Source organism: Clostridium malenominatum (assembly GCF_039521365.1).
GTDB classification, from domain to species: Bacteria; Bacillota; Clostridia; order Clostridiales; family Clostridiaceae; genus Clostridium_AW; species Clostridium_AW malenominatum.
The window spans coordinates 173,014-230,684 of record NZ_BAAACF010000003.1; the positions used below are offsets into that span (position 1 = coordinate 173,014).

The 57,671-nt window shown below is 32.0% G+C and carries 58 protein-coding genes, 1 riboswitch and 1 other annotated feature (2 of these 60 only partly in view); of the genes, 15 read left to right on the top strand and 43 right to left on the bottom strand.

The window, feature by feature from the left end; all coding sequences use genetic code 11:
• The 6 genes from ABDZ69_RS12675 to ABDZ69_RS12700 all read right to left on the bottom strand — a co-directional run.
• Positions 1-427, bottom strand: partial view of an alpha/beta hydrolase gene (locus ABDZ69_RS12675; protein WP_343770167.1) — the 5' end (the start) only. The gene continues 506 nt to the left of window position 1, outside the view; only the first 427 of its 933 coding nucleotides appear in the window; the start codon lies at positions 425-427; the stop codon falls past the left edge of the window.
• 12 nt (positions 428-439) lie between these two features.
• Entirely contained in the window at positions 440-1,552 is a 1,113-nt protein-coding gene (locus tag ABDZ69_RS12680; RefSeq protein WP_343770168.1) for an alanine racemase, read from the bottom strand.
• On the bottom strand, positions 1,545-2,330 hold the full coding sequence (locus ABDZ69_RS12685) for a YhfC family intramembrane metalloprotease (protein WP_343770169.1): 786 nt from the start codon (positions 2,328-2,330) through the stop codon (positions 1,545-1,547). Before ABDZ69_RS12685 ends, ABDZ69_RS12680 begins: the two co-directional genes overlap by 8 nt.
• A gap of 125 nt (positions 2,331-2,455) precedes the next feature.
• A complete protein-coding gene (locus tag ABDZ69_RS12690; protein ID WP_343770170.1) occupies positions 2,456-2,662 on the bottom strand; it encodes a cold-shock protein in 207 nt (68 codons plus the stop codon).
• Positions 2,663-2,816: 154 nt separating this feature from the next.
• Positions 2,817-2,984: a zinc-ribbon domain-containing protein gene (locus ABDZ69_RS12695; RefSeq protein WP_027623829.1), complete on the bottom strand. Its 168-nt coding sequence runs from the start codon at positions 2,982-2,984 to the stop codon at positions 2,817-2,819.
• 238 nt (positions 2,985-3,222) lie between these two features.
• On the bottom strand, positions 3,223-3,783 hold the full coding sequence (locus tag ABDZ69_RS12700; protein WP_343770171.1) for a DUF1836 domain-containing protein: 561 nt from the start codon (positions 3,781-3,783) through the stop codon (positions 3,223-3,225).
• Positions 3,784-3,938: 155 nt separating this feature from the next.
• Here ABDZ69_RS12700 and trhA point away from each other — a divergent pair, with 155 nt between their 5' ends.
• A complete protein-coding gene (gene trhA, locus ABDZ69_RS12705; RefSeq protein WP_343770172.1) occupies positions 3,939-4,592 on the top strand; it encodes a PAQR family membrane homeostasis protein TrhA in 654 nt (217 codons plus the stop codon).
• Between the two features lie 57 nt (positions 4,593-4,649).
• Here trhA and lplA read toward each other — a convergent pair whose 3' ends face one another.
• The 12 genes from lplA to ABDZ69_RS12765 all read right to left on the bottom strand — a co-directional run bounded on the left by lplA (position 4,650) and on the right by ABDZ69_RS12765 (position 15,802).
• A complete protein-coding gene (gene lplA, locus ABDZ69_RS12710; RefSeq protein WP_343770174.1) occupies positions 4,650-5,657 on the bottom strand; it encodes a lipoate--protein ligase in 1,008 nt (335 codons plus the stop codon).
• Positions 5,647-7,350, bottom strand: a complete 1,704-nt coding sequence (lpdA, locus tag ABDZ69_RS12715) for a dihydrolipoyl dehydrogenase (RefSeq protein ID WP_343770175.1) — start codon at positions 7,348-7,350, stop codon at positions 5,647-5,649. The genes lplA and lpdA overlap by 11 nt, the downstream gene beginning before the upstream one ends.
• Positions 7,351-7,416: 66 nt before the next feature.
• Positions 7,417-7,770: a carboxymuconolactone decarboxylase family protein gene (locus tag ABDZ69_RS12720; RefSeq protein WP_343770176.1), complete on the bottom strand. Its 354-nt coding sequence runs from the start codon at positions 7,768-7,770 to the stop codon at positions 7,417-7,419.
• Positions 7,771-7,896: 126 nt separating this feature from the next.
• Positions 7,897-8,340, bottom strand: a complete 444-nt coding sequence (locus ABDZ69_RS12725; protein ID WP_343770178.1) for a MarR family winged helix-turn-helix transcriptional regulator — start codon at positions 8,338-8,340, stop codon at positions 7,897-7,899.
• 20 nt (positions 8,341-8,360) lie between these two features.
• Complete coding sequence (locus ABDZ69_RS12730; protein WP_343770179.1) at positions 8,361-9,743, bottom strand: MATE family efflux transporter; 1,383 nt, start codon at positions 9,741-9,743, stop codon at positions 8,361-8,363.
• A gap of 204 nt (positions 9,744-9,947) precedes the next feature.
• Positions 9,948-10,616 (bottom strand): DUF421 domain-containing protein, encoded by a 669-nt coding sequence (locus ABDZ69_RS12735; protein ID WP_343770180.1) that lies wholly within the window; start codon positions 10,614-10,616, stop codon positions 9,948-9,950.
• A gap of 17 nt (positions 10,617-10,633) precedes the next feature.
• Entirely contained in the window at positions 10,634-10,987 is a 354-nt protein-coding gene (locus tag ABDZ69_RS12740) for a DUF4363 family protein (RefSeq protein ID WP_343770182.1), read from the bottom strand.
• A 133-nt stretch (positions 10,988-11,120) separates the two neighbouring features.
• Positions 11,121-12,572 carry a TrkH family potassium uptake protein gene (locus tag ABDZ69_RS12745; RefSeq protein WP_343770184.1) on the bottom strand — a complete coding sequence of 484 codons (1,452 nt, stop codon included), beginning with the start codon at positions 12,570-12,572 and terminating at the stop codon, positions 11,121-11,123.
• Positions 12,523-13,929: a Trk system potassium transporter TrkA gene (trkA, locus tag ABDZ69_RS12750; protein ID WP_343770186.1), complete on the bottom strand. Its 1,407-nt coding sequence runs from the start codon at positions 13,927-13,929 to the stop codon at positions 12,523-12,525. Before trkA ends, ABDZ69_RS12745 begins: the two co-directional genes overlap by 50 nt.
• A gap of 103 nt (positions 13,930-14,032) precedes the next feature.
• Positions 14,033-14,398, bottom strand: coding sequence for a DUF4363 family protein (locus tag ABDZ69_RS12755; protein ID WP_343770187.1), 366 nt, complete (start codon positions 14,396-14,398; stop codon positions 14,033-14,035).
• Positions 14,391-15,101, bottom strand: coding sequence for a YetF domain-containing protein (locus ABDZ69_RS12760; RefSeq protein ID WP_343770188.1), 711 nt, complete (start codon positions 15,099-15,101; stop codon positions 14,391-14,393). The genes ABDZ69_RS12755 and ABDZ69_RS12760 overlap by 8 nt, the downstream gene beginning before the upstream one ends.
• 56 nt (positions 15,102-15,157) lie before the next feature.
• Positions 15,158-15,802, bottom strand: coding sequence for an aspartate/glutamate racemase family protein (locus ABDZ69_RS12765; RefSeq protein WP_343770189.1), 645 nt, complete (start codon positions 15,800-15,802; stop codon positions 15,158-15,160).
• A gap of 182 nt (positions 15,803-15,984) precedes the next feature.
• On the opposite strand from ABDZ69_RS12765, the gene ABDZ69_RS12770 reads away from it, so the two are divergent.
• Positions 15,985-16,428 carry a cell wall hydrolase gene (locus ABDZ69_RS12770; RefSeq protein WP_343770191.1) on the top strand — a complete coding sequence of 148 codons (444 nt, stop codon included), beginning with the start codon at positions 15,985-15,987 and terminating at the stop codon, positions 16,426-16,428.
• Between the two features lie 44 nt (positions 16,429-16,472).
• Positions 16,473-16,880: a hypothetical protein gene (locus ABDZ69_RS12775; protein WP_343770192.1), complete on the top strand. Its 408-nt coding sequence runs from the start codon at positions 16,473-16,475 to the stop codon at positions 16,878-16,880.
• A 151-nt stretch (positions 16,881-17,031) separates the two neighbouring features.
• Here the strand turns inward: ABDZ69_RS12775 and ABDZ69_RS12780 are convergent, their stop codons facing one another.
• Both ABDZ69_RS12780 and ABDZ69_RS12785 read right to left on the bottom strand, forming a co-directional pair.
• Positions 17,032-18,219, bottom strand: coding sequence for a DUF5667 domain-containing protein (locus ABDZ69_RS12780; protein WP_343770193.1), 1,188 nt, complete (start codon positions 18,217-18,219; stop codon positions 17,032-17,034).
• 125 nt (positions 18,220-18,344) lie between these two features.
• Positions 18,345-18,431, bottom strand: a riboswitch (cyclic di-GMP riboswitch).
• Positions 18,432-18,497: 66 nt separating this feature from the next.
• Complete coding sequence (locus ABDZ69_RS12785; protein WP_343770195.1) at positions 18,498-20,396, bottom strand: ABC-F family ATP-binding cassette domain-containing protein; 1,899 nt, start codon at positions 20,394-20,396, stop codon at positions 18,498-18,500.
• A 362-nt stretch (positions 20,397-20,758) separates the two neighbouring features.
• Here ABDZ69_RS12785 and ABDZ69_RS12790 point away from each other — a divergent pair, with 362 nt between their 5' ends.
• A complete protein-coding gene (locus ABDZ69_RS12790) occupies positions 20,759-22,315 on the top strand; it encodes an ABC-F family ATP-binding cassette domain-containing protein (protein WP_343770197.1) in 1,557 nt (518 codons plus the stop codon).
• A gap of 161 nt (positions 22,316-22,476) precedes the next feature.
• Here ABDZ69_RS12790 and ABDZ69_RS12795 read toward each other — a convergent pair whose 3' ends face one another.
• The 10 genes from ABDZ69_RS12795 to ABDZ69_RS12840 all read right to left on the bottom strand — a co-directional run bounded on the left by ABDZ69_RS12795 (position 22,477) and on the right by ABDZ69_RS12840 (position 31,614).
• Complete coding sequence (locus tag ABDZ69_RS12795; protein ID WP_343770199.1) at positions 22,477-22,995, bottom strand: DUF2812 domain-containing protein; 519 nt, start codon at positions 22,993-22,995, stop codon at positions 22,477-22,479.
• A gap of 14 nt (positions 22,996-23,009) precedes the next feature.
• Complete coding sequence (locus ABDZ69_RS12800; protein WP_343770201.1) at positions 23,010-23,321, bottom strand: PadR family transcriptional regulator; 312 nt, start codon at positions 23,319-23,321, stop codon at positions 23,010-23,012.
• A gap of 358 nt (positions 23,322-23,679) precedes the next feature.
• A complete protein-coding gene (locus tag ABDZ69_RS12805) occupies positions 23,680-24,132 on the bottom strand; it encodes a hypothetical protein (RefSeq protein ID WP_343770203.1) in 453 nt (150 codons plus the stop codon).
• 34 nt (positions 24,133-24,166) lie between these two features.
• Positions 24,167-24,832 carry an AraC family transcriptional regulator gene (locus ABDZ69_RS12810; protein ID WP_343770667.1) on the bottom strand — a complete coding sequence of 222 codons (666 nt, stop codon included), beginning with the start codon at positions 24,830-24,832 and terminating at the stop codon, positions 24,167-24,169.
• 65 nt (positions 24,833-24,897) lie between these two features.
• The gene (gene ilvA, locus ABDZ69_RS12815) at positions 24,898-26,115 is read right to left on the bottom strand and encodes a threonine ammonia-lyase (protein ID WP_343770204.1); all 1,218 of its coding nucleotides are present in this window, start codon (positions 26,113-26,115) and stop codon (positions 24,898-24,900) included.
• 17 nt (positions 26,116-26,132) lie between these two features.
• Complete coding sequence (locus ABDZ69_RS12820) at positions 26,133-27,044, bottom strand: branched-chain amino acid transaminase (RefSeq protein ID WP_343770206.1); 912 nt, start codon at positions 27,042-27,044, stop codon at positions 26,133-26,135.
• A 14-nt stretch (positions 27,045-27,058) separates the two neighbouring features.
• Positions 27,059-28,699: a biosynthetic-type acetolactate synthase large subunit gene (gene ilvB / locus ABDZ69_RS12825; RefSeq protein WP_343770208.1), complete on the bottom strand. Its 1,641-nt coding sequence runs from the start codon at positions 28,697-28,699 to the stop codon at positions 27,059-27,061.
• A gap of 23 nt (positions 28,700-28,722) precedes the next feature.
• Positions 28,723-30,378: a dihydroxy-acid dehydratase gene (gene ilvD, locus ABDZ69_RS12830; RefSeq protein WP_343770211.1), complete on the bottom strand. Its 1,656-nt coding sequence runs from the start codon at positions 30,376-30,378 to the stop codon at positions 28,723-28,725.
• Positions 30,379-30,389: 11 nt separating this feature from the next.
• Entirely contained in the window at positions 30,390-31,382 is a 993-nt protein-coding gene (ilvC, locus tag ABDZ69_RS12835; protein ID WP_343770213.1) for a ketol-acid reductoisomerase, read from the bottom strand.
• 13 nt (positions 31,383-31,395) lie between these two features.
• Positions 31,396-31,614, bottom strand: coding sequence for an ACT domain-containing protein (locus ABDZ69_RS12840; RefSeq protein WP_343770215.1), 219 nt, complete (start codon positions 31,612-31,614; stop codon positions 31,396-31,398).
• Between the two features lie 128 nt (positions 31,615-31,742).
• Positions 31,743-32,016 (bottom strand) — a binding site (T-box leader).
• A 406-nt stretch (positions 32,017-32,422) separates the two neighbouring features.
• Here ABDZ69_RS12840 and abc-f point away from each other — a divergent pair.
• The gene (gene abc-f, locus ABDZ69_RS12845) at positions 32,423-34,312 is read left to right on the top strand and encodes a ribosomal protection-like ABC-F family protein (protein ID WP_343770217.1); all 1,890 of its coding nucleotides are present in this window, start codon (positions 32,423-32,425) and stop codon (positions 34,310-34,312) included.
• 102 nt (positions 34,313-34,414) lie between these two features.
• Here the strand turns inward: abc-f and ABDZ69_RS12850 are convergent, their stop codons facing one another.
• On the bottom strand, positions 34,415-36,385 hold the full coding sequence (locus ABDZ69_RS12850) for a methyl-accepting chemotaxis protein (protein ID WP_343770219.1): 1,971 nt from the start codon (positions 36,383-36,385) through the stop codon (positions 34,415-34,417).
• A gap of 208 nt (positions 36,386-36,593) precedes the next feature.
• On the opposite strand from ABDZ69_RS12850, the gene ABDZ69_RS12855 reads away from it, so the two are divergent.
• Together ABDZ69_RS12855 and ABDZ69_RS12860 are read left to right on the top strand one after the other, a co-directional pair.
• Entirely contained in the window at positions 36,594-36,914 is a 321-nt protein-coding gene (locus ABDZ69_RS12855) for a PadR family transcriptional regulator (protein ID WP_343770221.1), read from the top strand.
• 2 nt (positions 36,915-36,916) lie between these two features.
• A complete protein-coding gene (locus tag ABDZ69_RS12860; protein WP_343770223.1) occupies positions 36,917-37,573 on the top strand; it encodes a hypothetical protein in 657 nt (218 codons plus the stop codon).
• Positions 37,574-37,656: 83 nt separating this feature from the next.
• On the opposite strand, the gene ABDZ69_RS12865 is transcribed toward ABDZ69_RS12860, so the two are convergent.
• Together ABDZ69_RS12865 and ABDZ69_RS12870 are read right to left on the bottom strand one after the other, a co-directional pair.
• Positions 37,657-38,805 (bottom strand): THUMP domain-containing class I SAM-dependent RNA methyltransferase, encoded by a 1,149-nt coding sequence (locus ABDZ69_RS12865; RefSeq protein WP_343770225.1) that lies wholly within the window; start codon positions 38,803-38,805, stop codon positions 37,657-37,659.
• On the bottom strand, positions 38,802-39,074 hold the full coding sequence (locus ABDZ69_RS12870; protein ID WP_343770227.1) for a hypothetical protein: 273 nt from the start codon (positions 39,072-39,074) through the stop codon (positions 38,802-38,804). The genes ABDZ69_RS12865 and ABDZ69_RS12870 overlap by 4 nt, the downstream gene beginning before the upstream one ends.
• A gap of 134 nt (positions 39,075-39,208) precedes the next feature.
• Here ABDZ69_RS12870 and ABDZ69_RS12875 point away from each other — a divergent pair, with 134 nt between their 5' ends.
• On the top strand, positions 39,209-39,352 hold the full coding sequence (locus ABDZ69_RS12875; protein WP_343770229.1) for a hypothetical protein: 144 nt from the start codon (positions 39,209-39,211) through the stop codon (positions 39,350-39,352).
• 43 nt (positions 39,353-39,395) lie between these two features.
• Here ABDZ69_RS12875 and ABDZ69_RS12880 read toward each other — a convergent pair whose 3' ends face one another.
• The 4 genes from ABDZ69_RS12880 to nuoE are packed head-to-tail and all read right to left on the bottom strand — an operon-like array spanning position 39,396 to position 43,878.
• Positions 39,396-41,132 carry an NADH-dependent [FeFe] hydrogenase, group A6 gene (locus ABDZ69_RS12880; protein ID WP_343770231.1) on the bottom strand — a complete coding sequence of 579 codons (1,737 nt, stop codon included), beginning with the start codon at positions 41,130-41,132 and terminating at the stop codon, positions 39,396-39,398.
• A gap of 26 nt (positions 41,133-41,158) precedes the next feature.
• Positions 41,159-42,952, bottom strand: a complete 1,794-nt coding sequence (gene nuoF, locus ABDZ69_RS12885; protein WP_343770233.1) for an NADH-quinone oxidoreductase subunit NuoF — start codon at positions 42,950-42,952, stop codon at positions 41,159-41,161.
• Positions 42,953-42,971: 19 nt separating this feature from the next.
• The gene (locus ABDZ69_RS12890; RefSeq protein ID WP_343770235.1) at positions 42,972-43,373 is read right to left on the bottom strand and encodes a (2Fe-2S) ferredoxin domain-containing protein; all 402 of its coding nucleotides are present in this window, start codon (positions 43,371-43,373) and stop codon (positions 42,972-42,974) included.
• Between the two features lies 1 nt (position 43,374).
• The gene (gene nuoE / locus ABDZ69_RS12895; protein ID WP_343770669.1) at positions 43,375-43,878 is read right to left on the bottom strand and encodes an NADH-quinone oxidoreductase subunit NuoE; all 504 of its coding nucleotides are present in this window, start codon (positions 43,876-43,878) and stop codon (positions 43,375-43,377) included.
• A 396-nt stretch (positions 43,879-44,274) separates the two neighbouring features.
• On the opposite strand from nuoE, the gene ABDZ69_RS12900 reads away from it, so the two are divergent.
• The gene (locus ABDZ69_RS12900; protein ID WP_343770237.1) at positions 44,275-44,736 is read left to right on the top strand and encodes a superoxide dismutase family protein; all 462 of its coding nucleotides are present in this window, start codon (positions 44,275-44,277) and stop codon (positions 44,734-44,736) included.
• 76 nt (positions 44,737-44,812) lie between these two features.
• Here the strand turns inward: ABDZ69_RS12900 and ABDZ69_RS12905 are convergent, their stop codons facing one another.
• Positions 44,813-46,522 (bottom strand): methyl-accepting chemotaxis protein, encoded by a 1,710-nt coding sequence (locus ABDZ69_RS12905; protein WP_343770239.1) that lies wholly within the window; start codon positions 46,520-46,522, stop codon positions 44,813-44,815.
• Positions 46,523-46,740: 218 nt separating this feature from the next.
• Here ABDZ69_RS12905 and ABDZ69_RS12910 point away from each other — a divergent pair, with 218 nt between their 5' ends.
• From ABDZ69_RS12910 to ABDZ69_RS12920, 3 genes are all read left to right on the top strand, one after another.
• Positions 46,741-48,384, top strand: a complete 1,644-nt coding sequence (locus tag ABDZ69_RS12910) for an XRE family transcriptional regulator (RefSeq protein ID WP_343770240.1) — start codon at positions 46,741-46,743, stop codon at positions 48,382-48,384.
• A gap of 130 nt (positions 48,385-48,514) precedes the next feature.
• Complete coding sequence (locus ABDZ69_RS12915; protein ID WP_343770241.1) at positions 48,515-48,718, top strand: cold-shock protein; 204 nt, start codon at positions 48,515-48,517, stop codon at positions 48,716-48,718.
• A gap of 85 nt (positions 48,719-48,803) precedes the next feature.
• On the top strand, positions 48,804-49,328 hold the full coding sequence (locus tag ABDZ69_RS12920) for a hypothetical protein (protein ID WP_343770242.1): 525 nt from the start codon (positions 48,804-48,806) through the stop codon (positions 49,326-49,328).
• A gap of 54 nt (positions 49,329-49,382) precedes the next feature.
• On the opposite strand, the gene hydG is transcribed toward ABDZ69_RS12920, so the two are convergent.
• Genes hydG through hydF form a run of 3 tightly spaced genes read right to left on the bottom strand, consistent with a single transcriptional unit; the run spans position 49,383 to position 53,040 of the window.
• Positions 49,383-50,759, bottom strand: a complete 1,377-nt coding sequence (gene hydG / locus ABDZ69_RS12925; RefSeq protein ID WP_343770244.1) for a [FeFe] hydrogenase H-cluster radical SAM maturase HydG — start codon at positions 50,757-50,759, stop codon at positions 49,383-49,385.
• Positions 50,760-51,809: a [FeFe] hydrogenase H-cluster radical SAM maturase HydE gene (gene hydE / locus ABDZ69_RS12930; protein WP_343770246.1), complete on the bottom strand. Its 1,050-nt coding sequence runs from the start codon at positions 51,807-51,809 to the stop codon at positions 50,760-50,762.
• A gap of 1 nt (position 51,810) precedes the next feature.
• Positions 51,811-53,040 (bottom strand): [FeFe] hydrogenase H-cluster maturation GTPase HydF, encoded by a 1,230-nt coding sequence (gene hydF, locus ABDZ69_RS12935; protein ID WP_343770248.1) that lies wholly within the window; start codon positions 53,038-53,040, stop codon positions 51,811-51,813.
• A 324-nt stretch (positions 53,041-53,364) separates the two neighbouring features.
• On the opposite strand from hydF, the gene wsfD reads away from it, so the two are divergent.
• Genes wsfD through ABDZ69_RS12950 form a run of 3 tightly spaced genes read left to right on the top strand, consistent with a single transcriptional unit; the run spans position 53,365 to position 56,245 of the window.
• Entirely contained in the window at positions 53,365-54,804 is a 1,440-nt protein-coding gene (wsfD, locus tag ABDZ69_RS12940; protein WP_343770250.1) for a glycan biosynthesis hexose transferase WsfD, read from the top strand.
• Positions 54,805-54,848: 44 nt separating this feature from the next.
• A complete protein-coding gene (locus ABDZ69_RS12945) occupies positions 54,849-55,859 on the top strand; it encodes a glycosyltransferase family 2 protein (RefSeq protein WP_343770252.1) in 1,011 nt (336 codons plus the stop codon).
• Positions 55,856-56,245 carry a GtrA family protein gene (locus ABDZ69_RS12950; protein WP_343770254.1) on the top strand — a complete coding sequence of 130 codons (390 nt, stop codon included), beginning with the start codon at positions 55,856-55,858 and terminating at the stop codon, positions 56,243-56,245. The genes ABDZ69_RS12945 and ABDZ69_RS12950 overlap by 4 nt, the downstream gene beginning before the upstream one ends.
• A 76-nt stretch (positions 56,246-56,321) precedes the next feature.
• Here ABDZ69_RS12950 and ABDZ69_RS12955 read toward each other — a convergent pair whose 3' ends face one another.
• Together ABDZ69_RS12955 and ABDZ69_RS12960 are read right to left on the bottom strand one after the other, a co-directional pair.
• Positions 56,322-56,801: a DsrE/DsrF/DrsH-like family protein gene (locus ABDZ69_RS12955; protein ID WP_343770255.1), complete on the bottom strand. Its 480-nt coding sequence runs from the start codon at positions 56,799-56,801 to the stop codon at positions 56,322-56,324.
• 69 nt (positions 56,802-56,870) lie between these two features.
• Positions 56,871-57,671, bottom strand: the 3' portion of a protein-coding gene (locus tag ABDZ69_RS12960) for a molybdopterin-binding protein (protein ID WP_343770257.1). It continues 219 nt past the right edge of the window; 801 of the gene's 1,020 nt are visible here — the last part of the coding sequence; its start codon lies beyond the right edge, outside the window — the gene reads right to left on this strand; it ends in the stop codon at positions 56,871-56,873.

Genomic DNA, 57,671 nt, shown 5'->3' on the forward strand with positions numbered 1-57,671 from the left:
TACCAGTACCACAAAGTATTGCTCCATTTAACTCTTCTTTATACCTTTGTATGTAGCTTCTAGTAATAAAACTCCCCATGCTATGTCCAAATAAGAACAATGGTATTTGTGGATGATTTTCCTTTATTATTAAGCTTAATAAATGCACATCTTCCACAATTAAATCCCAACCATCCTTTTCTGCAAAGAAACCTAAATCTTCTGGCCCTTTTGCCGTATTGCCATGCCCTCTATGATCATTAGCATAAACTATATATCCTGAATCCGTTAATGCCTTAGCAAAATGCTCATATCTTCCAGCATATTCTGCCATTCCATGGGCAATTTGAACAATTCCCTTTACCTCTATCCCTTCTTCTGGCAACCATTTATATGCAAATATATCTGCATTATCTTTACCTTTGTATAAAAATGTAGTAGAATTCATAAACAAGTCCTCCTATTGAGATTTCCCTCTTCCTAATATAGCAACTTCTCTTAAGACATTTCCCCCTGATACCAAATATGCTTTTTCATATAGATTACACACAGGGCAAATGTGGTTAGGTATAATTTCAATCTTATCTCCCACATTAATTTTCTTGCTAAAGTCCCTATTATTTATAAGTCCATGTTCATCATAAACTCTAGAAAGTCTTATATTATCAGAGTTTTTAACTAATCCGTTACCTAGGGTAGCGCATATGCCAAGGGTTCTGGACTGAGCCGTTAAAGCCTTAGCTCCTGTATCTAAAACCACTCTTTCCTCAGTGGGCTTACTTATTATTGTAGCTAAAACTGTAGCAGCGCATTTCTCAAAGTCATCTATAGCACTGCCTTGTCCCACATCCATTAAAATATAGGTTCCTGGTCTAATTTCTGTTATCTCTGGCAATATTTTAGAATGCATCAAGGAGGGAGTTGCCCCTATGCTTATCGTGTCTATATCTACTCCTAAAGCTTTTATTATGTTTGCACATTCTATAGTTCTTTGTTGACTTTTAATAGATTCCTCAATACATTTATCAACATTCTCCACATTGTAAGTGCGCCCTTCATGGGAGAATACTCCTTTAAGTATAACCTTATTTTTAGCTTTTATGTGATTTACCAAATCTATTAAATCTTCTTTTTTTATTATTCCAGACCTATTTTCTCCTACTTCGATTTCAATTAAGACCTCTATCCCTTTATCTTCATTTTTAAATACTTCCTCTAATTGGTCTATTTGAAATTTATTATCTACACCTGTTCTTATATTTATTTTTCTATTTAACTCTCTAATTCTTTCTAATTTATTTATCCCTACTATCTCATTTGCAATAAATATATCTTTAAGACCATTTTCAGCCATAACTTCTGCTTCTCCTACCTTTGCTACAGTTATGCCTCCTGACCCAGCCTCCATTTGAAGCTTTGCAAGTTCAGGCATTCTATGGGTTTTAGTGTGTGGTCTCAATTTCACTCCATATTCATCTGCTTTCTTTTGCATAAATTCAATATTTTTCATCATTATATTGTAATCAATTATTAGCGCTGGAGTATCTATAAATTGATACTTTGATTTAATCATGCAAAATCCCCCTCTTTTTAGATCTTATTGTGTAGACTAAAAATGAAATTCCCGCAACCGCTACAATTCCTTCCATAGCCCAAAGGTTTGTTATTATTCCCTTTTGGAATAACGCTGCTGGAAAATCTACTAAGGCATGAAGTAATATAGCATAAAGCAAATAAATATATTTTTTATTTTTAACCCCATATAAAACTAAGACTGATAGCCCTACTTGAATACATAGTGCAAAAAGTCTTTCAATTCCACCTATTAAAAAATGATAGGAGGGTGCATTTATCAAGGAGCTCCTTATACCTTCAATCATATAGGTTGGCAGCTTTCCAGCAAACTGACCCTCAAAAGTTCCTTTATTTATACTTAAGGCAAAAATTAAATTTTGAAGGGCAGTAGCTCCTCCAATAAGAATAGCTTCAATACCACCGTGCCCAATTCCAAAAGCTACTCCATCTTCCCACCTTCTATAAGGCTTAAGTATTAGAGTATAAGCCAAAAATCTTCCACACTCCTCAAATATACCCGCTGCAAAAGCTCCATATATAGCATATGCCCAAGGGTTTTCTAAAAGCTTTGTTGTATTTACATTGGTAACTAAAAAATACTTATGCATTAAACTTTCCAAAATCAGAACAAATAAAACAAATACAAAAATCCCAGTAAAAATACTCTTAAAAGAGATTTTATATTTCTTATATAAGTATATAGTAATGGATATAGGTAATATAACAGATATTATAATAGTAATAATCATAAATGTAATTGATAAATTGCTAACCATGATATTTTTCTCCTTTTAAAATCTTATTATTTATATTATACCATTTATTAACAGCCACACCATAAGAAAATACTTAAATTAAAAAGACTGCCGATAAATATAATCTATCAACAGCCTTAAGTATACTATTCCATTTTTTGAACATTTATAGCTTGAGGACCCTTATCTCTTTCTACTACATCAAAAGTTACATGTTCACCCTCATGCAAATCTTTGTCATGACCTTTTTCTTTAATACTGGTATGATGAACAAATACATCATTACCGTTATTTCCTGAAATAAAGCCATAACCTTTTTTATTATCATACCATTTTACTATTCCAGTATACATATTTTTTCCTCCAAATAATTAATTTTCAAGCTTATTATTTGTAGAAAGATAACAAAGTATACTTTCCTCCGAGGTACTTCCATACTTCAAATTAAATTCAAAAAACAAAAATCCCTGTAAGGTTATCCTTACAGGGATGTAGTATTCAAGAATATTATCTTCTGAATCCTCTGTTGTTGTTTTGTTGCTTTCTTGCTCTTCTGCAATCAGCACATCTTTGTGGTTCGTTTTCGAATCCTTTTTCTTTGTAGAACGCTTGTTCTCCTTCAGTGAATATGAATTCTTTTCCGCAGTCTTTGCATACTAATGTTTTATCTGCCATTTCAACATTCCTCCCTTTGATTTAAGATTTAAAACATGACTAACCTACTTTCCTCAAAATGGGAATGTTGTTCATCACTTAAATCTTTTTAATTAGTTAGTGTTTTCCTAACTTTTACATTGTAACATATATATTCATTATTGTCAATACACCTGCGCTTAATGTAAGACAATTTTGAATATATAAGTTTATTCTTATTTTAACCATTGAGAGAAACTTTATACAAGTTCTTTATTATTTACAAAAACTTATCAATGATTTTTTCTGCTAACCTTTTCTCAATATTTGCCCTATTTATTAAAGAAAGAACTAAAAGAATTATCTCTATGTAATCATTATTTCTATCTTTGATAAAGTGACCCTTATCTTTAATTATATTTACTAATTCCTTTATTTGATTTTTAGCTACTTCTTCTTGACTCTTCTTTATATCTAAAAAAGCCTGGTATATTTCCTCTACTGGAGTATCCTTTGATATGGGCTGAAATAAACTTCCTATATCATTAATAGATAGATTTTGTTTTAGGTTATATATGAGATTTATTAATATTATTTGTTCCTTATTGTACTTTTTCCCTTTAACTGGTGGTAAAATTTTAGCCTTAGCATAATTATTTATCATAGTCTTTGTCATTATTTTTTCATTTTTATCTCTTTTTAAATCACCAAGTTTCTTTTCAAAAAGAGTTATAACTTGATCCATATATAAATCAATATCGGGAATGTCTGAAAGATTAATATCCTTAAAGGAAGTAACCTCCTGAATTAAATCATTTATTTCATCTTTTTTAAATTCCATGAATTTCACCTCGAATTATAGTGTAAAATAATAATAAATAAATTTATTTTATATATTGAAAATTTAACATATTTATATTACTATTATATCATAGAGCTATGTAGTTTTAAATACTACATTTCATGGTATCATATACATAAAGGGAGGTTAATAAAATGTTCAAAAAATTTAGGGAACCTGTCAGTGGATTAACTCATTTGGCTGGTGCATTAGCTTCAGTAGTAGGTTTAATCATATTAGTTATTTTATCAGTATTTAACAAAACTAGTCCTTGGCATATATCTGCTTTTTCAATTTTTGGGGCTAGCTTAATATTATTATATACTGCAAGTTCAGTTTATCATCTTACTCCCGGCTCGGAAAAACTTATAAAAATATTGCGTAGAATAGATCATTCTATGATTTATGTACTAATTGCAGGAAGTTATACTCCTATTTGCTTAGTTGCTTTAAGAGGTGTATGGGGCTGGAGCATATTTGCTACCATATGGAGTCTTGCTCTTATAGGCATTATAGTTAAAAACTTTTGGTTTAACGCCCCAAGATGGCTTTCTACTTCCTTTTATCTACTTATGGGATGGTTAGCGGTAATTGCAGTATACCCTATGTCAAAGGTTATTCCAACGGGTGGAATGCTTTGGCTCTTTATAGGAGGAATTGCATACACTATCGGTGGAGTTATTTACGGAACAAAATGGCCAAATATTAAATTTAAACATTTTGGTTTTCATGAAATATTTCATCTTTTCACCTTAGCGGGAAGCTTTTGTCACTATTGGCTTATGGTTAGGTATGTGCTTTATATCTAGTTAATTAAAAATTCCTCCAGAATTTCTATAATAGAATTCTGGAGGAATCTTTTATATTTAAATAACTTCTAGAACATTTTCTTCAATTATTGCTTTAACCAAATTCAATATTTCAATTCCTTTAGCGGAAAATAATCCTCTTTTATCCTCTAGTACTCTTACCATTGATGTTCTATCAAAGGCACATCCCTTTAAAAGGTTTTCTATTATTTCAAATTCCTTTGTGAATAAAGAATCGGTATATATTTTACATCCATTAATATTACCGTCCTCCATAGAGATGTTAATTTCCACTTTACCTTCACTGGTAGCCTTATCCATGGAAACTTCAAAATCAGGGCTATCTCCATATATCCAATCACTGCTTGAATATTTCAACATAAGATGATTAATACTTAAATCTCTCTCATGTAAATATTGTATACTGCTTATATCGCCGTATTTAAATTTAAAAGCCTCTATTAAAGATTCCATTAACTCCTCTATAGTTAAATCTTTTTTATATTCTTTTAAATTAGCAACTCTACTTTTTACTGAATCTATACCTTTAGAGGTTAACTTATGAGTAGATGGAGTTAATATTCCCGTAAGCTTTTCAATATTTACTTCATAAAGTAACGTACCATGATGATAGTATTTATCGTTATCCCAGTAGAATGCATTGCCTGATATTTTTTTACCATCTACTAAAATATCATTTCTTCCCGAAAAACTACTTTCTATTCCTATGTTTTTTAGAGATTCTATAATTACCTCTAATTGTTTATTTAAATCTTCGTTTTTTTCTTCAGTTAGAAAAGTAAAATTAAGGTTCCCTAAATCATGATAAACAGCACCACCACCTGAAAGTCTTCTAGCTACTTTGCCATTAATCTCAGAAACCTTTTCTAAATTGCATTCTTTCCACGGGTTTTGGTTTCTGCCTATGACTACTGTATTTTCATTTCTCCATAGATATAATATTATTTCATTTTCATCTATATTATTTAATAAGTATTCTTCCAAAGAAAGATTAAAATAAGGGTTAAAACTTTTCGATATTATTACTCTTCTTTTAGATATCAAAATGTATAGCACCGCCTGTTAACGCTAACGCAGCCTCATGTATAGCTTCCCCTGTAGTTGGGTGAGCAAAAATTGTTTCCTTGATTTCTTCTTCAGTTAAATTATTTTTAATAGCTAAAGTCAATATTCCAATTAAATCTGAAGCATGTGGACCTACAACAGAAGCACCTATTAAACTATTTGAGTCTACATCCTTAATAATCTTTACAAATCCTTTTTCTTCTCCATAGGTTAAAGCTTTTCCATTTGCCACAAATGGGAACTTACCTATGCTTATGTTCATTCCCTTTTCCCTAGCGCATCTTTCTGTCATTCCTACAGTAGCTACTTCAGGAATTGTATAAACTACTCCTGGTACTGCTGAATAGTCCATTTGCTTATCTTCCCCTAGTATATTGTCTACTGCTACCATACCTCCATGAGAAGCTACGTGAGCAAGCATAACCTTGTTATTTACATCTCCTATAGCGTAGATGTTTTCAATGTTTGTTCTCATTCTATCATCTACTTTTATTCCTCTTTTATTGTCATTTAATTCTATGCCCACCGTTTCAATGCCTAGTCCTTCTAAGTTAGGCTCTCTACCAATGGCAACTAAAACCTTGTCACAGGTTACAAACTTTTCATTATCATTCATTTCAAAAGTAACAATTGCTTTTCCATCTTCACTATTTTTTACACTAGTTACTTTTGATGATGTATAAAATTTAATTCCTTTTTCTTTTCCTATGGATGCTATTTCCTCTATAACATCGTCGTCCATAGTACAAAGTACCTTTGGCATGTATTCTATTACAGTTACATCCACACCAAAATTAGCGTATATGAATGCAAACTCCATTCCAATGACCCCACCGCCGATTACTACCATTTTTTCTGGTAGTTCTTTCATATCCAGGGCTGTGCTACTATTTAGCACCTTATCTCCTTCAAAGCCTTCTACGTTTATCTTTGATATCTTTGAACCTGTTGCAATAATTATATTTTTTGTATTTATAGTAACTTCTTCTCTCTTGCCTTTAACAAAAACTTTATTTTTGTCAATTATTTCACCAATGCCCATAACCTTTTCTATGGAATTTTTCTGTAAAAGAAAATCTATTCCTCCTACTAGTTTATCAACTATGGAATTTTTTCTTTCTATAACTTTTCCCATATTAACTTTTGAGTCTGAAACTGAAATTCCAAATTCCTCACTGTGCTTAATATCGTTATAAACTTCTGAGGATCTAACCAAGGCCTTTGTTGGTATACATCCTACATTTAAGCATGTACCACCTAATTTATCCTTTTCAACGATAACAGTTTTTAAACCTTTCTTTGCTGCATAAATAGCTGCTACATATCCTCCAGGGCCCCCACCTATAACAGTTACATCACATTCAATTTCCCTTTTTAATGGTTTTAACATTGATGCAAAATAGTCCATTCCCTTAGGTTTTTCTTTGTTTTCCATAGAAGTTCCTTCTACCATAGCAATTATATCTCCTACGTTTACCATAATACCTTCTTCTACTTTTATTTCCTTTACTATACCACAGCAATTTGATTTTATTGAGGCATTTCCCTTATCTCCCTCAACTTGAAGAATTACGTCTCCTTCTTTTATACTATCTCCTACTTTGACATTTATCTTACCAACTTTTCCTTTTTTACTATGGCCAGATAGCTTCTCTATCTTAATGGTTACCATAACTTTCCCTCCTGCTTATAATATAACTATACCTGTGCAAAAATTTGCACAGGTATTTACTAATTATTATTTAAAATCATTTTCAAATTCATCAAGTGAATCTTTAAGAAGAGTTACTGAGTATGCCATTGATGGTCCGCCCCCAAAAGCAACTGCTACCATGGCAGCTTCCATTATTTCATCTCTAGTAGCTCCAGCTTCCAGCGCTTTAAATACGTGGAATACTATGCAATACTCACAACGATTATAAGCTGCTACAGCAACACTTATAAGTTCTTTAGTTTTAACATCTAAATTTCCTGGAGCATATGTAGTTCCTAATAGATTCATAAATGCTTCAACATGTGCTCCATTAGTAGTTCCTAGGTCTTGTAACCCTCCTAAAAAGGCATTTAACATTTCTCTTGGATCTTTTTTCATAATATCTCCCCATCCTTACTTTATTTACTTGTCATACTAATACTTGCTATAGCAAGTATCTTCATAAATAATAATACCACTTGCTAGCGGTATTATCAATAGGAGATTGTGAAATTTTTTTCATTATTATCTGTTGCAATTATTTCTTTTCTTTACATTTATTATAATTTTCTCTAATACCTCTTTAAATACGGCTAAATGCTCTTCGCTGATTCCATCTATGCCTTCCCTAGAAAACTCTTCTCCAACAGGCAATATCTCTTCTCTCTTTTCTTTTCCCTCTTTAGTTAGATGGAGCTTAGTAACTCTTCTATCTTCACTATTTTTTATTCTTTCTACTATTCCTTCTCTTTCCATCCTATCAATTAGCCTTACAACAGTAGATTCCTTAACATTCATTTTATCCGATAGGTCTTTTTGAGTTATTCCTTCTTCTTCTCCTATATAATATAGGGCTATCCATTGAACTCTTGTTATATTATAAAGTGCTACTCTATCATTAAAAGCATCTACAATTTCTTTAGTGCCTCTACTTGTTATGATTCCAATACAATCATCTAAATTAAACATAGCTGGCTCCTCCCTAAAATTTACATATAATTATAATTAGCTTTATTATCTCTTATAACTTTATATTTTTTACTCAAATATATTATGAACCAAGCAGTAAGGATTACTCCTTTAAATACACTACTCATACTTATACTCCACCAAATTCCATTAAGGCCTAATAAATCCTTTGAAGATAAAATAATGGCCGCAGGTATTCTTAAGGCTGTGAAAAAAATTCCTACCAAAGAAGGTGGTATGGTTTTTCCTAATCCATTAAAAGCTCCCGCAGTGGCGATTTCTATACACATGAAAAGCTGAGAAAATGCCAATATTTTAAGGTAGTCCACTCCAAAGGGAATAACATCTGCCTCTCTTATAAATAATGAGAACAGAGGCTTGGCCCCGAAATAAAGTAAAGCTGTATTAAATATTCCTAAAAAACTTACAGCCAAAAGGGCCTTGAAATATCCTTCATAAATTCTATCCCACTTTTTAGCGCCATAGTTTTGTCCCACATAGGCACTTAAAGCAGTTGAGAATCCTCCCGCTGTCATCCATGAAATAGCTTCTATTTGAGAGCCTATTTTTTGTACTGCAATGGATGTATCTCCAAAGGAAGAAACGATTCTTGCTATAAGCATAGCAAATATGCAAAACAATCCATTTTGCATAGCAACAGGCAAACCATATCTAAATATAGATTTAACATATTCTAAATCAAATTTATCTAATAGATTAACATCCTTTAGGAAAGTTGTCTTTTTTACAATGACGTATATAAAGGTAGCTGCAACAATAAATTGAGCAATTATTGTTGCTATGGCTGCTCCTGTCACCTCAAGTCTTGGAATGGGACCAAAGCCAAAAATAAATAAAGGATCTAATATCATGTTAAAAATTAGCCCCAATGCATTGATTTTAAAAGGAGTTTTGCTATCTCCATAACCGTTAAATATAGCCGTGCACACAGGATTAATAAAGAAAAAATTTATTCCTAAAGCAACTATAAGCAAATAACTTTCTGCCATATTGATAATAGAAGCTTCTCCTAAATTAAAAAATCCTATTAAGCTTTTTCTAAATATAATTAATATTAAAGCATAAATTACTCCCATTAAAATATTTATTTTTATGGTATTCTTTATGTATTTTTTAGCTCTTTTCATATCTCCTCTACCCACAGAATGAGACACTCCTATTTCCGCTCCTATCTTTGATAAAAATATAAGAGAATTAGCAAGCCAGGTGAAGAAACCCGCAGTTCCTACAGCTGCTACAGCTTTACTGCTTAATCTTCCTAGATAAAGCATATCCGTAAGATTGTATGCCATTTGCACAAAGGATGTGCCTATTATAGGTATAGCTAATTTTACCAATATATTTAAAATGTTACCTTCTGTTAAATTTAATTTTTCATCCATACTTAGTACCTCATAATTCACTATTTTAATATACAATAAATATTATTTTATCATAAACAGAGTTCTTGCACCATATGGAGTGGAAAACTTCATATGGTGCTTAGAAATCGTTATCCAGGGGCGTAGCCGCTCTTAACTCCCACTTTATAGAAGATGGGAGTATTAGAGCGGGTAGCCATCGGATAAACTTAGAAAAAAGTATGGTTATTTTTTTATAATATTTACTTTCCAATTGGGAGTTAATTCTGCCAAACTCACCTTATTTTCATCCTTTATCCCCTGTTTTTTTAGTTCATGTAATAGCCATTCTTCATTTCGTTTTATATGGTGAATGTTATTGTATAAAATACTTCCATCCATTATTAAAGGAATGGTTATACCTTCTGCATCTGGAGTAATTTTTAAATCCTTTAATTGAACAGGCTTATTCTCTCCTTTAGGAAATACAGATAAATTTCCTTGAGGTTCCATAATGGCTGTATGTATATCCATCACGCTGTCGTAGCCTTGCTGCCGACATAACCCTTGAAGCTGATTTAAGCTTAAGCCCATATTTCTTAAGGCCTTCATATCTATTTTCCCATTTTCTATAACCACCGTAGGAAGATGCTCTAATACTTTTGTAAACTTATTTACTATAGATAGGCGAGATGTTAAAAGCATTAATAATATTAACATTCCCGAACCATATATAGACTTTATAGTTACCTTATCCACCAATGGCTCCGCTGCTACATTGGCTAGTATCATTATTCCTGCTATTTCATAAGCTGTCATTTGAGCAATAGCCTTTTTGGATAAAGCCCTCGCACAAAGATAAGTAAAAAAATATACCAATATAATTCTTACAGTGTAAGAAAAGAACTGTTGCATAATTATTCCCCCTTAACTTAAGGACCTGAAAAGGCTGTGACCACATAATCTAGTGAATACATAAGAGCACCAACATATTCAAGGGCATTTTTAGATTCTGCCTGAACCGCATAATCTAATTGTCCAAAGGTGTAATCAAAGTTTATAAAGGCCTCAGTAGCATTATTTATTTGAATTACTCCTCTATTATTTATATATATTCCTTTTAATTCCTCCATTTGTTTTTTCGCTTCCGTCCAATCATCTCTCTTTATATTTTCCTCAATACTTTGAAGCTTAGACTCTATTTGGTTTTTAGGTAAAACTCTATAAATTGCCATCCATAAAAATATGAAAGCTATAAGCCAAACAAACATAATATAAATTCTCATATCCCTTCTACCATACACTACCCTCTCCCCCTCTCAGTATTCTTTTATGTATATTGTGCGGCAAGTTCATAAAATTATACTAATAGAAAAAATAAAAGCCCCATGCTAAGCATGGAACTTTCTTTTTTAGTTATTACACATTGACTTTTCTCCAAAAGCTTGGAAGAAGTAATAAAAGAATTGGATATATTTCAAGTCTTCCAATAATCATACATAAAGATAAAACTATTTTAGATAGATCTGTGAACTGCGAAAAATTTCCCATAGGCCCTACCGTACCTAGCCCTGGCCCAATATTTCCTAAAGTAGCCGCTACAGCTGTGAAGGTTGTTAATAAATCTCTACCCTCTAATGATATTATTAAAAGAGCTATTATAAATATAAAAATATACATAAAGAAGAAAGCCAAAATTTCTGTTAAGGTTTCTTCTTCTATAACCTTACCACCAAATTTAACGGTGTAAACTGCCCTCGGATGAATTATTTTAAATAATTCTCTCTTCATGGATTTAAAAAGTAGCAGTATTCTAATATTCTTTATACCTCCACCAGTAGATCCAGCAGATGCTCCAATAAACATTAATAGTATTAGTATAATCTTGCTAAACCCTGGCCACTGATTAAAATCCGTAGTAGCATAGCCTGTAGTAGTTATAACAGAGGCCACTTGGAAAGATGAATGTCTTAATGCTTGTCCTAGGCTGCTAAATATATTTCCGTAAATATTTATAGTTATTAAAATTATAGAAGTAAGGACTACTCCTATGTAAAGTTTAAACTCTTCATCTTTAAAAGCTTCTTTAATATTTCCTTTAATCATTTGATAATATAATGTAAAGTTCACACCACAAGCCAACATAAAAATTGTTGTTATAACTTCTGCATGAACATTATTATACGCTCCTATACTTAGATTCTTAACAGAAAATCCTCCTGTTCCTACTGTACCAAAGGTATTAACTAAAGAATCAAACAGTGGCATGCCTGTGAGCATTAAAAGTATTATCTGTACAATTGTTATGGAAAAATAAATCATATATAAAATTTTTGCAGTATGACCTACTTTAGGTACAATTTTTCCTGGTGTGGGCCCTGGACTCTCTGCTTTCATTATTTGAACGCTTCCTCCACCAATAGTGGGCAGTAAGGCTAGAGTAAGAACTAATACTCCCATTCCTCCTGCCCAATGGGTAAAGCTCCTCCAAAACAAAAGTCCATAAGGTAAACCCTCCACTTCCGTTAAAATACTAGCTCCTGTAGTAGTGAACCCTGAGCTTGCTTCAAAAAATGCATCTATAATGGAAGGTATTGCTCCACTGAACACAAAAGGTAAAGCTCCAAAAAAGGAGATTAATATCCATCCAAGAGCAGCAATGGCAAAGCCGTCTCTAGCATAAATATTTTTGTTCTTTGGTTTAACTGCAAAAGCTAAGAATCCTACCGTAAAAAGTATAGCTATAGTACTCACAAAGGCGTTAATATCATATCCCTTGTACAAAATCGAAACAAAAAGGGACGGTGTCATTATTATGGCTTCACTTATTAATAAAATCCCCAAGTATTTTAAGACCATTCCAAAATTCATTTTCTACTCCTCCATTTATGCTCAACACTAATTCTTCCATACTATTAATATTTTTTCCTTTTGAGATTACAATCACTCTATCTCCTTGAACTATGGAGTCATTTCCATTGGGGATTATAATGTCATTCCTTCTAACTATTGTAGCAATTATAGAGTTTTCCTTAAACTTTATATTTTTTAAAGGTTTGTTTAAGTAAGCATCTTTCTTACCGGCTACAAACTCTATTATTTCAGCTTTTCCTTCTACTATACGATATAAGGACTCTATTTTATCTCCTCTAATGTATTTTAATATTTGGTCTGTAGTAATTTTTTTAGGACTTATAATATGGTCAATACCTAAATTGCTTAAAAGGTTCATATAGTTAGTCCTGCTGTTTTTAGCTATAACCTTTTTCACTCCGTTTCCCTTTGCTAAAAGCGAAGATAAAAGATTTTCTTCATCAATGCCCGTTACTGCGATAAACGCATCCATATCCCGTAGATTTTCAGATAAAAGAATATCTTCATCCGTTCCATCTGCATTTATGATAAGGGCTTTAGGAAGAAGTTCTGAAAGTTCAATGCATCTTTCTCTATCTATTTCTATAATTTTAACCTTCATTCCCATATCTGTTAAAATATTAGTTAGATAATAAGATATTCTTCCTCCTCCTAAAACCATTATATTCTTTAATTTTAAAGGCATTAAGCCTGCTAACTTGCAAAAATTATATAAGCTTGAAGACTTTCCTATAACATAAATACTATCGTTTTCTTCAAGTTTAAAGTCCCCATTAGGTACAATTACTTCATTATCTCTAACAACAACTCCTACTAATACTGAAATTCCTGTATTATGTAGAATGTTTCTTAAGCTTCTTCCTTCAAAGCCCATATCCTTAGTGACTTTTAAACCAATCATCTTCACTCTTCCCTTTGCAAAACTCTCCACGTTCATTGCTGGAGAAAAATTAAGAGATTGTGCTATTTCATCTGCCGCTGCTAGCTCTGGATTGATTACCATTTCAAGTTCTAGTTCTTCTTTTAGTGAGGATAACTCCTTGGCATATTCAGGATCCCTAATTCTTGCAATAGTATATGATATACCTAATTTTTTTGCTGTGAGACAACATACCATGTTAATTTCGTCACTACCTGTAACAGCCATAAGTAAATCTGCTTCCTTTACTCCTGCCTCTAAAAGTATATTAGTACTAGTAGCACTGCCTTTAATACACATTACATCTAGATTTTCTTCTGCTTTCATTAAAATTTGTGGATTTTTATCTATTATAACCACATTATGATTTTCCTTTGCTAGATTTTCTGCTAAATCGTAGCCTACTTTACCAGCTCCGGCTATGATAATATTCATATAATTTCTCCTACCTTATAATTTATTAGATAATATTTCCTTAAATACTATATATAATTATACAATATAATTCTTTTTATAAGGTTGTCAACTAAATCATCGTTTATCTTCCCAGATTTACCCAATGTTCATGAGCTTCACTTAACTCTATTAACGCAGAACTCTTATCTCTACTTAAAATTGCTCCATTAAGCCTTGCTATATTTGTACTTAAGGCATTTATTTCATCTCTTTCAGAGCTATATTGAACTCTTTTTATTATTCTAGTCCATATATGGCCTAATGCTTCTGTATTTTTAGAAGCTTCCTCCCATCTATTTTCACTAACATTTTTCATAACTATTTGAATAGCTTGTGGAAGATTATCCTCCTTTGACAAAGGTCTTTTCAAATAGTTTCCACTTAGCATTACTACTATGAAAACTAAAAGTATAATAATAGGTATGGCCTTTTGTATAAATTTACTCATTTTTATTTCTCCTATGAATACGATCATTATATTTATCAATGTACAAGCTTCCTGTAGGATTTATGAAAGCCAAGAATACTTCCGATACTTCTTTAACATTATATTTTTTCAATTCACTCATAAGCCACTTTCTTCCTTTATTAATACTTCTTAAATTTTCATCTAAAACTACTCCATCATATATTAATTCTGTTCCTAAAGCTAAGGGCTCCGTTTTAATTTTCATATCCTTAGGCGTTAATGGTTGATGCTCAGTTTTTAACATTATAGATATTTCCCCATTGGTTTCTAAAATTGCATATTCTATTTCACTTAAATCAAATACATTTTTATTCCTTAAAAGACTTAATAGGTCGGCAGCCCTAAATTTCATCTTCTTTAAAGAATCTTCCATTATCTTACCCTTCTTTATTACGATTGTAGGTTTTCCATCCACATATTCCCCTACCTTTATCCACTTCATAGTGATAACCTCCATTAAATAGCTCAAAACCGCCCAAGTTATGAGTCCTACCCAATGAGGCCATGCCCTGCTAGACAAGTCTGTGGTTAATGTAGCTGCAATGGAACCTATAGTAATACCAAGAACATAGTCAAAAAACGCCAATTGGCTTATCTGCTGCTTTCCAAGAATTTTTGTGAAAATAAGCAAAGAAAAAAAGCTAATTACTGAGCGTACTATAACTACTAATCCTTCATTCAAAGTATTCCCTCCAAACATTTTATACTTTGAATATATTATGTATCTTAATTTTATAATTATTCCAATTCCAATTTCCCTAACATTTTCATAGCTGGGTCAATTATGGGAATTGAAGTCTTTTCCTTCAGCTCTTTATAAACATAAGGAAAATGAGTACAGCCTAAGATTATCCCTTCACATTTAAAGCTTTCCATAAACTCTATAATTTTGTCTAATGAATATGTATCCATTATTTCTTTTGGAGTTATTTTGCTTTCAATAGCCTTTACTAAAGGAAGTAACCCAACCCCTATAATATAAGCATTAGGATTACTACTTTGAATTACCTTTTCAATTCCATAGGTACTTTGATTATTTGCCGCAAGAAGACCAATAGTTTTAAACTTTTCTCCCATTTCTCTATATACTTGAAGAGGTGTAATAATGTTAATGTTAAATTCTTTTGCTAGACTGTCCATATCCACTGCCGCACTCAATGAATTACAATAAACAAATATGTTTTTTATTTCTTTTGCTTTAATATCTTTTATTCTATCCTTAACCATTTCCCTTAGCTTATCTGCATAAAGTACCTGAAGAAGAGATTGCTCCTCTGGTGTTTGGGAAATAGGATAGGCCATGCCCTCATGTCCCTGTTCTTCTAAGAATTCTATACCCATGTTTGTGTCTACAGGTGTACCTGCAATAACTGCTATCTTCATATAAATCTCCCCCTTTTTAATTAATTATAGACTTATTTTCCTTAGTTTTCTAGTTTTTTGGTTCTTTAGTTTTTTGATATATTAACTTGAAAAATTCATCATAGTTTTTTTCATTTATTAGTAACTTTTTCCTATATAAGTAAATATAATAATATAGTAGCTTTAATAAGGAGATGAAATTAGTGGCTTATAGTGATCGTGAGCTGCTTGCTAGAATTATAAAATGTGAAGCTGGCGGCGAGGGCGAAAATGGGATGAAAGCTGTTGCTTCTGTTGTTATGAATAGAGTTAATGTACCTTATGGTGAATATCAAAGGCTTGGTCAAGGTGACATTAGAAAAGTTATATTTCAACAGGGCCAATTTGACTGTGCTACCTCTGTTTTAAGAGGTTTGCCTAATCCTCAAACTATTTGGGGAAGTCCACCAGAAGATATTCACTACCAAATTGCCGATTGGGCTCTTTCTGGAAATAGACTATTTACAACAGGAGCTGCCTTATGGTATTTTAATCCATTTATACCAACTTGTATATACACTTTCCCCCGTAACGGCAGTGGTCGTTTTCAAGTAAGAGTTGTAAATCATTGTTTTTACAACCCTACAGCACTTTATGCACAAACTTAGTCAACAAATAAAATTATTATATAATTTATAAGGAGGCCTATAATTTGTTTACAAGAATGCCTAATGATTATTATGAATACCCAATGTGGGATGAGATTCCCGTAGAAGATTTTGATTTAGAGGATATTGATCCTCTTCAAACTAGAGAGGTTATCCCACCTGGCGGAACTACTGGTGGTCCAGATTTTACCCTTCAGCCAGGTCCACCTGTTCAAACAGATATAAATTATACTCAAGGATGGCTAAAAACGCAAATTGGAAAATATATTAAAATTGAGTTTTTGATAGGAACTAATATGCTAATCGACCGTGAAGGCGTGCTTCTCGAAGTTGGTATTAGTTATATTGTTATTAGAGAATCTGGTACTAACGATCAGTTAATGTGTGATATCTATGCAATTAAATTTGTAAGAATTTTTGATAACCAGGAAAAAATGTTAAATTGTAGGTAATTAATTAATTTATCTCTTATTGATAAACATATACAAGAATAATAATTGGAATCACTTTACAAATCCTTTTCAGGGAATTAAAAAGCCGTATATACACTAGGTATATACGGCTTAAACCTTTTTTTGCGGAGGTTATCTTCAACCACAAAAATTAGTTATTAGTTTTCTTTTCTTCTTTAACTTTCTTTTCTTCTTTAACTTTCTTTTCTTCTTTAACTTTCTTTTCTGCCTGATTTTTTATTTCTTCTTTAAGTTTCTTTTCTTCTTCTTTTCTTATTTCTTCCTGTTTCTTAAATTCCTCTTTAGCTTTTTCTTCTTCTTTTTTCTTCAATTCAACTTGTTGTTTTTCCAATTCCCTTTTAGCTTCTTCTTGTTTCTTTAATTCTTCTCTATTTTTTTCCTCTTCTTTTTTCTTTAGTTCATTTTTTTTATTCTCTGCTTCTTTTTCAATTTCTGACTTTTTAGCCTCTGGTAACTTGGTATTTTCCTGGGTCTTTAATTGTACTAATGTAGTATTTTCTGTTACAGGCTCTTTTTTATCCTCATCATTATCTTCTACGTCGTCAGTATCTTCCACATCATCATTATTTTCTATATCATCTACATCTTCTTCATCATCTTTATCTTCTTCTACTTTATCAGCTTTATCTTTTACCCAATTTCCTTTTCCAGAAGGGTGAATTCCTAATTCCTTTGCAATATTTCCTAATCCCATACCTTTTTCTGTAATAAGAACAGATATTTCATCAATTGACTTTCCACTAGCCTCTGATAGTGAAGCAATTTTAGCTATTTGTCCAAAACCTAGTCCTTGTTCTCTTAGGGTTTGTACAACTGTTTTATCAATATCTTTTACAACCTTTGCAGTGTAAACCACTTCTTCAGTTTTTTCATCTAACTCTTCTTTTTTATCATCACTTAGTTCTTCCTTGACTTCTTCATCAATTTGAACTCCTTCTTCTAATTCAGTGTTTAATTTTTCTTTTACTTCCTCATCTACATTTTCATTTGTAATTACTTCTGTTACTTTTTCCTGAGCCTCACCTATTGTTTTCATATAATCTTCAATAGCAGCTTGTACAAATTCGCTCTTTTCTTGAGCAGTCATTTCTTTAGCTTCAGCAAGACGCTCTTTTGCAAATTTTAATAAAAGCTCTGCCTCTTTTTCTGTATTAGATGCTAGGGATAATTGCAAATCTTCGAATAACTTGTCAACAGTATAAAAAATACTATCAGGTGTTACTCCTGGATTTACTTGTACACCCTCTGTAGCAGCATGAGCTACTGTGTTAAATGACAATAAACTAGCCATGGTAATTGAAACAATAAGTTTCTTCATTCTAAATACCTCCTATTATTCTTTTTATTTTTGGTGAACTAAAATCCATAGTAAAAATAAAAGAATGGAAGAGATAAAAAGCCGCTCAAAAGAGCAGCTTTAACACACTTGTGGTATTGACTCTCTTCGGCAACTGGCTGGCATAACTATACATAGTCTTAGCCCCTTTAGCTTTGCGTCCTTAAGTTTCCCTAAGTTTGCCTTTGTCGGATTTTAATTCTATATTTAATTTAATTATAACTTTTTTGTTATTACATGTCTACAATAATAATTTAATATTATTTTTTATCGAAATTATCACTCTTTTCTTGAAGAATCTTTTCAGCTATTTCATTTAAATAAACCCATCTTTCCATCTTTTCTTCTAATTGTTTTTCTAATTCTTCTTTTTTCTCTAATAGTTCTTGTAATAAGCTATAATTAGTAGAGGAATTTGTGATTTCACTTTCAATTTCCTCTAATTTTAATTCAATTGTAGCAATCACATCATCAATTTCATCATATTCTCTCTGTTCCTTATAAGAAAATTTTAAAGCTTTATCTTTTTTTCTTTCTATATTAATACTTTTAACTTTATCTTCTACTTCAACTACTGGAACATTATTGTTACTTTCTTTGAAATCAGAATAGTTTCCTGTATATTGAACTATTTTTCCATATCCTTCAAAGGAGAATATTTTTTCTGCCATTCTATCTAAAAAATATCTATCATGAGAAACCGCCATAACTGCTCCTGGAAAATTGTCAAGGTAGTCTTCTAATATTGTTAAGGTTTGAATATCCAAGTCATTTGTAGGTTCATCTAAAAACAATACATTAGGAGCTTCCATAAGAACTCTTAATAGGTACAATCTTCTTCTCTCTCCCCCTGAAAGCTTAGAAATAGGAGTCCACTGCATTGAGGGAGTGAATAAAAAGGTTTCTAGCATTTGAGAGGCACTTATTTTAAGTCCTTCCTTTGTGGTTAAAACTTCTCCACCTTCTTTTATATACTCAATAACTCTTAAATTTTCATCCATATGGTTGGTTTCCTGAGAAAATAGTCCTATTCTCACTGTTTCTCCAACTTCAATCTCCCCGCTGTCTGGCTTAATTTTATTACAAATTATATTAATTAAAGTTGATTTACCCATACCATTAGGCCCTATAATTCCAATTCTATCAGTTCTAGTAAATATATAACTAAAATCCTCTATGAGTTTTCTATCTTCATAAGATTTATTTATATTATTAATTTCTATAACTTTTTTACCTAAATAGCTTCCACCTACAGAAATTTGAATCTTTTCTTCAGTTAAATCTACAGCTGCATCCTGCAATTTTTCAAAACGATCAATTCTTGCCTTCTGTTTAGTACTTCTAGCCTTTGCTCCTCTTTTTATCCAAGCCAGTTCTTTTCTTAATAAGTTTTGCCTTTTTTCCTCAGTAGCTCTTGACATATCTTCTCTTTCTAATTTCTTTTGAACAAAGTTTTCATAATTACCATTATAGGTATAAAGATTACCTTTATCTATTTCTACAATTTTATTTACAACTCTGTCCAAAAAATATCTATCATGAGTAACCATAAGAAGAGCTCCTCTTCTTTTATTTATATACTCTTCTAACCAATCAATGGTTTCATTATCTAGATGATTTGTTGGTTCGTCTAAAATTAATAGCTCACAAGGAGTAATTAGTGATGACGCTAGGGCTATTCTCTTTCTCTGCCCTCCAGATAAAGTTCCAACTTTTGCATTAAAATTCGTTATACCTAGTTTAGTTAGCACAGCTTTAGCTTCACTTTCTATGCTCCAGGCATTCATGCTATCCATTTTACTTGTAAGGCTTGTAATAAGGTTATCCTTAGCATTTTCATCTTCTAAAGCCTTTTCATACTCCCTTATTAAAGTCATTACAGGAGAATTCCCCTTAAAAACCTGTTCAAGGACAGTAGCTTCCTCATGAAAATGTGGATTTTGTGAAAGGTATTCAATATTTACTGAGCTTCCTTTTATAATTCTTCCTGTCTCATAGCTTTCAATCCCTGCAATAACTTTTAGCAAAGTAGTCTTCCCAGTGCCATTTATTCCAATTACCCCAATTTTATCCCCTTCATTAATACCTAAATTTATATTATTAAATAAAGCCTTTTCGCTATAACTTTTACATATATTTTCTAAACTTATAATATTCATAATACGTTCCTTTCCTTGACACTAGACTGTTTATAAAATATCTTTAATTTTAATTATAGTATAAGATTTGCTTTGTAGAAAGCATTGAAGAAGTATTAAAAAGTCTTTATTTCTGACTTTGAAACACCGTATAAAGGCTTCTATGTTTGAGCGAAGCGAGTTTAGAAGTCTTAGATGTTTTAAACAACAGAAATATTAGACTTATTTTGTGAAGTGAAGGCTTTCCTATATGCAAAACTTATACTATCACTATAACATAAAAAATATTAAATATTATAATTTTCCTTTAAAAAAATTGTCTAATCATATATAATCTTTATGTATATTTTTTAATTACAAACCGTTTAGAAAGGAATTGAAAAATGAGTATTTTATCAGTTAAAAATCTTAGCCATGGCTTTGGCGATAGAGCTATATTAAATAATGTGTCCTTCAAACTATTAAAGGGTGAGCATATTGGATTAGTTGGTGCCAACGGAGAAGGAAAATCCTCTTTCATGAACATAATCACAGGAAAACTTGAATGTGATGAAGGGGAAGTTGAATGGGCAAAACGTGTGAGAGTTGGATATTTAGACCAGCATACAGCCCTAGAACGTGGAATGACAATTAGAGATGTTTTAAAAAATGCTTTTAAATATCTTTTTGACTTAGAGACAGAAATGAATGAAATATATAACAAGATGGGTGAAGCCTCACCTGAAGAATTAGAAAAATTATTAGAGGATACTAGTACAATTCAAGATATCTTAGATCACAATGACTTTTATATTATAGATGCAAAGGTTGATGAAGTAGCAAGGGGAATGGGGCTAGTTGATATAGGACTTGACAAAGATGTTAGTGATCTCAGTGGTGGTCAAAGAACTAAGGTTTTACTAGCTAAATTATTACTAGAAAAACCTGATATCCTTCTATTAGACGAGCCTACTAACTACTTAGACGAACAACATATAGAATGGCTTAAGCGTTATCTTCAAGCTTATGAAAATGCTTTTATTTTAATTTCTCATGATATACCATTCTTAAATAGCGTTATTAACCTTATTTATCATGTGGAAAATCAAGAACTCAATCGTTATGTTGGAACCTATGATGACTTTATAAAGGTTTATGAAGCAAGAAAACAACAATTAGAAGCTGCTTACAAAAAACAACAACAAGAAATTGATGACTTAAAAGACTTCGTTGCTAGAAATAAAGCAAGAGTTTCTACTAGAAACATGGCTATGTCTAGACAAAAGAAGCTTGATAAAATGGAAGTTATAGAGCTTTCAAAGGAAAAACCAAAACCAGAATTTAATTTCAAAGAAGCTAGGGCTTCAGGAAAAATGCTCTTTGAAACAAGGGATTTAGTAATTGGATATAATGAGCCTTTATCTAGTCCCTTAAATCTTCGTATGGAACGTGGACAAAAAATTGCTCTTATAGGAGCAAACGGCCTTGGAAAAACTACACTTTTAAAAAGTATTTTAGGTCAAATTCCTTCATTGTCTGGTGAAGTAGAATTAGGTGACTATCTTCACATTGGATACTTTGAGCAGGAAATTAAAGATGCCAATTACAAGACTTGTATAGAAGAAGTGTGGGGGGACTTCCCTTCCTTTACTCAATACGAAGTTCGTGCTGCCCTTGCTAAATGCGGACTTACTACAAAGCACATAGAAAGTAAAGTAGTAGTGCTAAGCGGAGGAGAGCAAGCTAAGGTTAGATTATGTAAATTAATTAATAGAGAAACTAATCTACTAGTACTAGACGAGCCAACAAACCACTTAGATGTAGATGCTAAAGAAGAACTTAAACGTGCTCTAAAAGCTTACAAAGGAAGCGTTCTAATTATCTGCCACGAACCAGAATTTTATCAGGATGTAGTGACAGAAGTTTGGAACTGCGAGAAGTGGACTACAAAAATTGTATAGTGGGAACTAAATTTTAGAAGGACACTATTTAGAATAGATTGGTGAAATCCGAGAGACAACGCACAAATAATTGTGTGCATGGAAGAATAAAATCCTAGGAGATATTTTTATTATATTTCCTAGGACTTTTTATTCTATCAACAACTGCTTTTCTTATATCATTACATATTTTTCTCTTGTTTATATTGTTCAATTTTCCACTTACATTTCCAAACTATTTTTAATATTGCTAAGGATATTGCCCCAAGTAATATTGTAAACATTCCGAAAATATAATAACCAGTTTTAATTGTTGCCATAAATTCAATAAAGAAACAAATGACTTCTATAACTAGAGCTACTTTGAAAAAATTCTTAATCTTATTGTAATGAGTGATTTTTGATTCTACATCTGTATACATTTCAAAGGGGCCATCCGATGCTTTTTTTTGTAAATATACCCATCTCCACCATTGATCTATGACTTCTACTCCTGTATCCTCCATAAAAGCTGCATAGTCATCTTTGTCACCATTCCAATTATCAAGCAAGTCTATTTGATAGTTGTATTCTCCAGGCTCACATTTTTCAAAAGTATAAAAACCAAGAAAGAATTTTTTGAATGCCCATCCATTTAAAGACATTTTCTTCAACCAATCTTCTTCTTCATCTTTGTCATAATATAGTTTGAATTTTAACATATATTCACTCCCCCCTAATCATCCATCTTTTTAGAATTTTTTATAAGCTCATTTAACCTTTTCACTTCGGTTTTAAATATTTGTTTACCTATATCTGTAATAAGATATTCCTTTTTCTTTCTAGATTCCTTATCCTCACTATACAAGCTGATCCATTCTTTTGTAAGCATTGAATTAATAGCTCCATACAAGGTTCCTGGTCCTAATGTTACCCTTCCATCTGTCATTTCATTTACATCTTGAATAATTCCATATCCATGATTTGGCCTTCGTACAGCTAGTAAAATATAAAATAAAGCTTCTGTCAAAGGTGTAGTGTTATCCAAATCTATCAACCTCCAATATATCGCATCATGATATATATAATATATCATGATGCGATATATCTGTCAATGATGTATTAAATAGAAATTAACAAACGTAGAATTAAAGATAAGTATAAAATACAGAATATAGAAAGAACACATCCTATATACTGCAATATATTTAAAAAACGATTTTTTGAAACTGAATGATAGTTATAAGAATATATACATGTAACATAAAATAAACCCTATATAGTAGGCTTTATTGATTGTCTACTCTATAGGGTACATTTTACTGTAAGCATAAGTCATAGGTTTTTAAATTAATTGTTTAGTTTCCTCTAACAATATTAGAAAAATGTGTTGTAATGTTTAGATGTTAAAATCTAGATTTTTCATAGTTATAGGGAATACTTGTTCCAACAACTACATCTTCTATTTTCTCAATTATTAGCCAGTCATCCATATTGCCTTGATGGTCAAATGCTAATGGTGTTATTTGCTTAACATTACTAAACTCAACCAAACAAATACACTTCTTGTGCCATCTTATTCTTTGTTTTTCTGATAAGTTAAGTTTATCTTGGTTTTCGATCATTATTCTATTAATTTCTTCTTCTGATAACTTCACATAATTTTGCACACTTACAACAGAAGCAGTAGCAGATATTTGCCCAGTGCCTTTCTTCATAAAGTACAGGGGATCGCCTTCAAAGACTCTACTATGCGGTATTTTCCTACCAGCTGCTGCTCTTATAACCATAGTTTTAGTTCCATCAAGGATTTTCTCCAATACTTTTTCTTTATCATCACAATATACAACATGTACCATCTTAATTTCTCCATTCTCCTAATTTCAATAGCGATTATACTTTTTTGATAATAGGCAACCATACTTCACACTTATAATCTTCTGATTGTTGATTCCCATCAAAATATACTTCTATATCTGGTGCATTGGAATATTCGTATCCAGACGTTGGAAGCCACTCTGTCACAATACGTCTTTGGAGGTTTTGTAGAGCCTCTGGTAATGGTCCTACTGATTCAAAAATAGCCCAAGTGCATTGAGGAACAGTATACTCATGCATACCGTTAGGAACCTCTTTATCTGTAGCTACTGCAATATAATAATCAAAGTCTTTACCATTCATACAAGAGCTAACACCTAAAAGACCAAATGGCTCTTTACACATCAAAGAACATATTGCGGGAATTACACCAACTACTCTAAATGCGTCTTTCTTTTCAATTCTATAGTTCATTTCCACATCTCCTTTTATTGATATTTTGAAGCTGATTGGTGGAAATGCCTTCATCTTTGTACCGTTAGATCTTGCCTCTGACGGTGAAGTACCATGAACGCTCTTAAATGCTCTTGTAAAAGCAGTTGGTGAATCATAGCCATATTTCATCGCAACATCAGTAACCTTAATATCTCTGCTCTGTAAATCAAGTGCTGCTCGCGTCATTTTTCTTCGTCTAATATACTCCGCTAAAGCAATGTATATATTACAATAAATTACAAGAATTCATTATTATTATACTTCAATTAAAATGATAATACCAATATTTTCAATATTCATTATCCACTTTTTTAATAAACCCTAACAATATCATACCCTTCATTATATAGAGCTTTACTAATTTCTTGTATATGTTCATTACCATTAGTTTCTACGGTAACATCTAGAGCTACATGCTTTAACCTATCCACTGCTTTAAATTGGTTATGCTCTAGCTTTATTACATTGGCTCCTAATCTTGCTAAAATCTCAGCTATTTTCAAAAGTTGTCCTGGAGTGTCTTTAAGTTTTACTGAAAAGCAAAATATCCTTCCTCTAGAAAGTAAACCGCAGTTTAGTAGTGATGCCATGGTAACTACATCTATGTTACCTCCACTAATTAAAGAAACCACCTTTTTATTTTTAAAGTTTAATTTCTTTAGAGCTGCTAAAGATAGTACTCCTGTAGCTTCTGCTACAAGTTTGTGTTTTTCCAGTAGTATGAACACTGCTTCCATAAGCTCACTATCTTCAACGGTTAGGATTTCATCCACATAATTTTTTACAATATCAAAAGCAATATCCCCAGGATTTTTTACTGCTGCCCCATCGGCAATAGTGTCCACAGAATGTAAATTTACTAACTTCCCTGAATCTAAGGAAAGCTTCATGGCTTTAGCTCCCTCTGCCTCTACTCCAATTATTTTTATATTAGGATTTATTGACTTTGCAGCGATTGCAACACCACTTATTAGCCCTCCCCCTCCAATAGGTACTAATATGGCATCCACATCTTTCATTTCCTCTAGGATTTCAAGGGCTATGGTTCCCTGACCTGCCATTACATCTAAATCGTTGAAGGGATGTATAAAAGTATAACCCTTTTCCTGTTCTAGTCTTTTAGCTTCTTCATAGGCTTCATCATAGCAGTCTCCTGCTAAAACTACCTCTACCCCATGATTTTTAGTTCCCTGTACCTTTATTAAAGGTGTGGTTTTAGGCATTACTATGGTAGCTTTTATTCCCAATTTATTTGCAGAGTAAGCAACTCCCTGAGCATGATTTCCTGCTGAAGCAGCTATTAATCCTCTACTTTTTTCTTCTTCACTTAGTTTTTTTATTTTATTTAAAGCCCCTCTTATTTTAAAGGATCCTGTAAGTTGAATGTTTTCAGGTTTTATGTATACTTCATTTCCACATTCCTTTGAAAACTCACTACTATATATTGACTTTGTATTTATACAAATATCTTTTATTCTTTCTCTCGCTTCTAATATATGTTTTAGCTTTAGTGTATTATTTATAATCATTTGTAGCCCCCTCTAATTTAGTATACCCCTTTGCAATAGGATGCATATTTAGGATTTTTCCCCATAGTTAATCCTAAAAATTGCTCTTTAATTTTTTTGCAAACTTCCCCTTCTCTTCCATCCCCTACTTTTCTTTTATCTATTTCTATAACAGGGGTAACCTCCATAGCCGTTCCACTAAAGAATATTTCCTTAGCTGAATATAATTCAGTTCTAGCTATACTTCTTTCTACCACTTCTAATCCTAATTCATTTTTAGCTATCTCCATAACGGTTCTTCTAGTAATCCCTTCTAGAATATTATCTGAAGGTGGCGGAGTTATGAGTTTATCATTTTTATATATAAATATATTTTCCCCAGGTCCTTCACAAACATATCCTGAATCCGTAAGAAGTATAGCCTCATCATAACCATTCTGTAGTGCTTCTAAAGATGCTAAAGCTGAGTTTAAATATCCTCCTATAGGCTTAGTTCTAGCTGGTATCATATTATCTGAAATTCTTCTCCATGAAGATACCATTACCTTAAAACTTTCCTTTTCCGAAGCCTTACCTAAAGGCTGACAATATATCAAAAGTCTATTATCCTCATCATACAGAGTTGGAAATAAATTTTCAGATCCCTTATAAACTACTGGTCTTATATAAGTAGAAGTTTTAAAATTATTTTTCCTCAGCAATTCTAAGGTGGCCTCACAAAGCTCATCTGCTGTATATGGTATATTCATATATAAAATCTTACAGGATTCTAAGAGCCTTTCATAATGCTCCTTCATTCTAAAGGTATAAAGTTGCCCAGTTTCCTCATCATAATAAGCTCTAATTCCCTCAAAGCATCCTAATCCATAATTAAAAGCCTTACACCTAATACTTATGGAAACTTCCTTTTCATCTACTATTTCTCCTTGGTAAAATACATAACTTGTCATATTTAATTGCCCCCTTATATTACAACATTATAAATTGGTTTCCCTGGTGGAACTATAGGATACACGCTTTCTTCTTTATCTATTTGACACTCTATGAATAAGGGTTTTACTCCTATTTCTACTTTTCCTAAAATACCTTTTAACTCTTCCATAGAGGAAGCTTTATAAGCTTCAATACCATAACCTTCTACCAATTTTACATAATTAAAATCTTCCATATCTGTCTCAGAATATCTTGCTCCACAAAACATTCTTTGCCATTGCCTTACCATTCCTAGAGTTTTATTGTTCATCATAAGTATAGTTATTGGAATATTGTACCTATGAATGGTAAATAGTTCATTGCAATTCATTCTAAAGCTACCATCTCCAGTAACCAATAATACTTCCTTTTCTGGATTTCCAACCTTTGCTCCTATGGCTGCACCCATGCCAAAACCCATGGTTCCGAGGCCTCCAGAGGTTATAAAGGATTTTGGTGTATTAAAATCCCAATACTGAGCTGCCCACATTTGATGTTGCCCCACATCTGTAGCTACCAGGGAATTTTCTCCTAATATTTTATTGAAGGATTTCAAAATATTTTTCGGCGAAAACTCCTCTTCGTTACTCTTTTCTTTTACCTTAAAGCTATTTATTTCTTCTATCCAGGAACTATTGTCCTTTTTCTCTACCTTTTCACCTATGCTTTTTAATATGGCTTTTAAATCCCCCACCATAGATATATGAGCATCCACATTTTTATCTATTTCACTGCAATCAATATCTATGTGAATAATTTTAGCATGAGAGGCAAAGCTTTTAGCATTGCTCACTACCCTATCACTAAATCTTGCCCCAATGGCTATAAGCAAATCACTATTTGTAACAGCCAAATTATTTTCCTTAAAGCCATGCATTCCTACTAAGCCTAAAGATAAATTATGATTTCTAGGGATATTTCCAAGAGCCATTAGTGTATTTACCACCGGAATATCTCCCTTCTCAGCCAAAGCAATAAGCTCTCCCCCTGCCTTAGAAATTTCCACACCACCACCAGAATAAATTACTGGCTTCCTTGAATTATTTATTAACCTTACTATTTCCTCCAATAAATTTTCATCTAAAGGTTTAGCTTCCTTTATAGAGTTTTGGTGTTTAATTTTTTCATAAGCATATTCTGCAAGAAAAATATCCTTGGGTATATCTATAAGTACAGGCCCTGGCCTTCCACTTTGGGCTATTTTAAATGCCTCATGTATCGTTTTAGATAAATCTTCTACCTTTCTTACTAAGTAATTATGCTTTGTCACAGAAAAGGTTATTCCTGTTATATCCACCTCTTGAAAGGAATCTTTGCCTAAAAGCGTTGTGCTTACTTGCCCTGTAATTATAACTAAAGGAATAGAGTCCATATAAGCTGTAGCAATACCTGTCACCGCATTGGTAGCTCCAGGCCCCGAAGTTACAAAACAAACTCCAACTTTTCCTGTGCTCCTGGCATATCCATCTGCTCCATGAACTGCTCCTTGTTCATGGGCTGTTCTTATATGATTAAAATCCTCATAGTCATATAAAGCATCATATAGAGGAATAACCGCCCCACCTGGATATCCAAATAAGGTATCCACCCCTTGTTCTTTCAAACATTCTAGTAAAATTTTTGCTCCAGTCATTCCTTCTTAGCCCCCTTTTTATTTTACTTACATATTGCTCCTTGAGAAGCTGAACTTACAAGCTTCGAATACTTACTTAAATACCCTTTTAATTCTCTTTCTTTTATTTTCAAGCTTTTTCTTCTATTTTCTAGTTCCTCTTCCTCTACTAAAAGTTCTAAAATTCCATTAGGTATATCTATTTTTATTAAATCCCCATCTTTAACTAAAGCTATAGTTCCGCCCTCCATAGCTTCTGGTGAGACATGACCAATAGCTGCCCCTCTAGTACCCCCTGAAAATCTTCCATCAGTAATTAGTGAAACTGTTTTATCCAATCCCATTCCTGCCAGTGCTGAAGTAGGAGTCAGCATTTCCCTCATACCTGGTCCTCCTTTTGGTCCTTCATAACAAATCACCACAGCATCTCCAGCTTTTATATCTCCTTTAAGTATTGCTTCTACTGACTCTTCTTCACAGTTAAAAACTCTAGCTTTGGCCACTGTCTGCATCATTTTTTCATCTACAGCAGACTGTTTTACCACAGCTCCTTCTGGCGCTAAGTTGCCTCTTAAAACCTTTATTCCTCCAGTTTGACTATAGGGATTTTCTATATCCCTTATTACCTCTTTATTTTTATTTTCTCCCTTTAATATCAATTCTCCCATAGTTAAAAGACTTACTGTTTTATTTTCTAATTGAATTAAGTCTCTTTTACTTAGTTCATTCATAACTGCCAAGATTCCCCCTGCTTCATAAAGATCCTCCATATGATGATGTCCCCCAGGGCTTAACTTGCATAAATTAGGTATTCTTTGGCTTATTTCATTTATTATATCTAAATTTAAATTTACATTTCCTTCACTAGCAACAGCCATTAAATGAAGAACCGTGTTAGTGGAACACCCTAGGGCCATATCTACTGTTAATGCATTTTCAAAAGCCTTTTCCTCCATGATATCTCTTGGCAGTAAATTTTCTTTAATAAGCTTCATTATTTGCATACCAGTTTTCTTAGCTAATCTTTTTCTCGCAGAGTATACCGCTGGAATTGTAGCATTTCCCGGAAGAGCCATACCTAAAACCTCTGTCATACAATTCATTGAATTTGCCGTAAACATTCCTGAACAGGAACCACAAGTCGGACAAGCATGTTCTTCTAAAAGACTTAGTTCATCTAAATCCATATTTCCATTAGAAACCTTTCCTACCCCTTCAAATACAGTAGTTAAATCTATCTTTTTACCTTCTAATTTTCCAGCAAGCATTGGTCCTCCGCTGACTATTATGCTTGGTATATTAAGTCTCGCCGCTGCCATAAGCATTCCTGGAACCACCTTATCACAACTTGGTATAAGTACTAATCCATCTAACCCGTGGGCTTTAGCCATAATTTCTATGCTATCTGCTATTATTTCTCTGCTTACTAAAGAATACTTCATTCCTTCATGATTCATGGCCATACCATCACATACTGCAATGGCTGGGAACTCAAGAGGGGTCCCCCCCTCCATTAAAACTCCTCTTTTTACGGCTTCAGCTATTTGTCTAAGTTCTATGTGCCCTGGTACAATTTCATTAAAGGAATTTACAATACCCACTAAAGGTTTATTTATTTCCTCTTCTGTAAATCCTGATGCTTTTAAAAGAGATCTATGGGGCGCCTTGGTTAGCCCTAATTTTAATTCGTCACTTCTCATGTTATTACCCCCTACTTTTCTATCCAGCTCATCATCTTTCTTAAATCTTTTCCTACCTCCACTAGAGGGTGCTCTAATTCCTTTTTCTTTATGGCATTAAACATAGGTCTATTTATCTGATTTTCTAAAATCCACTCTCTTGCAAACTTACCATTTTGAATTTCCTTTAATACCTGTTCCATTTCCTTTCTCGTATCTTCCGTTACAATTCTTTTTCCCACCATATAATCCCCGTATTCTGCAGTATCACTTATACTATAACGCATTTTTTCAAAGCCGCCTTCGTATAAAAGATCTACTATAAGCTTCATTTCATGGAGACATTCAAAATAGGCTAATTCCTTTTGATATCCAGCCTTTACAAGGGTGTCAAAGCCTGCCTTTATAAGTTCTGTTACTCCTCCACATAAAACTGCCTGCTCTCCAAAAAGATCTGTTTCCGTTTCTTCTTTAAAGGTGGTCTCCAGTACCCCTGCCCTAGTTGCCCCTATACCCTTTGCATAAGCAAGGGATAATTCTCTAGCACTTCCAGTAAAATCTTGATGTACAGCAAATAAAGCAGGTACCCCCTTTCCTTCCTCATAAACTCTTCTAACTAAATGTCCTGGTCCTTTAGGCGCCACCATGAACACATCTATATTTTTAGGCGGTACTATTTGATTGAAATGAATATTAAAACCATGAGCAAAAGCTAAAGCCTTTCCTAATGTCAAATTTGGTAATATACTTTCTTCGTAAACTTTTCTTTGCTTTTCATCTGGTAATAGCATCATGAGCAAATCACACTCTTTAGCAACTTCTTCTACTGTCATTACTTTAAGCCCATCTTCCTCAGCTTTCTTCCAAGACTTGCTTCCCTCGTAAAGGCCAACTAATACTTCCACCCCACTATCTTTTAGGTTTAGTGCATGAGCATGACCCTGACTGCCATAGCCTAAAATCCCAACTCTTTTGCCCCTTAATAATTCTAAATCTCCATCCTTTTCATAATACATCTTTGCCATTTTAAAAGCCCCCTTACATTATTCTTATATTTTCTACATCTTCTAGCTTTAATATATTATTGATTACATAATTAACTAAAGCCTCATCTTGTAGAACAATTTTTAAATTAATATTAGAATCATTTTCTGATTCCATATTCACTGACTTTACCCCAATATTTTTTCTTCTCAAGAAATTTGCTATTCTTACAAAACTGTCTATACCTTGATTTAGTTCTGCATATAGAACCATATAACTTCCCCCTTTTAATAACATTTTAGTATATTTTTTGAAGTAAAATATTTAGACTTGCCCAAAAACTTACACATCCTACTTTTAAACAATAAAAAAGTCCTTCATCCTTAAAAGTAATATTTTACTTTAAGGACGAAAGACTATACTTCCGCGGTACCACCTTATTTGCAATTATAAAAAATAATTGCCTCTTAATTTCAGGTCGACCTCTAATAAATTATTATTTCGGTGAACCCTAACCATATATCGCTGGTTAACGTCTTTGTTTACTGGGCAACGGCCTTTAAACTCAGAAGCTCTGGAGTGATCATTATATACTCACATCAACACCAACTCTCAGCTACCGTTGGTTCTCTGTAGTCGACTTTAGAATATTTTTGTCTCCATCATCGCAGTTAATCTATAATCTAATTTTAAACTTTCTTTCATTATATTTATATAATTTATTTTTGTCAATATCTTTTTTAAAATTTTCTTACAATAAGATTATTGTAAATAATCTTATTATAAGTTATAATTTATGTAATTATCGTATTTAGGAGGGTCTCGTAATGGAATGGTTATTATATAGCAGTTCTGTGGATAAAAATGGAATTTACTTGTTTTACGGGAGAAGTCCGTCCATTTTTAGAAAACTGAGTGTATAATACCTACGAGATTTTTATTATAAAATTAATTGCTCTAAGGTGTTATTCCTTAGAGCTTTTTTGATGGATTTTCTCCTGTAAGCCTTTAAATCTAAATTGATTTATGGGCTTATTTATTTTACAAAACTAAAATAAATTTTGGAGAGGATTAATAATAAATGATAGCATTAGCATTAAATAATATAAATAAATTCTATGGAGGAACTAAGGTCTTAGATAATATAACTTTGGAAATAAATGAAGGAGATAAAGTTGGTATAGTAGGTAAAAATGGTGCTGGGAAAAGTACATTATTAAAGTTGATAATGGGTATTGAAGGAGAATATGAAGGAAATATAATTTATAAAAAAGGCATAAGACTTGGATATGTAGACCAAATTCCTTCTTACAATGAAGATTCAACAGTATTAGATGTATTAAATGCTGCTTTTGAGGAACACAGCAATATTTTAAACCAAATGAATATATTAGAAAAAGACCTAGCTCACTTAGTTGACCTAAATTTATCTAAAGCCTTAGATAAATATTCAAATTTACAAGAGCAATATGAGCAGATGGGCGGATATGAAATAGAAGAACGAATGAATAAAGTATGTGTTGGACTAGATTTTTCCCAAACTTTTAAAGAAAGACGATTTACCTCTTTAAGCGGTGGCGAAAAAACCTCCGTATTATTAGGTAAGTTATTACTCCAAGCCCCTGATATTCTTTTATTAGATGAACCTTCTAACCATTTGGATCTAAAGTCCATAGAATGGCTGGAAAATTATTTAAAAGAATACAAAGGAACAGTAGTAATAGTATCCCATGATAGGTATTTCCTAGATAAGGTTTCATCAAAAATTATAGAAATAGAAGATATGAAAAGTAAAACTTACTTAGGAAATTATACAAACTATGTAAAGCAAAAAGAAACTGATTTATTATTACAACAGCAAGCCTACGACAATCAGCAAAAGAAAATTAACTCAATGGAGGAATCTATAAAAAGATTAAGAATTTGGGGAGCTATTGGAGATAATGAAAGTTTATATAAAAAAGCAGCATCCATGGAAAAAAGGCTAGATAAAATGGATAAGATCGATAAACCTAAGTTAAATAAAGAAAATATTAAACTAAATATACAAGCTAGTGAGCGTTCTGGCAAGGATGTAGTAATTTTAAAGGATGGCTGTAAAACCTTTGGAGATAAAATCCTCTTACAAAAGGCTAATTTTCATTTAATCAATGGGGAAAAAATTGCCTTAATAGGTAATAATGGATGTGGCAAATCTACTCTTATTAAAATAATTTTGAGTGAATATAATTTAGATTGCGGTGAAATAAATATTGGCAGTTCTTTAAATATAGGTTATCTTCCTCAAAATGTTACATTCAGTGATGAAAACATCACTGTTTTAGAGTGCTTTAAAGAAAATATATGGCTAACTGAAGGAAAAGCTCGAGAATATCTATCTAAATTTCTTTTCTTTGGTGAAAGTGTTTTTAAAAAGGTTAAAAGTCTTTCTGGTGGGGAACGAAGTCGTCTAGTTTTAGCTAAACTTCTTTTTCACGAAGTAAATTTATTGATTTTAGATGAACCTACAAACCACTTAGATATACCTTCAAGAGAAGCCTTAGAAGAAACTCTCAGACAATTTAAAGGAAGTATTTTGTTTGTTTCCCATGATAGATACTTTATCAATTCTCTTTGTAATAAAATTGTTGAACTAAAGGATGGAAACCTCATACCCTACGAAGGAGATTATGAGTATTACAAAGAGAAGTGTATGGAGCAATCTGCTATGTATAAGCCCCTATGCAAAGTTGATGATTTAACTTCTCACAACAAAAAACCTAAGATTAATTCTAATAAAATAAATACGGATAAAAAAATTAAAACCCTTGAAGAAAACATTGATCATATTGAAAAAGAAATAGAAAACATTGAAGAAGAGATGAACCTTTGTAGGGATTATGGCAAATTAAACGAATTCTACAATAAAAAAGAAGACCTATCCTTAAAGCTTGAATACCTTTTAGAAGAATGGATGGAATTACAAAAATAATTATTTGAAAAAATAGACTTGGGAATTTTTAAATTCCCAAGTCTATTTTTTTACTTTGGCGTAAAACCACAATATCCTATTTTATCACATTATTTTTTTATATTATACTCTAAATAATTCAACGGAGTTCTCTAAGGTTTTTATAGTTTTATTTAACTCTTCAATTGAAGCTATTACCTCTTGAACAGAAGCCGCTTGTTCCTCAGAGGATGCACTTATCTCCTCTGTTGATGAAGCAGATTCTTCTAATATACTAGAAATATTCTCTATGGACTTTAATACTCTATCTTTAGAAATATTAATTTCTCCAACAAAATTATTTAAAGTATTTGTATTAGATACAGCTTCATTTGCTACAATATTTATATCGTTAAAAGCTTTTTCTGTTTCTATCAAGCATGAATTTGCTTCTTGTATTACGTTGTTTGCCATATCTACGGAACCTTCCGTAATTTCTATAACATATCTAATTTCATCTATTATTTTCTTTATTTCTTTAGCTGCAGAGGAGCTTTGCTCTGCTAGTTTTCTTACTTCTCCTGCAACAACAGAAAATCCTTTACCGTGCTCTCCTGCTCTTGCTGCTTCTATGGCTGCATTTAGTGCTAACAGATTAGTTTGCTCTGCTATAGAAGTTATAGTTTCTACTATTATCCCTATAGATTTTGATTTATCTGTTAGCTTGTCTATTCCACCACTTACACTCTTAGATGCCTCTATATTGTTATTAAATTTATCTTTAAGCTCAGTAATTGATTCTATCCCAATTATGACTTTACTTTTCATATGGTTAGTATTTTCGAAAGTTTTATTTGAAAATACTAAAACATCTTTAATTTTGTTAGATAAATTGTTAGTTTCATTTAAACTATCTATAGCCTCATGAGCTTGCTTTTCCGCAGCAACAGCTAATTGTTCCGTTGTTTTTGCTACTTCATTACTTGCTACCCCTATTTCATCTACATTAGAACCTATGGTTTTTGTTGAATTTTCTACTTGTAAAGTTATATGTTGAACATTTCCAATAAGCCCTCTTAAGTTTTCCATCATTTTGTTAAATCCAACTGCAAGCTGCCCAATTTCATCTTTTGAATTAATTTGAACATCCTTTGTTAAATCTCCCGTTTCTACTACTTTCATTGCCTGTAATAGCTTTTCTATATCTTTTAAACTATAAACTATAAATATTAAAGTAAATATACAAACTACTATAGAGAAAACCATAGAATATATGTACATTTTTGTTTTCATGGAGTTAATATCATTTATGATCTCAGTTCTGTCTTGTATAACTTTTATATATCCCTTTATTTCCCCACTATAATCTTTAAAGGGAACTAGCATAATGCCGTATTTTTCATCTGAAGATTTTAAAAATATATTATTTCCAGTTTTAATATTAGAATTTATATCTAAATTCACTTTCCAAATATCATCTCCAGTTGTTCCTGATAGATATTTATTTTCATCAGCTAAACTATATATGAAATATTCTCCATTATATTTATCCTTTAATGAACTTAAAAAACTTTCTCCGAAGTCTTTACCATATTCCACTGTTCCAACATGACTATTATTGTATGTAATAGGCGCTACAACTCTTAATCCATAACCTGATTTACCTTCTTCTATTCCTGTTATAACTTTTTTATCCTTATTTGCTTCATTAACAGTCATTCTGAAAGATTTTAAACTATCTCCATATTTCCCTGGATCATTAACTCTTAAAAATGATGTAGAATCTGGGAGGTGAAATTGAAACTGCGGTACATTCTTCTTTATGTCTTCATAAGCTGGTAGCAGCATATCTAATAATTTTTTTCTATCCCTTTTTCCAAAAGCCTCTTCTACTTCTTTATTTTTTGCAATACCTATAACTGCAATTTTAGTTTGTTCAATTTCATCATAAATTGATTTATTAATAGATTCACATATTAATGTATAATTTTCGTTTTCTTTATTTTTAATTATTTGCTCTGTTTCTCTCACAGTGAAAAATGAAAATAACATATATAATAAAAATATAGTTATTCCTATTCCACTAATTAACTTTTTCTTAATAGACAATTTCATACTTCCCTTCACTTTAAAATAATTTACAACATTTATCTCTTCGTCATTTTGTCATTTTTCTTTAGTTTTTATATAATATTGTTGTATTTTAAGCTATTGTAGTAGTGCTTTACTCCTTTATAAAATAGAATTTTTAGCTACTTGACAATACATAGTAGTCATAGTATTATTTTATTAAGCTATTATGTATTACAAGGTAGGTGATATAATGGCACAGAATACTCAAATGCTTAAAGGTATACTAGAAGGATGTATCTTAAAAATAATATCCGAAAACGAAACTTACGGCTATGAAATATGTGAAAAGCTTATGAAGTTTGGATTCAAAGAAATTACAGAAGGCAGTGTTTATCCAATTCTTATAAGACTTGAAAAAAAGGAACTAATTTATTCCATTATGAAACCTTCTCCTTTGGGCCCAATGAGAAAGTATTACTATGTCACAGACAAAGGAAATGTAGAATTATATGATTTCATCAGCAGTTGGAATGAAATCAAAAAAAATGTAGAAAATGTACTGGAGGGTTAGTTATGTTCCTAGAGTTAAAACTTTTAAAAATAAGAGCTAGAGAAGAAAAAAAATTGAATAAAACAAATCATGAGATTTTTAAAGAAATGGAAGAATATATAGGAAAAAGTACTTTAAGTTTTTTTGAAAAAGAAGAAGTTTTTCAACAATTATTGGATGTAATGCTCCAATCACAACAGGAAAGTAAAGATATAAATTTGTTTTTAGGAAATAATTATAAAGAGTTTTGTGACTCCACAATAAATGAATACAATGAATCAAAGAGTTTTGTATTAAAATCTGTAGGATTTATTGAAGAATTTATTATTTATATCCTCATGTGGATTTCCTTGGATATGTTATTTTCCTTCAATTTACAATTTAAGTTGAGTTCTTTAATAACACCATCGGTACTTTGTATTATAACTTTTATAATACAATCTAAAATGACAAATTCATCAAAAGATACCATGAAATCAGCTCTTAAATCTTTTTCATATGCATTACCAATAGCTATATTTTCAAAACCTATAGCAACTACCCTAGCGGATATTATAAATATTGATATAAATATGAGCATAAGCTTATATTCAGCAAGATATTTTGTAATAGCTTCTATAACGTTTTTACTTTTTTCACAATTGTATAAGATAAAGTCTAATAAGGGAAAAATTCTTTAGTTATATAATTCTTAGCTTCTCATGGAGTTTGCTCATATTAAATGCAAACTCCATAGAAAACTTGTAAGTGATTTAAAAGATTTTTATTCTTTTAAATCACTCCATTTTTTCTCTGGCTCCATGCCAAAATACTGATAATAATAACATAGTAGTCTTCCATTATAAAGTTTTCTATTTTTATCGGATTTTTTTCCAAAGAACTTCTCAAAGCCTGTGTGAGAAGTAATTACAAAGTAAGACCAATCGCTTAGCCTTTCAAAGGTGTCACCCATATCTTTATATAATTCTTCAACTTCTTTTAATTCACCAATTCTTTCTCCATAAGGTGGATTTGTTATAATAAATCCATGCTTTTTCTTTGAAGAAAATTCTCTAACATCTGTTTTTTGAAAAGCAATATAGTCTTCCACTCCAGCCTTTTTAGCATTTTCTCTGGCAGTTTGTAGAACTCTCCCGCTAATATCTGAGGCTAGAATTCTAAATTCTTTATTATTAATAGAATTTTTAGCGTGCTTTCTTATATCTTCCCATAATTCTTGGTCTATTATGTCCCATTGTTCTGATACAAAGCTTCTGTTAAGTCCTGGTGCCATGTTCTTACCTATCATAGCAGCTTCTATGGCAATGGTTCCTGAACCACAGAAAGGATCTGTTAAAACTCTAGAAGGGTCCCACTTGCTTAAAAGTACAAGGGCTGCAGCTAAGGTTTCCTTCATAGGAGCTTCCCCAGCTAATTCTCTATAACCTCTTTTATGAAGCCCTGGTCCTGTGGTATCTAAAGTTAGAGTTACTATATCCTTTAATATAGCTGCCTCTATTTTATATGTAGCGCCATTTTCAGGGAACAAGTCTCTTCTATATTTTCTTTTCATGGCTTCCACCACAGCCTTTTTAACTATAGATTGGCAATCGGGAACACTGTAAAGCTTTGATTTAACAGACTTTCCGTTTACATGCATAAAGCCTGTTATAGGTATGATATCTCCCCACTCCACAGCAAGTGTTCCTTGGAAAAGCTCTTCAAAACTTTCAGCTTTAAATTCTCCCATTTTTATTAATACTCTATCTGCTGTTCTAAGCCACATATTGCAGGTAACTATGTCCATTTCGTCCCCTTCGAAGGTTACCTTTCCGTTTTCAATTTTCAAATCATCGTATCCTAGTTCTTTTAATTCATTAGCTACTACCTTCTCTAATCCAAAGGTGGAGGTTGCAATTAGTGTAAAATTCATCGTTTTTTCTCTCCTAACTCTTCTATTTCAAATTTATCAAATTCTATTTCTTCCATAAAATTATGTTGATTAAAGCTTGTTTTTAATCTTTTATTATATTCATTTAAATTAGCTGGAAGCCAGTAAGGCTTAGAAATATCAAATTTATAACATAAATCTATAATACATGCTTTTAAGTTCTCCTGATAAGTTCCTTCAACATTAGACTCCACTACTTCATCCCTTATAATTTTACTATCTTTTATTAGTTTTCCCCATATTTTAAGCATTAGACCCTCCTAAAACTAAAAGTTTAATAATCATTAGTTTATCATAAGTTTAAAGGATAATACATATTTTGTTTAGAATAATTAAAGTCCTATCTTCAAATAATAATGTAAATACTTTATTAGGAGGTATAGTTATGTCTAAAAAGAAAACTATGAAAAGCATTAATCAAGCTATGGCAGCTTCTAGTAATGATAGTAGAAATGCTACAAATGGATATATGGAAAACGGAAACTCCAGCAAAGACTTTGCTCAGCAAGGAACTAGAAATAAAAAATAAAATTTAACAATGCTAAAGCCCCGCATTTGCAGGGCTTTAATTTTTAATATTTATTTCTCTTTTCATATTGAGTGTGGAGTAAACTATGACTCATTCCTCCATTTGGTTTTCCCAAAAATTCTTCATATATTTTAGTTATATAAGGATTTTTATGAGATTTTCTTATAGGCATTTCCTTATCTTCATCATAAATTGCCTTTGCTCTTTCCAGTTTAATATTTATATTATCTAATATATCTGAATTTACAATAGGTTGCCCACCACCGGTTACACACCCTCCTGGACAAGCCATAACTTCTATAAAGTCAATCTTCCTCTCCCCAGTTTTAACCACTTTCATAAGCTCTCTTGCATTCCCTAGTCCATGAGCTACGGCAGCTGTAATGATTTTTCCATTTGGCAGCTCAATTTCTGCTATTTTTATTCCTTCTATTCCCCTAATAGTTTTAAAATCTATGTTCTCTATTTCTTTATCTCCTACTATTTCAAAAATTGTCCTTAATGCTGCTTCAGCAACTCCTCCCGTAGCTCCAAAGATTACTCCTGCTCCGGTGGATTCTCCAAGGGGATTATCAAAATTGCTTTCTTTAAGATTTTTAAAATTTATTCCCCATTCTTTTATCATCTGAGCTAATTCTCTTGTAGTTAGGACATAATCTACATCTTTTAAATTATTATTTGATAGCTCTTCCCTTGTGCTTTCAAACTTCTTAGCGGAACAAGGCATTATAGATACTACTACAATTTTTTTAGGGTCTATACCCATTTTTCTTGCAAAATAACTTTTAATTAGTGCTCCTTCCATTTCATGAGGCGACTTGCAGGTAGAAAGATTGTGTATCATATCTGGGTAAAAATGTTCCACAAACTTCACCCATCCTGGGCAGCAGGAGGTCATGAGAGGAAGATTTTCTTCCTTTTCTAATCTACTTAAAAGTTCAGTTCCCTCTTCCATTATAGTAAGATCTGCAGCAAAATCCGTATCAAACACTTTATAAAACCCTAAATTTTTCAATGCGGTAACCATTTTCCCTGTAACTCTAGAACCAATTTCCATTCCAAATTCCTCTCCTAGGGCTACTCTAACTGCTGGAGCCGTTTGAACTATTACATACTTATCCTTATTCTCTAAAGCCTTCCACACACTGTCAATATCGCTTTTTTCACTAAGAGCCCCTACAGGACATGCAATTATACATTGACCACAATTGATGCATACCGTTTCCCCTAAAGGTTTTTCATATGGAGTTTCTACCTTTGTATTAAATCCTCTGTTAGCAAATCCTATAGCACTAACAGTTTGCACATTAGAGCATGTACTAATACATCTTCCACAAAGTATACACTTTTCTCTGTCCCTTACCACTGAAGGAGAGGACATATCTAAAGGCTCACTAATCTTTTCTCCTACATATTTAACTTCTCTAACATTCAAATCCCTAGCAGCCCCTTGAAGCTCACAGTTTTCACTTCTACTACAAGTAGTACACTCTCTTTTATGATTAGATAGCAAAAGCTCTACTACCATTCTCCTTCCTTCTCTAACCGCTGGAGTATTAACCTTTACTACCATACCATCTTCAGCTTTTAAAGAGCAGGAGGCAATAAATTTCCCTCCAACTTCTACAATACAAATTCTACAGGAGGAACAATTATTTACATCTTTTAGATAGCATAGGGTTGGTATTTTAATTCCTATACTTTTTGCTGCTTCTAATACAGTAGTTCCTCTTTCTACTTGTACTTCTTGACCATCTATGTTAATCCTTACTAAATCCACAAATCTTCACTCCCTTCACTTTAAAATTATCTTCTTTCAATTGCTTTAAATGGGCACTTAGGTACGCAAGCTCCGCACTTAATACATCTATTTAAATCTATATTATATGGTTGTCTTATTTCACCGCTTATAGCATTAACAGGACATTGTCTAGCGCAAAGGCTGCATCCTCTACATTCTTTAGCATCTATCTTGTATTGTACTAACTCTTGACAAACCCCTGCTGGACATCTTTTATCTACAATATGAGCTAAATATTCTTCTCTAAAATACTTTAATGTAGATAGTACTGGATTAGGCGCTGTTTGTCCAAGTCCACATAAAGATATGGTTTTTATTTTCTTTGCCAAATCCTCTAATATTTCTAAATCCTCCAGGGTTCCCTTCCCTTTAGTTATCTTTTCTAATATTTCAAGCATTCTTTTTGTTCCTACCCTACAAGGAGTACATTTTCCACAGGACTCGTCTTTAATGAAATCAAGATAGAACTTAGCCACATCCACCATGCAATTATCTTCGTCTAGCACTATCATTCCACCAGAACCCATCATGGATCCTAAAGCACTTAAACTGTCATAATCAATTGGGGTATCTAAATTTTCCTCAGTTATGCACCCTCCAGAAGGTCCTCCCGTTTGTACAGCTTTAAATTCCTTCTCGTTAGGTATTCCCCCTCCTATGTCATAAATAACTTCCCTCAAAGTAATCCCCATAGGTACCTCTATTAAACCCGTGTTTGTAATTTTCCCTCCTAGAGCAAAAACTTTGGTTCCCTTACTTTTTTCTGTTCCAATATTTCCAAACCATTCTTCACCCTTTAATATTATTTGAGGTATATTGGCGAAGGTTTCTACATTATTTATAATAGTAGGTTTTTGCCATAATCCACTTTGAGCTGGGAAAGGAGGCTTAGGATTGGGCATTCCTCTTTTTCCTTCTATAGAATTTATTAGAGCTGTCTCTTCACCACATACAAAGGCTCCTGCCCCTAACCTTATACTAATTTTAAAATTGAACCCTGTCCCTAATATATTTTCTCCTAATAGACCATATTCTTCTGCTTGTTTTATAGCTCTTTTCAATCTTTCAACGGCTAGAGGATATTCTGCTCTTATATATATATATCCTTCATTAGCTCCTATGGCATATCCTCCAATTGCCATAGCTTCAATCACCGAATGAGGATCTCCTTCTAATATAGAACGATCCATGAAAGCTCCTGGATCTCCTTCATCTGCGTTACAAATTATATATTTTTCTTCATTTTTTTGTTTTGAGGCTAGATCCCATTTTAATCCTGTCGGGAAGCCACCTCCACCTCTTCCTCTCAATCCAGATTTTTTAATAATCTCAATTACTTTTTCTGGATTTAGCTTAGTAACTACAGTTTCTAATGCCTTGTATCCATCAAAAGCAAGATATTCATCTATATTTTCTGGATCTATAACTCCACAGTTTTTTAAAGCTATCCTTATTTGTTTATTATAAAACTCTACATCTTCTAAAGATCTTACGCTATAGTTATGAAAAGATTTATAGTAAGCTAATCTATTAACTTTTCTTCCATTTACTAAGTGTTGTTCAACAATTTCTGGTATATCTTTTGCACTTACCTTACTATAAAATGTCCCTTCTGGAAATACAATCATCATAGGTCCTAGATGGCACAAACCCAAACAACCTATCTTCAACAATTCTATTTCGTTTTCAATTCTATGCTTTTTCAATTCAATTTTTATAGTATTTGCTATATCTATAGGCCCATCGCCAGTACATCCTACTCCACCACAGACTAATACTTGAGCACGAAATATGTTCATATACATCCCCCTCCCCTATCTAGTCATTTTGTATAACGTAATCGTTCATTATTTTATCTTCAATAACATGCATAGTAAAACTATCAATTATCTTTCCACCTTTTATATGCTCTCTAACCATTCTTCTAGCCTTTGTAGCACTCATCTTTACATAGGTAATTTTTTCATATCCAGGCATAATTACTTCTACTATAGGTTCTAACCTACACATTCCAATGCATCCCGTTTTAACTAAATCCACTTCTTCAAGACCTAGCTCCTGAAGCTCTCCTTTTATAGCCTCCATAACATAATTTGCTCCAGCTGCTATACCACAGGTAGCCATCCCTACAATTATTCTAGGTCTTTTTCTATCTGAACCTTGATTAACTTTCTCCAAGGTAACTTTTCTTATTTCATCTAACTCCTCTAAAGTCTTCATTCTAAGACTCCCCTTCCATATACTCATTTAATATCTCGGTTATATCGTCTAATCTAACTTTTGAATATACTTTATCATCCACAGAAATAACTGGTGCAAGACCACAAGCCCCAACGCATCTTGTAGCTTCTAGTGTAAATAAACCATCTTCTGTTGTATTTCCCACAGCTACTTTTAAGTCCTGAGATATTCTATTTAAAATAGTTTGCCCACCTTTAACATAGCAGGCTGTACCCATACAAACCTTTATTACATGTTTTCCCTTTGGCTCTAAGGAGAAAAAATGGTAAAATGAAGCCACTCCATATATTTCAGACATAGGAATATCCAATTCTTCCGAAACATACTGAAGAATTTCCTCAGGTAAATATCCATATATGCTTTGAATGCCATGTAGTAAAGGAATCAGTCCACCTTTTACATCTTTTATTTCCTCAATAACCTCATCTACTTTTTTAATTCTTTCATCTATAGTACCTTCACAGCAGCACTTTTTTTCATTCATTGACACTTAAATACCCCCTTGTAATAACATATCACCAATATATAGAATGAATATTCTGATATATATATAATTATTCTATGCACTTTATAATATTCCTTCAAACTTTTCCTTATTTATCTAATTATTTTAATATAATTATAAAATAATTAAAAATTTAACAAATAACAATTCTATAATTGACAAATATTTATCATATTTTATTCTTTTAACGCAAGATTTTACTGACTTATCATTTTAAACATTGTCAAATACAAGTAAATATAGTTATTTTATCTACTAATAATTACAAGACATTCTTATAAGTCAATATTTTTTTAACAAAGTATTTTATCACTTTCATCAGCAATCTATCATAATATAAATAGGAATATAATAATTATAAAGAGGTAAATAATAATGGCAAAAGCTTATGCCGCAATAAAAGGTGGCCCCCTTGCACCTAATATAAATGGGGGAGTATATTTTATGGATGTCCCAGGAGGCACTCATGTTTGTGTTATGGTTAACGGACTACCAAGCTATAAACCAGCTACTGCAAATTCTCAACCCATAGGTCCTCATGGTTTTCATATACATGAATTTGGCAACTGTACTGTTGGAGATCCAAAGGATCCTTTCAAAGCTGTAGGCAATCATTGGAATCCTACAAAGCAACCCCACGGTAATCATGCTGGAGATTTTCCTGTATTATTTTCAAACGCCGGAACTTCTATGATGTGTTTTTTTACGAATAAATTTAAAGTAAGAGATATCATCGGGAAATCTGTAGTTATCCACGAAAATCCCGATGATTATAGAACACAACCTGCTGGTAACTCTGGTAAAAAACTTGCTTGCGGTGTAATTAGAGAGATGTAAATTATTATAGCTTTACGATTTTGTAAGTAAAAATGCTATGTACTGGACAAATCCATTACATAGCATTTTTTAATACTTAAATCTTAAACTTTTGTACCATTTCACTTAATTTTTCAGCCATCTCAGCCTGAGCGTGTGCCGTATTAGAAATCTGAGCCATACCTACTGCAGCTTCATTTACCCTGACTTTTATATTATCTGAGTTTTCACTTGCCCCTTGAGTCTCATGAGCAATATCTTGTATGGCAGCACTTATCTGTTCCATAGTTGCTGTTATTTCTTCTGACATAGAAGCTATACCTTCAGACATATTAGTAATAAACTCTGCATCATTATAATAGTCACTTCCAATTTCCACAAATTCATTAAGCTGTGGTTTAACATGTCCGTCTATGAATTTCAGTACCTCATTACTATTTTCTTTGAGTTCTAAAAAAGCTTCTCTAACATCTGTTATTGTTTCTTGTATTTTTACTACAGCGCCTGAAGATTGTTCCGCCAGTTTTCTTACTTCCTCAGCTACTACAGCAAAGCCTCTTCCTTGTTCCCCTGCTCTGGCTGCTTCTATGGCTGCATTAAGTGCAAGAAGGTTTGTTTGCTCTGATATACTGGAAATAGTATCTGCCATAACTTTTATATTTTCTACTACTTCTGCCTTTTTAAGTGCTTTAAGTATATTTTCTTCTTTTTCTAGATAAATCTTATTGGTATTATCAAAAGCAATTTGGCTCTTACTCTTAACTTCAACAGCTCTGCTTTTTATAATCTCTGACTTTTCACTTCCTTCTAGAGCTTGCTCCGAAAGAGTCTGCATACTTGAATCTACTTCCTCAGCTGATGCTGATACTTCCTGAAGTCCTGAACTTGCATCATGTGCCCCTATCACTATTTCTTCTGTAGCACTATTTATATCTTCAAGTTTTAACGTCATTTCTTCTACTGTTGCAGATAGTTCTTCACTGCCTGCACTCAAATCCTGCACAGAAACTAGTACCTCTTTTATAAGTTCACCTACCATACTTTGTGCTTCGTTAAGAGCAGCAGCTGTTTCTCCGAATTCGTCTTTTCTAGTCACATTGATGGCTTTAGAGAAATCAGAATTCCTCATTCTCTCTGCAAATTCTTTTAGTAAAATTAGAGGATTTACTATACTTTTTGAAATTATTGTAGCTATTACAATGGCAGATAACATAGATATAATTACTACTGACACAAAAACTATTATCACATTTCTATAATTCCTATCATTCTCTACTTTAGTTTTCTCTGCATTTTCTACACTATAATCTGATAAATCTCTTAAATTTTTTTGATATTCTTCAGATATACCCCTAATAGATTCCATTTTATCTATAGCTTCCTTCTGCTTATTTTCTAAAGCAAGTTTAATCACTTCATTTCTTTCTTCTCTATACTTAGCTAAATTCTTTTCAAATACTCCCATTAAATCTTTTTGAAACTGATCCATATACGTATTCTTGTACTTAGTAAAATTTTCATCTGCTATCTTCATTCTTTCTTCTATATCTTTTATCTTTTCATTTTGCTTGTCTTTCTCCCCCGCATGAAGTATTAAATAATAAATATTTCCTTCAATTGCTCTTGCCTGATTTCTATTTTCAATTAGATATTGCATTGGAAGTAAATTGTTATCATGCATATTTGTCATATCTTTATTAGATTTAGAAAGACCACTATATCCTACTATTGAAATAATTCCTATTAATATGATCATACTTATGGACAAAATAAATATTTTTGTCCTTACTTTTAAATTTTTAAACACTGTTTATATCCCCCTTTGTATATATTTTGAAGTCTAATTAAATTTTACATAAACAACCACAATTCATCAACAAACATGGATTTTTGTCCTGGTTTATTCTCCGACAAATGCGATAAAATAATGTTTTTGATGAATTATAAATTTTTATGTATAATCATCTTAATATCAATACTATTTTAAAAATATTTCGACATTTACATGCAGCAGGAGGAGTATATATGAATAACAAAAAGAGTTTTGGAGAGCATTTAGGTGAGTTACTTAAAATTTTCAATTTAAAAGGGAGTACACTTTCTAAAGGAATAAACGTAGATTCTTCACTTGTATACAAATGGTTACGTAATGAAAGAGTCCCGTCATACCATTCCCCTTATATTGAACTAATAACAAATTATTTAGTTAACAATATAAAAAGCTCGTTCCAAAAAATGATAGTAATAGAAGCTTTAAAAAAATGGTCTTTAGACGAATTAGATATGGTATATATTAACATGGAAGAAATGATTAGTAAAAACCTTATTGAAGCACAGGGATATTCTATTGAGCTTTTATCAAATAGAAGCAAAGATGAAAAACAAATTAAAAAAAACACCAAGATCTCTCCTAATATTGAAAATGATGATATACCAAAGTTACACATTAAAGAAAATCTTTTTTCTGGTACTGATTCTGTTAATATCGTAAAAGGTCACAAGGAAATTTTATTTACAGCCTTACATATCTTAGAGAACCTTCCAGATAATCCCTCACCTATGAATGATACAATATTTATTACATTTAATAGTGCTATGGAACTTATTTTAAATTATAAAGATTTCAATACTAAGTGGCAACGCGCCCTTTATAATGTATTAAATAATGGATGGAAAGTAATATATTTAGTAAAACTTATTGATAATGCAAAAAGAACACTTAAACTCATCCATGATATGCAATTCGCACTTGCTACAGGAAGATATCTTATTTACTATTACGAAAACAACTCTAATATATCTGCACTTTCCGAATTAATTATTGTTCCAAAAATATGTGCCTTGCACTGTTTTTCATCACAGCTAAAGACCCAAGTTGATAGTGCATTTTTTTTTAATTCACCTATGAGTATAGAAATTTTATTAAATCATTTTTCTATGGTTTTTTCTTCAGCTAAACCTTTGTTACAACCATGCTCTTCTCAAAAATCATTAGAATTTCAGTGTATGCTCGCCGAATTGGAAGAAAGCCTTGGTGATAGATATGTTTTTAAAGACAATATAAACTTAAGTACTTTTCCAATTGATTTATATGAAAAATATTTAAAATTAAATGAGCAGTGTGAAAATAAAATCTTTAAACTTTTATCTTTACACAGACGCCGACTTAATGCATTTCATTCACAAATAAAATATTATAACTTTAAAGAAATTTGGGTTAAGGAATCTATAGAAAAGTTGGTAAGTGAACATAAGTATTCATTTAGTCAATGGGATTTCTTGGGAGATAATATTATGGATATTAATGATATTATATATCATCTTGAAACCGTAATTGATATGCTAAAAAAATACGAAAATTATCAAATTGCAATTATAAGTAAAAGTCATTATGAAAATATATCAAAAATATGTTGGATGGTAAAAGAAAATAGTAATGTATTCATTGAAAGATTAAATTGTAATATCGAGAATCCAAATGCCTTTTACGACTTCAATCTTGAAACAACCCTATTGGTTTCAGAAAAAGAAGTAGTAACAACTTTTCAGAATTACTTTCTACTAATTTGGAATAATATAAATTATATAAACAAAGACAAAGCAGAAATAATAAAATGGCTTCAAAATCAAATAGCTTTACTCAAAGACAAAGACAAGGATTATAAGTAATATGATTTCAATTTCAGTAAAATATTTATAAACTTTTAAGTTTTTTGTTAATTTTTCTTTATTGTGGTATACTAATATTACAAAAGAAAAAAACACTATTATAAAGTGTTTATATTTAGGAGGTCAATCAATGAAAACTGGAACAGTAAAATGGTTTAATTCAGAAAAGGGCTTTGGATTTATTGAAGTTGAAGGTGAAGATGATGTTTTTGTTCACTTCACAGCAATAGAAGGTAATGAAGGAAGAAAAAACCTTGAAGAAGGTCAAAAGGTAGAATTTGAGGTGGAGCAGGGCGCTAGAGGTCCTCAAGCTTCAAAAGTAACAAAATTATAATACAGACATCTAAAGTGAAATACCACCTTTCTATAGGTGGTATTTATATTAGTCTGATTAAATATGAATAAAGGAGAACAGTGTTGTGAGAAAAAACTATAAAATGAAAAAAACCATATCTATGAAACGTTTTTTATCAGAGTTTGGACAGGACTTTTCTGATAATGTAAAAAATAGGTTGTTAGATTTAGAAATAAGAAGTGTTTTAACTAGAGATGATAACAGCAATATACTAGACATAAAGCATGTAGAACATACCAAATATCCTTGCCCTTCAACTTTAGAAGGTGCAACTAAAAAATCAGAAAAAGAATATGCTTACGGACAACTAGTAGTAGTTGATGGAAGTTTATATTTTACAGATAAATGTTTTGAGAATGAAGAGGTAATGCAATCTCCAATTGTAGATTCTATTTATAATTCTTTAAATAGTGAAGATACCCTTTTAGAGGGAGATATTACTGGAAAAAAAGTTGATGATAGTAATATTGATTATATTATAGATACCCTATTAAAAGCATGTCCCCAAGTTTCTAAGGAATACATGGAAATCATGAAGGATATACTTTTTGGTGAAGAAATTAAATCACCCCATAAAAGCATTTCTTAATAATAGATTCTTCATGCAAAAACCTTATGCAACAACGTGCATAAGGTTTTTTGATTATAAGTATAAATCTCTCTCTCCATTTTTAAGTTTTTCAATGTTTTTAATGGTTAAAGTCTTTATATCTTCTCTTTGTATCTTTTCTATTTCATTATATATAAGTTTTTCTGCCTTTTCGTAAAGTTCCTTATCTCCATAATCTAATACGAATTCCATTAAAGTCATTAATCCATTTGGAGTGCATACATTATGAATTTGTCCTGACTTTGCTAATTGCATAAACCTATCTCCAGTTCTTCCTTGTCTATAACAAGCTGTACAATAGGAAGGAATACATCCATCTTCTATAAGCTCCTTTATAATTTGCAATGGGCTTCTATGATCTTCCATTTGAAACTGACTTACACTTCTTCCGTTTTCACCTTCCTTGTACCCTCCAACTCCTGTACAAGAGCCTGCACTTACTTGGGATACTCCATACTTCAAAGCCTCTGTTCTCATTTCTGCACTTTCACGAGTGGATAATATTATTCCTGTAAATGGCACTGCAATTCTAATTATAGCAACAATTTTTTTAAACATTTCATCATCAATAATATGAGGGAACATAGTTAAGTCCATGCCCTCAGCCTTTTTAAGTCTTGGAACAGATATGGTATGAAAACCTACCCCTAAATCTTTTTCTAGTTGCTCATTATGAAGCATTAAGGCTAGTACTTCAAATTTAGCATCATATAGTCCAAATAAAACTCCAGCTCCTACATCATCTACGCCACCTTCCATAGCTCTATGAAAGGCAGTTAAATGATAGTCGTAATTTCCCTTTAATGATTTAGGATGCATCTTTTCATAAGTAGGTTTATGATAAGTTTCCTGAAATAATATATAGGTTCCTATGCCCTTTTCTTTTAACTTTCTATAATTCTCCACAGTGGTGGCAGCAATATTTACATTTACCCTTCTAATAGCTCCATTTTCATTTTTTGTTGTATAAATTGCATCTAAGGCTTCAATTATATAATCTATAGGGCAATTTAAAGGATCTTCTCCAGCCTCTAGTGCAAGCCTTTTATGTCCCATCTTTTCTAGTATTTTTACTTCCTCTTGTATTTCTTCACGAGTAAGTTTTCTTCTTCCAAAATCATTACATCTTTGATATCCACAATAGACACAGTTGTTTACACAATAATCCGATACATAAAGAGGGGCAAATACTACTACTCTATTTCCATAAATATCTTTTTTAATATCTCCAGCAATTTTAAAAAGTTCCCTTAACTGTCCCTCATCTTCTGTTTGCAGAAGCAATGCTATATCCTTATGTTCTAATCCTTTTTTAAGCTTAGCTTTGTCCAAAACTCTTTGTATATCTTCTCTCGTTGCATCCTTACTTTCTTTTAATAAACCTTCTATATATTCATGATCAATAAACATTTATTTTCTCCTCCACTCTAAATTATCTCCTCTTGAAAGCTCTACTTCAAAGCCAGCATTATTAATTCTTCCTTCAATACATTTTCTACACTCAGCCGCTTCGTCACCAGTACATATTTTGTTATCATATAGTGAATACTTCTCTCTTACATTTGTAGGTGATAAATTAGGCATAACCACATTACCACCAGCCCTTAACCCCTTTTCCCTGCCTAAAGGATTAATTGTTCCAAGAGCAGTGGTTGCTGGAATTAAAGCTTTAGGAAGTAACAACCTAGTTAAAGCTATCATAAGTATAGTAGCCTCCAAGGTTCCTCCAGTTTCATCCTTAAACTTTGTATCCTTTTGCGGTATAAAAGGACCTATTCCCACCATATGAGGGTCTAATTTTTTCAGGAATAATAAATCCTTAGCAAGATTTTCTACGGTTTGATATGGGGAGCCAACCATAAACCCTGCTCCTACTTGAAATCCAATTTCTTTTAAATTATATAAGCATTCTTCTCTTTCAGAAAAACTTAGCTCTTTAGGGTGAAGTTTGCTATAGTGAATTTCATCTGCGGTTTCATGCCTAAGTAAATATCTATCTGCTCCTGCTTCAAAATACTTTTTATAGGATTCATAAGACTTCTCTCCTATGGATAAGGTTATAGCACAGTGTGGATATTTTTCTTTTATGGCTTTTATTATTTCTACAATTTTGTCATCTGTGTAGTAACCATCTTCTCCTCCCTGGAGCACAAAGGTTTTATATCCTAGGTTATACCCTATTTCACAACAATTCAGTATTTCTTCTAGGGATAATCTGTATCTTTCTACATTCTTATTACTTCTTCTTATTCCACAGTAATAACAATCATTTTTACAATAATTTGTAAACTCTATAAGTCCTCTCATAAAAACCTTATTTGAATAATACCTATGTCTAGTTTCGTTAGCTTTTTCTATTAAGTATTTTTTTTCTTCTTCATCTATATTTTTTATTAAATACCTTAACTCCTCTTCCGTTAAGGTATTGTTTTTATAAAGCTTATCTATTAACTCTCTCACTTTAATTCTCCTCTTTTAAAATACTTAAGACCTCTGGAAAAGGCTTAAGAGCCCTTGGAAGTATTCCCATTACATAAGCAATTAGTACTCCATAATTTACAATAGGCGTTTCAAACTTCTTTGCTTCCTCTATTCTGCTAATCATACCAGCTCTATTTATCATACAAGCGCCACAATGAACTATGAGAGCATATTCTTTAACTTTATCTGTAAAAGTTCCCCCTGAAGTAAATTCAAATTGAAGTTCCTTACCTGTTTTCTTTTTCAGCCATTTAGGTATTTTTGCTCTTCCAATATCGTCCTCTTGTTTATGATGGGTACACCCTTCTGCTATCAAAATCTTATCTCCATCTTTAAGTCTTTCTATAGCCTTAGCTCCCCTAATCAACTCTGATAAATCTCCTTTATGCCTTGCAAATAATATGGAAAAGGAAGTCATTAAAATATCTTCTGGGGTATCTTTAGAAACCTTATCAAAGACTTGAGAGTCCGTAACCACAAGCTTAGGTTTTTTTCCTAAATTTCTTAAAGTTTCTTTTAAATCATTTTCTTTAGTTACTATGGCTATGGCATCTCTATCTAAAATGTCCCTTATAGTTTGTTGCTGAGGAAGTATAAGCCTGCCCTTTGGTGCTGATTCATCTATAGGAGTTACCAGTACTATGAAGTCTCCTGGATTTATCAAATCTCCAATAATCTTAAATCTTTCCTCATCCTTAGGAATAATTTTAATTAATTCCTTTTTCAGCTCTTCGATGCCTTGATTATTTATAGCTGATACTGGAACTATGGGGCATTTTAGCTCATCTTTTATAAATTCTATTTCTTCTTCAAAAGAATTTGTTTTATCTGTTTTATTTAAAGCCATAAGTAGTGGAATTTTCTTTTCTCTTATTCTTTTTACAATTTCTCTATCTTCAGAAGTTAATCCAGTTTCTCCGTCAATAACAAATAAAGCTACGTCCGTTTTATCAAGTACTTCTAAAGTCTTTTTTATCCTTAGATTCCCTAAATCTCCTTCATCGTCAATACCTGCTGTATCAATGATTACACAAGGCCCTATAGGCAGTATTTCCATAGATTTAAATACTGGATCTGTAGTGGTACCTCTTACTTGTGATACTATTGCTATTTCTTGATTTGTAATTGTATTTATAAGGCTAGATTTTCCTGCGTTTCTCCTGCCAAATAGTGCTATATGAATTCGTGAAGCTCTTGGTGTATTATTCAAAACTTTCTCCTCCTTTAGCATAATCGAAGATTTCTGTGAATCAGCAAAAAAATAAAAACTTTTCCCGAAAGAAAAGTTAGATAGCAAAAAACACAGCATATGTGTATATCTAATTTCCCTTCAGATTAGAACTATCCTTTCTGTTAGGCAATTATGTTTTAAAATACAGATGAAAAAAGATTCCTCCTAATTCACCTGAAAATATTGCTCTATAATCAAATAATACTTCATAGAAATTAAAAAATCAATATATAAAAGTTAATGTTTTAACATTCCTCTTGATGGATATAATACCCTAATGAACTGAAAAGAAAGGATGATTTTGTGAGAATCCATAAAAAATTTTTTTTAATTACTGCTTTTATATTAATATTAACAATAGTATTTCACTCTCCAATGCCTGGTGTAGCTGATCAGGGAGACTTCCAAAGGGTAATGTCCGTTACAGGAATAGGGGAAATGGCAAACAGCTCTGGATATCACTGGTTTAAGTATGTTACTCCTGAATATAAAATAGCTCCCTTAAGTCTTTTAAGACTCTCAGGAATTATTCCAACTACTAGTATGATTTATCCTATCACTTTAACACGAATTATTTCTACAATTTTCGCCGTAGAATATTTCAATACCAAAATTTTAGCCTTTGTGTATGCCGCTATGTACTCCTTTGCACTTTATATTTGTTTAAAATATATAAATATCAAAAGAAAGAGTACCTATATTTTTTTCGCAGTACTGTCTTTACTTATATTAATGGATGGCAATTATCTTGTATGGTTTAATAGCTTATATGGAGAAAGTATGATGATTACCGGATTACTTCTTTTCATTTCATCTATACTGTATCTTTGTGCCAACATAAAAGCCATAACCTTTAAAAAGCTTTTACTTCCCTTTTTCTCAGCTCTTTTATTTTTAGGAGCTAAAATGCAATGTTTTTCAGCTTTGCCACTAATATTTTTCATTATTATAAGAATAACCCTTCTTAGAGAAAATAAGATTTCAATTAAAAAGCCCATTATTCTCCTTTCCTTAATTTTAATATTTTATGTAGGGGGAATATACTATGAGGTAAATAGTAGCTGCGGAATAGATACACAGTATAACTCAGTGTTCTATGGTATACTAAAAAATTCTAAAACTCCTGTAGAAGACCTGAGGGGGTTAGGCTTACCTGATGACATGGTATTTGAGGCTGGAAAACACGCTTATCTTCCTAAAGAGGATTACAAAAAATATACACCGGGCTCTCCTTTCACCATAAATGAATTTAACGAAAAGATTAGTAATTTAAAACTATTAAAATTTTATTTACTTAAACCTCATAGACTTATTGATGGTATGGAATACACTGCTTCCCAAGCCTTTAACACAGAAGGATTTCTCGGGAAGTACGAAAAGTCCTCTATTAGTGAATATACTTATAAGTTAAATCGATTTACTTTATGGTCAAACTATAGAAACTCCTATTTACCTAAAAGCTTGTTTTTTTTAATTATATTTTATCTTTTAATAATTTCAGTATCTATCCTTGAATATATAAGAAAAAAGGGAGATACCTCTTGCCGAATACGTATAGAGCTTTTATGGGTAATTATATTTATTGGACTTTTGCAATTTCCAATGCCTTATATAGGCAACGGCCAAGCAGACACAGGAAAACAGCTTTTTTTGTTTAATTATACCTTTGACATTACTTTTCTTGTAGCTTGCACTTGGATTTTTCATAAGTTCTCTAAGTTCGGAATAAAAAACAAAGTTTAAGGAAGAATATTATGGAAAGTAAACTATGAATGCGAGGTGAGTTTATGGACAAAAAACTTATATCAATAATTGTACCTATGTATTTCGAAGAGGAAGTGGCAGAGGAGTGCTATAATAGGCTCACTTCTGTAGCTAGGGAAAATAACCTTAATTATGAAATTATATTTGTTAATGATGGAAGTACTGATAAAACTTTAGATATACTAGAAGAAATGGCTAAAAAAGATTCCCGTGTTAAAATTATCAGCTTTTCTAGAAATTTTGGTCATCAAATTGCTGTTACAGCTGGTATCGATAAAGCAAGAGGGGATGCCGCTGTCATAATTGATGCAGATTTACAAGATCCACCAGAACTCATACCCCATATGATTAAGTTATGGCAGGATGGGTTTGATGTGGTATATGGCAAAAGAAAAAAAAGAGAAGGCGAAAGTTCCTTTAAGCTTGTTACCGCTAAATTATTTTATAGATTTTTAAATAGTATGAGTAGTGTAAAGATACCTATGGACACAGGTGATTTTAGACTAATAGATAGGAAAGTAATTCTTGAATTAAAAAATATGCCTGAACATAATAGATTTTTACGAGGCATGTCCAGTTGGATAGGTTTTAAACAAATAGCTTTAGAGTATCATAGAAAAGAACGTTTTGCAGGAGAAACAAAATATCCTCTTAAGAAAATGATTAGATTTGCGCTAGACGGTATTTTTTCCTTTTCTTCAAAGCCTTTAAAATTTATAGAATATTTAGGTTCAGTAACTATAATAATAGCTCTTTTTCTTTTTGCTTATTCAGTAATAACCCCTAGTACCCTCATGGCAACTTTAACGGCTTTAACTTTTATTGGAGGGATTCAACTTCTTTCCCTAGGAATAGTGGGTGAATATATTTCTAGAATTTATGACGAGAGCAAAGGAAGACCCTTATATATTATTGACAAAGAAATTAATTTAGATAGCGGAGTAATAAAACCAATATACGTAGTAGACAAGGAAATCAACTCCTACGATAGTTTGCAAAAAACTGTAGGGTGGATTGGAAATGAAGTAAAATGATTAGATTTTTAAAGTTTTCTATTGTTGGTGGTGTAAATACTCTTATTTCTCTATGGATTTTCTACATTTTAAATAAACTTTTAGGACTTAATCCCTTGGTTAGTTCTGCAATAGGTTATATATGCGGAATGCTCAATAGCTATATCTTAAATAAAAAATGGACTTTTAAGGATACTAATAGTAAACCACTTTTACAACTTATAAAATTTTCTTTAGTAAATGCTATATCCTTAGGAATTAATCTATTAGCAATGTATGTTTTAGTCCATAACTTTAATATAGACAGTATGATATCCCAAGTATTTGCCACTGGCTTTTCCACTATTTCAAATTACATAGGAAGTAAAATCTTTGTCTTTCATTACCCTAAAGAAAGTATAATCTAAAAAATTTAAAGCCCAAATGGAGAGTTAACTTCATTTGGGCTTTAACCATATTTTATCCCATAACTAATAACTCTGTTTATATAAACAACTGCATATCTGAGTTTAATGCATCTCTTAAATACTCCTTTGCATCTACAATCTCTAACTCAGGTATTAACTCTTCTTTTTTAAATCCCATTACATCCAAAGATAGCTTGCACCCATAAAACTTTACCCCTTTTTTTCGTGCACCATTTAAAAAGTCTATTAAACGTGGAGTTTCATCTTCTTTCATCATTTCTAAAAGCATTGATTTTCCTACCCCACTAAAGTTCATTTTAGATAAGGGAAGTTCTTCTGGTCCTTTAGGGGTCATCATTGAAAACATTTTTTCATAGGTGGTTTTATCTTCTGATGAAAGTTTTTCTGGATCTCTTAGTAAAAATATTCCCCAAAATGCAAAGAACATAGTTACTTCAGCTTCTAATTCCCTTGCAGAATTTGCTAATATTAAAGCAGCCAATGCTTTATCATATTCTCCACTGAACATTACAATATTAACTTTCTTATTATCCATACTCCTAATCACTCCTTAGCTACTGCTCTATTTTTCGTATTAAGAGTATTTTAGGTAATAAAATATTTTTTATACCCCTTTTCCAAAGGAACATTTAGGGAATGTACAAACCTCGCAGTCTAAACAAAGCCCTCCATGGCCATACTGAACCATACCCTCCAATGTTAATTTTTCACCTGATAATATCCTTGGAAGTACTAAGTCAAATACTGTTCTTTTATTATACATTACACAACCTGGAAGCCCTAATATTGGTATATCTCCATAATAAGAAACCAATAACATAGAGCCCGGAAGAACAGGCGCACCATAAGTAACCACCTCTGCTCCTGTAGCCTTTATAGCTGCTGGAGTTAAGTCGTCAGGGTCTACAGACATCCCCCCTGTACAAATTACCATTTCAGCTCCTTTATCTATCCATTCTTTTATAGCTTCAGTTATCTCTTCTGCATGGTCGGGAAGTATGGTTTGCCCTAATACATGGCAGTTATATTCTTCTACCTTTTTCATTACAACTGGCCCAAAGGCATCCTTTATCCTTCCGTGGTAAACTTCATTTCCTGTGGTTACTATTCCAACCTTTTTGCCTACTATTGGTACAACCTTCACTATATTCTCTACTATTGTCGACTCTGCCTTTAATATCTTCTCTTCTTCAATTATAAGAGGAATTATCCTAGTACCTGCAACCTTTTGCCCTTTTTTAACTGGTGTATTATTATGAACTGTTACAAGAACCATTTCTCCAAAGGAATTAAATTTACAAAGTTCTTCCTTGTTTATTTTCAAGAGACCATCTTCCGCTGCAATAAAATCAATCTTACCCTCTTTAATATCACTAAAGTTTAAACCCTCTCCTGCAACTAATTC

Excerpts from the sequence above, each read along its gene's own strand:
- ABDZ69_RS12890 (WP_343770235.1), bottom strand. The coding sequence starts at position 43,373 with ATGAAGACTTTAGAGGAGTTAGATGAAATAAGAAAAGTTACCTTGGAG.
- ABDZ69_RS12820 (WP_343770206.1), bottom strand. The coding sequence starts at position 27,044 with ATGACAAGTTATGTATTTTACCAAGGAGAAATAGTAGATGAAAAGGAA.
- trkA (WP_343770186.1), bottom strand. The coding sequence starts at position 13,929 with ATGAATATTATCATAGCCGGAGCTGGTAAAGTAGGCTACGATTTAGCA.
- ABDZ69_RS12915 (WP_343770241.1), top strand. The coding sequence starts at position 48,515 with ATGAAAACTGGAACAGTAAAATGGTTTAATTCAGAAAAGGGCTTTGGA.
- ABDZ69_RS12735 (WP_343770180.1), bottom strand. The coding sequence starts at position 10,616 with ATGCAACAGTTCTTTTCTTACACTGTAAGAATTATATTGGTATATTTT.
- lpdA (WP_343770175.1), bottom strand. The coding sequence starts at position 7,350 with ATGGTAACCATTAAGATAGAGAAGCTATCTGGCCATAGTAAAAAAGGA.
- ilvA (WP_343770204.1), bottom strand. The coding sequence starts at position 26,115 with ATGATTATAAATAATACACTAAAGCTAAAACATATATTAGAAGCGAGA.
- ABDZ69_RS12795 (WP_343770199.1), bottom strand. The coding sequence starts at position 22,995 with ATGTTAAAATTCAAACTATATTATGACAAAGATGAAGAAGAAGATTGG.
- hydG (WP_343770244.1), bottom strand. The coding sequence starts at position 50,759 with ATGTTTATTGATCATGAATATATAGAAGGTTTATTAAAAGAAAGTAAG.
- ABDZ69_RS12725 (WP_343770178.1), bottom strand. The coding sequence starts at position 8,340 with ATGTTTAATTTAGATGATTGTATTGGAATCATAACAAGTAGAGGCACT.
- ABDZ69_RS12685 (WP_343770169.1), bottom strand. The coding sequence starts at position 2,330 with ATGGTTAGCAATTTATCAATTACATTTATGATTATTACTATTATAATA.
- ABDZ69_RS12740 (WP_343770182.1), bottom strand. The coding sequence starts at position 10,987 with ATGAGAATTTATATTATGTTTGTTTGGCTTATAGCTTTCATATTTTTA.
- ilvC (WP_343770213.1), bottom strand. The coding sequence starts at position 31,382 with ATGGCAAAGATGTATTATGAAAAGGATGGAGATTTAGAATTATTAAGG.
- ilvB (WP_343770208.1), bottom strand. The coding sequence starts at position 28,699 with ATGACTGGAGCAAAAATTTTACTAGAATGTTTGAAAGAACAAGGGGTG.
- ABDZ69_RS12720 (WP_343770176.1), bottom strand. The coding sequence starts at position 7,770 with ATGAAAAAAGATCCAAGAGAAATGTTAAATGCCTTTTTAGGAGGGTTA.
- ABDZ69_RS12765 (WP_343770189.1), bottom strand. The coding sequence starts at position 15,802 with ATGAAGATAGCAGTTATTGCAGGTACACCTGTAGACACAAACATGGGT.
- ABDZ69_RS12850 (WP_343770219.1), bottom strand. The coding sequence starts at position 36,385 with ATGAAATTGTCTATTAAGAAAAAGTTAATTAGTGGAATAGGAATAACT.
- trhA (WP_343770172.1), top strand. The coding sequence starts at position 3,939 with ATGTTCAAAAAATTTAGGGAACCTGTCAGTGGATTAACTCATTTGGCT.
- ABDZ69_RS12875 (WP_343770229.1), top strand. The coding sequence starts at position 39,209 with ATGTCTAAAAAGAAAACTATGAAAAGCATTAATCAAGCTATGGCAGCT.
- ABDZ69_RS12840 (WP_343770215.1), bottom strand. The coding sequence starts at position 31,614 with ATGGTTCTATATGCAGAACTAAATCAAGGTATAGACAGTTTTGTAAGA.
- ABDZ69_RS12745 (WP_343770184.1), bottom strand. The coding sequence starts at position 12,572 with ATGAATTTTGGAATGGTCTTAAAATACTTGGGGATTTTATTAATAAGT.
- ABDZ69_RS12945 (WP_343770252.1), top strand. The coding sequence starts at position 54,849 with ATGGACAAAAAACTTATATCAATAATTGTACCTATGTATTTCGAAGAG.
- ilvD (WP_343770211.1), bottom strand. The coding sequence starts at position 30,378 with ATGAGAAGTGACGAATTAAAATTAGGGCTAACCAAGGCGCCCCATAGA.
- ABDZ69_RS12870 (WP_343770227.1), bottom strand. The coding sequence starts at position 39,074 with ATGCTTAAAATATGGGGAAAACTAATAAAAGATAGTAAAATTATAAGG.
- ABDZ69_RS12910 (WP_343770240.1), top strand. The coding sequence starts at position 46,741 with ATGAATAACAAAAAGAGTTTTGGAGAGCATTTAGGTGAGTTACTTAAA.
- ABDZ69_RS12805 (WP_343770203.1), bottom strand. The coding sequence starts at position 24,132 with ATGGTACATGTTGTATATTGTGATGATAAAGAAAAAGTATTGGAGAAA.
- ABDZ69_RS12950 (WP_343770254.1), top strand. The coding sequence starts at position 55,856 with ATGATTAGATTTTTAAAGTTTTCTATTGTTGGTGGTGTAAATACTCTT.
- ABDZ69_RS12785 (WP_343770195.1), bottom strand. The coding sequence starts at position 20,396 with ATGAATATTATAAGTTTAGAAAATATATGTAAAAGTTATAGCGAAAAG.
- ABDZ69_RS12730 (WP_343770179.1), bottom strand. The coding sequence starts at position 9,743 with ATGGATGAAAAATTAAATTTAACAGAAGGTAACATTTTAAATATATTG.
- ABDZ69_RS12700 (WP_343770171.1), bottom strand. The coding sequence starts at position 3,783 with ATGGAATTTAAAAAAGATGAAATAAATGATTTAATTCAGGAGGTTACT.
- ABDZ69_RS12955 (WP_343770255.1), bottom strand. The coding sequence starts at position 56,801 with ATGGATAATAAGAAAGTTAATATTGTAATGTTCAGTGGAGAATATGAT.
- ABDZ69_RS12865 (WP_343770225.1), bottom strand. The coding sequence starts at position 38,805 with ATGAATTTTACACTAATTGCAACCTCCACCTTTGGATTAGAGAAGGTA.
- ABDZ69_RS12680 (WP_343770168.1), bottom strand. The coding sequence starts at position 1,552 with ATGATTAAATCAAAGTATCAATTTATAGATACTCCAGCGCTAATAATT.
- nuoF (WP_343770233.1), bottom strand. The coding sequence starts at position 42,952 with ATGAACATATTTCGTGCTCAAGTATTAGTCTGTGGTGGAGTAGGATGT.
- ABDZ69_RS12755 (WP_343770187.1), bottom strand. The coding sequence starts at position 14,398 with ATGAGTAAATTTATACAAAAGGCCATACCTATTATTATACTTTTAGTT.
- abc-f (WP_343770217.1), top strand. The coding sequence starts at position 32,423 with ATGATAGCATTAGCATTAAATAATATAAATAAATTCTATGGAGGAACT.
- ABDZ69_RS12860 (WP_343770223.1), top strand. The coding sequence starts at position 36,917 with ATGTTCCTAGAGTTAAAACTTTTAAAAATAAGAGCTAGAGAAGAAAAA.
- nuoE (WP_343770669.1), bottom strand. The coding sequence starts at position 43,878 with ATGAATGAAAAAAAGTGCTGCTGTGAAGGTACTATAGATGAAAGAATT.
- ABDZ69_RS12900 (WP_343770237.1), top strand. The coding sequence starts at position 44,275 with ATGGCAAAAGCTTATGCCGCAATAAAAGGTGGCCCCCTTGCACCTAAT.
- ABDZ69_RS12790 (WP_343770197.1), top strand. The coding sequence starts at position 20,759 with ATGAGTATTTTATCAGTTAAAAATCTTAGCCATGGCTTTGGCGATAGA.
- ABDZ69_RS12690 (WP_343770170.1), bottom strand. The coding sequence starts at position 2,662 with ATGTATACTGGAATAGTAAAATGGTATGATAATAAAAAAGGTTATGGC.
- ABDZ69_RS12855 (WP_343770221.1), top strand. The coding sequence starts at position 36,594 with ATGGCACAGAATACTCAAATGCTTAAAGGTATACTAGAAGGATGTATC.
- ABDZ69_RS12780 (WP_343770193.1), bottom strand. The coding sequence starts at position 18,219 with ATGAAGAAACTTATTGTTTCAATTACCATGGCTAGTTTATTGTCATTT.
- ABDZ69_RS12695 (WP_027623829.1), bottom strand. The coding sequence starts at position 2,984 with ATGGCAGATAAAACATTAGTATGCAAAGACTGCGGAAAAGAATTCATA.